Consider the following 57,671-nt stretch of genomic DNA (forward strand, 5'->3'; position numbering starts at 1 on the left):
GATGATGTCTGAAGGTGAACCTGAAGAATTAACGGATGAACAACTTGCGGCTTATTTCAAGCAAGCTGAATCAGAAGGTGAAGAACTTGCTTATGAAGATGGTGAAAGTGTAGAAATTTCAGAAAATGCAGACAGCTCTGCGGAAGATGCAGCAATTGCAGCTGCAGAAGCTTCTGTAGAATAAACACGTATTGTTTAAGGTATCAATTCAACGATATGCATTGAATGCTAAGCTTTAAATGAAATGTTATGCAAGAAAACCTGTGTGCGCGCAGGTTTTTTTATACCTATTATTTATGCTTTAAGTTGTTCACTTGAATTCAAAATAAATTAGGCGTAAAGTTGCCAATAATTTAGTTACCCTAGTTAACTATTATGAATCCCACATTAGGTTTCCGCTCTTCACTTCTGCGCTGTGCGCGTCTGATGAGTGATGAAATCAACACAATTTTATTGCCCTATCAATTGAACTATTCGCTTTGGCAAGTCATGTTTGTCATCCGTGAAAAAACCGCTTGCACATCTATTGAAATGGCGGAATATTTAAATGTATCCAAGCCATCCATCACTAAGCGTGTCAAAATTCTTGTACAGATGGATATTTTGACTCATGTGCAAACTGACGATAAACGTCAAAAGAAAATGATGCTCAGCGAGACTGGTCTTAATTTATTTCAACAATGTGCAAAAGACATAGATGCCTTTGAGCAGCGCCTGATCGCGCCATTAGCCAGTCCAGATATCCAACACTCCATTCAAATTTTACACCGTGTCATGCAAGAACTTGAACAAAGAACTCTAGGTGATGATCATGCAAGATAAAGCACCACTTTGGACTCGAAATTTTATTTTAGTCAGCGCCATTAACTTCCAATTGGTTTTAACCTTTTATCTCTTGGTTGTGGTGATCGTGGGCTATGCGGTGGCTGAATTAGGTGCAACAACTGCTCAAGCCGGTCTAGTTTCAGGCTTGTTCATTGTCGGCACATTGGTCGGGCGTTTATTGGTGGGTAAGTTCCTAGAGCGTTTTGGTCGTAAAACAACACTGATCGTTGGTTTAATTGGCTTTTTAGTCTTTTCTGGTTTTTACTTCATTCAGTTTGGCGTCGGCATGTTGCTCTTCATACGCTTTATGCATGGCTTTATGATGGGTATGGCATCAACAGTGCTGGGTACCTTAATTGCCCAAATCTTACCAGCGACACGTCGCGGTGAAGGCATTGGCTACTACAGCATGAGTAGTACTTTAGGTACGGCTATTGGGCCATTTCTTGCCATTTGGATGATGTTACATATTGGTTATCATGCGATTTTTATCGTTTCTACGATTATCGCATTGAGCTGCCTATTGGTTGCCTTGCTGATTCAAGTGCCCGATTTACCCAAAATCAATAAACCCCTCGATACTGTTGAAGCTGTCAAAAAACCGAGTTGGATTGCTCAATTTGTAGAACCTAAAGCATTACCGATATCATTCATCATGCTTTTCGCTTCAATCTGCTATTCAGGCGTTTTGTCTTTCATTAACTTTTATGCCAAAGAAATCGATTTGGTTGAAACAGCCTCGTTTTTCTTTTTGATGTATGCCATTGCGATTTTAATTTCTCGCCCATTTACAGGCCCGTTGATGGACCGTAAAGGTGAAAATATTGTGATCTACCCTGCTTTTGTGATTATGGGCGTGGCATTGGTATTGCTCAGCATCACACAGAGTTCATGGATGCTTTTACTTTGTGCAGGCCTACTTGGACTCGGTTATGGCAATATTCAGTCGGTCTGCCAAACAGTTGCGGTAAAAAGTGCGCCGCTTGAACGTATGGGCTTTGCCACTTCAACTTTCTTTATCTTTTTGGATGCCGGCTTAGGCTTTGGACCGTACTTTATCGGTAAATTGCTCGACCATATTGGCTACTCACAATTGTATTTGTATAGCGCCTTTGCAGCCTTTGCATGTATTGGTGCCTACTACTTTTTACATGGCCGTTATACCGTTCGAACCGCTTAAACTGTAGCTAAACATCAAATCGTCGGCTGAAACGTCGACGATATTCTAAGGGGCTCAGCCCCGTTTTTTTTTGAAATAACCGTCGAAATGAGCTTGGGTCATTATAGCCGACATCTCGCATAATCAGATCTAAAGCATGTCCCGTTTCTTCTAAACGCTTTCGTGCAGCTTCAATCCGTATTGATTGTAAGTATTGATTGGGAGGCATATCCAAAGCCGCTTTAAAATGACGAATCAATGTCCTTGTTGTCACATTAAACTGCGCCGCAAGTTCATCTAAGACTATATTTTCATGATAATGCTGTTCTAACCAATCTTGAACTTTTTGCACCAAACCATCCTGATGCGGTTTAGATATTTTCAATAATGAATAGGACAACTGACTATCACGACGATAATCCAATACAAATGATTTTGCCGTGTGGATTGCCGTTTCAAAACCATAAAAACGTTCTATCAGGTGCAGTCCCAAATCAAACCATGCTAAGCCACCTCCAGCACAGTAAATATTTTGATCATGGCTAATGAGCTGATCTGCATTCAGTCTTACCAAAGGATAGCGTTCACGAAACATTTGCTGAAAGCCCCAATGCGTCGTTGCCTGCTTACCATCTAAAAGCCCTGCTTCTGCCAGAAAAAAGTTACCCGTACAATTTCCTGCGATCAGTCCGCTTTGCAATTGCCGAGTTTTTAATAATTCGATCAGTGCTGCGTTTTGCGCTAAAACATCTAAGATCGGCGCACCTATCGTTGGGACAATGATGATATCTGCATCTGTTATTTCAGAAAATGCTAAATCTGCATAAAGCTTGATGCCATTGATATATTGCACAGCTTGACCATGTTGTGAGGCAATTTTGACCTGAAATAGCCGCTGCACATTTTGTTTTTGGATCCGATTCCAACTGACACCCGCCATTGCAAAGAGATCAACAACCCCAGTAATCGCAGAAGCCAAAGCACCATCAAATGCTAAAATTATGATTTTCTTCATTTAAATTTCAAATTATCAAAATGTCATTTTTGACTTATTAAGTGTCATTATTGACAATTCTATATCTAAAAATCAACTGCTAGGCTTAAGCCATAAAATTCGACCCGATTAGAGATTGATCAATGGCGCAGTTAATCAATGACAAAGATTTAAATTTTTTGCTATTTGACGTGTTTAAAGCGCAAGACTTAACGCATTACCCACGTTTTGCCGAACATGATGCTGAAACCTTCAAAAGCATTCTAGAAACTGCACAAGGTATTGCTCAAGACTTTTTTGCACCCCATAACGCAACAGCCGATCAAAACGAACCAACCTTTGATGGTCAACAGGTTAAAACCATTGCAGAAGTCAAAACGGCGTGGAAACAATTTGCAGATGCCGGCTTGCTTTGTGCGCAGCATGATTATGATGTAGGCGGTATGCAACTTCCGACTTTGATCAACATGGCTGCTAATGCCTATTTCATGTCGGCAAATCCATCGTCAGTGGCTTATTCATTTCTAACCGCTGCGGCTGCAAATGTGATTCAGGCTTTCGGTACGACTGAACAAAAAGATAGGTTTGTACCGCATATGTTCAGTGGTCGCTTTGCTGGAACGATGGCCATGACTGAACCTGATGTGGGTTCATCTTTAGGTGATTTGACCACAAAAGCCATACCGCAAGCTGATGGTACCTACCTCATCAAAGGCCAAAAGATGTTTATTTCAGGGGGTGACCAAGACATCACTGAAAATATCGTCCATTTGGTCCTTGCTCGCATCCAAGATGCACCTCAGGGCGTAAAAGGTATATCTCTGTTTATTGTTCCGAAGTTTAAAACCCTGAGCGATGGTTCACTTGCAGGCGCCAATGACGTTCAACTGGCTGGCTTATTGCATAAAATGGGCTACAGAGGTACAACATCGACAGTACTGAGCTTTGGTGAAAAAGACCAATGTACAGGCTATCTGATTGGTGAAGCAGGTGCTGGTCTTAAATATATGTTTAAGATGATGAATGAAGCACGAGTCGGTGTCGGCTTAGGTGCAGCCATGATTGGATACCGTGGCTATTTAGAGTCACTCGAATATGCCAAAAACCGTCCACAAGGTCGCTTAGTATCAGATAAAAATCCTGCCTCAAAACCTGTCAATATTATTCAACATACAGATGTTAAACGGATGCTTTTGGCACAAAAATCCTATGTGGAAGGCGCACTTGCATTATGCCTATTTGCTGCACGTTTAATTGATGAACATCAAGCCGCTAACAATGAAGACAGCGCGTTGTTATTAGATTTGATTATCCCTGTCGTCAAATCATTCCCTTCTGCCTATGGTCCAAAAGCCAATGATTTAGCCATCCAAGTTTTAGGTGGTGCGGGCTATACCCGTGAGTATCCGCTTGAACAATGTTATCGCGACAACCGCTTAAATCCGATCCATGAAGGCACATTTGGCATTCAATCTTTGGATTTGTTGGGTCGTAAGCTTTGGCAGCACAACAGTAAAGGTTTGATGCTGTTATTACAACGTATGCAAAATACGATTGATCAAGCTCAACATCCAAAAACTCAGGCGCTTGCAGCGATTTTTTCAGGGCATTTAAACACGGTGAAGAAAACCACACAAAGTTTGGGACAAGTCCTCGCCCAAGGTCGTGTCGATCAGGCACTGGGAAATTCTGCGTTGTATCTAGACATGATGGGCAAAGTCATCATTTCATGGCTATGGCTTGAAATGGCCAATCAAGCCCTTGTGAAATTTGAACATTCAGATTTAGCTGAAGATCAACAATACTTAGCTGGTAAATTACAAGCCGCGCAATATTTTATCCGCTGGGAGTTACCTGAAATAGAACATCAAGCCAAGTTATTGCTAGAACTTGATGATACTTGCCTCAACATGCAAGAAAGCTGGTTCTAGCCACCCGTTTAGCTCAGTCCTCAATGGGCTAATTTGGACAAGGTTTTCACGGATGAAGATCTTGTCCAACCCTATCTATTTCAATAAAAACTACAATAAAAAAGGAACTTAGTTTTCGTTCCTTTTTTATCGAAATTGTGTGTTATACGCTGCAATTATTGAAAGACTTTAAAACGAGCAGCATCTTCCATATAGCCTTTTTCTTTCGCTTCACCTTCCACTGAACCAAAAACCAATTGAGCACGAAGTTTCCAATGCGCGGGAATGTCCCATTCAGCATGCACTTGTTCATCCACAATTGGGTTGTAATGCTGTAGTGATGCGCCTAAACCTTCGGTGTGTAACGCAGTCCAAGTCGCAAATTGGGCAATGGCAGTTGAGTGTTCTGCCCAAATTGGAAAGTTTTCTGCATAAGAAGGAAACTGTGCTTGTAGAGCACTGACCACATCCAAATCTTCAAAGAACAGAACCGTACCCAAACCTGCTGCAAAACTTGCCATTTTCGCCGTGGTCTTCGCAGCACTTTCTTCATCTTTTGCATAAGATTTTAATTTGTCAGCGACTAAGCCCCAAAATTTTTCGCTTTCACCAGTAGAGTCTGTTGATATTTAATTATGCTCATCTAGAGATATTTATGCAGCTGATTTTAAATTAATTTCTGTATGAATAATCGTGCAGCCTTGCTGAGAATGAATTTTGAAATTTCCACCTATCCGTTCTACACGCATTTTCATACTTCGCATGCCGATACTCATGCCATGATTTGAAACACTCTCAACATCAAAACCTACTCCATCATCTTCAATGGTTAATAACAATGCGCCATTCTCGAACTGTGACAGCGTTACATTGACATGATTAGCTTGGCTATGTTTCACAATATTGGTCAGGCTTTCTTCAATTACTCGTATTAAAGTCAGGCACTGAATTGCTGTTGGTTTGATCGCCCACTGCGAAGGAATACACCATTTGGCATTCATTTCCACTTCATCCATCAACTGACTAAAGCGATGTCGAACAGGTGCGATCCAGAGCAAAGGTGAATCTGGCACTTTACTGTCTAAAGATGATCCACTATCAATAATTTGCCTTAAATCATCGCGCAATAATTTCAACATCGACAAGAACTGTCTGTTTGGAATATTACTTTCACACTGATCAACCAAGATCATCGAGCGCACAATGGATGCACCCAGACCATCATGCAGATCATGCGATAATTTAATGCGTTCCTGCAGGCGTACATTACTCAGTTCAAGCTGATGTTTATCATTCAAGCTACTGCATAATTCATCACTGACTTTCTGAACTTCAAATGCCAGATCATCATTATATTTTTCAATCTTCTGTATATTACGATTGAGTCTCGCCCCCAAGATCACCACTATAAATAAGGTTATAATCGGTGAAGTAAAGGGTGATAAAGGTGTAAAATTTTCTTTTGGAAAGAGCACCAAGACTGTGATATCAGCTATGACTATCACAATTATCGCAGTCAAACAGATTGCTAATAAAATATAGTCCCTTCTTCGTTCTTTGAAACTAATTCTACACAGATAGAGGTAAGTGATAAAAAAGAATGCACAATATAAAAAGAAAATAAGGCTCGAAATATCTGCATTTTGTTCAAATGGCCAGATACACACTACACCAATCAGTGCAGCAGTCAACATAGTAAATGACAGTTCTATTCGTGGAAACTTACGCCCAAGAAAGCGCAAGATATAGATACTAAAGCACTGAAAGTACAGCATTACAAATATCAGATTAGCTTTGGCAGAAAAAACCGAATCTGGGTATGGAAAGGTTTCAGTAGTCAGAGCATTACTGAGAAATAAAATCCACAACACTGTTGAAAGCGCAAACCAGCCAAAACTGGTATCACGAGGACGCATCAACCAAATAATAAAGCAAATTAGACCCAAGACCCCAGAAAGAAAAATATTTAACTGTAATATGGTCCGACGTGTAAACGTTGTTTTTTCAGCTTGCTCAACCGTTGCCATTACATTGTTAAATACTACTGGGCCCAAGCCAGCATTTAAACTCGAATAACCATACACATAGATCAAGGTTTCATTATGATCATGCTTGATTCCACTTATCGGTAAAATCCAATAGCGTGCAACATTCCAACTTTTAGAGACCGGTTCTTGAAGATTTTTATTGGTCCACAGCAAGTCGCCATTCAGAAAGACTGAACCCGTATTAATAATGTAATCAACATATAGTGCGATGGGTTCTGCCAAACGCGCATTATTTTTACAGTACCAAGACCAGTCTAATTTATACCAAGCACCACCTTGATAACCCTCCCAGTCTTTATCTTCTTTCCAACGGTCAGGTAATTGCGTGGTTTTCCATCCCGTTCTGGGTAATTCTTGATTGGATGGTGTCTTCACCCGTGAAATGCTATTCACAGTTACATTACATTGATCATTTACAGGGAAAACTTGCTCTGCATGACTCAAGCTCCCCCATACTAAACAGAGGATAAATAAGAAAAAATATCCTCCTTTACGCATTATAGAATACCCATAGATCTTGCTGTACTCACGGCTTTGGTACGTTTCGTTACGGCTAATTTGCGATAAATATGTTTAATATGGCTTTCTACCGTATAGCGTGAAACAAAAAGCTGTTCAGCAATCTCACGGTTACTCAAACCTTGAGCAACCAAACATAAAATTTCTTTTTCACGACTGGTCAAGAGGTTCAAGTCTGCTTCATCGGCGACTGTTTGTTCTGGACTTGGCGCTTCGGCTTCGGATATTTGTTTAAGGATTTCTCGTGCAATAAATGGGTCAATCGGCGCCCCACCACGTAAAATACTCCGAATAGATAAAAGTACTTCAGCATCATCACGTTCTTTTAATACATAGCCCGTTGCACCTGCTTTAATTGCGGCAAATAAGCTTTCTTGTGTACTCCATGCAGAGACAACCAAGATCATGGTATTACTTTCGAGGGAACGTATTTTTTCAATAATTTCGATACCACTACCATCAGGCAAACCTAAGTCAACTAAGGCTAAGGATATCGGTTGGGTCTCTACGGCTTGAATAGATTCTTTAACATTTTTGGTGAAGATAAGCTCTTCACGCTTATAACCCAGCTCTGTCAAAATTTGACGTAAACGTAATTGAATAATTTCCTCATCTTCAACGACGAGCACCGGTACGGGTAGTATGACTTCTTGTGGTGACATGATTTACTTCCCCCGAAAAAATGAAATGTCTTTTACATTAATGAGTTTAATCCTTTTAGGATATCCCTATAATTAAGTAAATTTCTTATTTTTTAACAATTTATTCTAATTCAATTGATGCAGCTATGATGCATTTTTCTTCTAATTTTAGACCCATTTATCATTACAACATGTGTATAGTCATTTGTCTGACTATACACAGCACTAAGCTTAAACTTGAGTGAGATTAGCTCAAATATTGCTTCTTCAGATATTTTACAATTTTTTCAGATTCAAAAAGTTCTACACCAGTATTAGGATCTTTCAAATATGGCACTTGAATATTGTTCCCCATGATTTTTAACACTTGTTCACGCTTGCCACCTTTCAGGGGTACATATTTACCAGGTCTTAAGCGCATTACCGCTAATCCCTGATCTTGCCAACGCTCCTTAGCCACATTATGAAAGGTATATGCCAACTCCATTTCAGACAATGCACTACGTACGATGCGTGTATATGGACTCGCTTCAAAGCCCCACAGTTCTAACAGTTGAGTTGGTGCATCACGATGAATGACTTTTCGCTGCACCCACACCCCTTGAGCCCCATTAATTAAGGTACCAACATAGGCAACATACGGAATTTTAGGATAACTGGCATATTTCTTAGGGGTTTGGCCTGTTTTGCCATAATGTTTAAATAGATGATGAATAATTTGCTGTGATTCGTACAAACGATCCCCAGTATTGTCATCTACCAAGAAAGGAAATTGTTGTTTTCCACCTAATTTTTGCACATCCAAACGGTACTTTTTAGCCCCTTTTGGACATGGGTAGACCTCATAATCCAAATTGAGCGTGGTCAGAACTTCACGTACACGACGACAATACGGAGAACCTTCAAATTCGTACAGTTTAAGGGCTTTTTCAGGTTGTTTCGGATAAGGCGTTCCATTTGTACCACGTCCGCCCTCTGCTACGCCTGAGAGCAACGCTTGCGCCACTTTTAATTGATGCAACAACATATATTCTTCCTTTCTTCTTTTATTTCGTATTTTTATACAACAGCCGAGAGTCCTCAGCTGAAGTTTGTATTTTTTCCAGATTTATATCGTCGTATATAAGTAAGCAATGCCAACTGATTCCATGACTAAAAACTCAAACCCACTTAAAGAACAACCAATTGCTCTTTTGAAACAACAATGCCGTTATTGTCAGCATAAATAAAATCACCAGACTGAATGTTTACACCACCAAAACTTAATGGAATATCTGTTTCACCCACGCCTTTGCGGTTACTTTTTTGTGGAATCGCAGCCAAAGCATGCACACCTAAATCAAGTTCGGCAATCGCATCAACATCACGCACGCAGCCGTAAATAATGACGCCATTCCAATGATTCTTGACTGCAGATTCAGCAATCATATCACCCATCAAGGCACAGCGCATCGACGCACCACCATCCACAACCAATACTTTACCCGTACCATCGGTTGCCAATAATTCTTTAACACGAGAGTTATCTTCAAAACATTTGACCGTCATCACCTGACCGCCAAAACTTTTTCGTGCACCATAACTTTGAAAGAATTTACCATCCAACGACGGGATCACCACTTGTAATTCTTTATCTGGATGATCATCAAGTAAATCACAGGTGACGAATGGAACTGTAGACACGGTATTTCCCTCATTTAATTGTTAGTATGCGTAAATTATCATAAATCTCGAACTTTTCAGTCTGAGTTTGTGCTGCATCGACCATAGTATGAGCCACTTGCTGTGCTGTCACTGGCTTAAATTTGAAACGGTCTGGTACAAAATGCGAAAAGCGCATATAAAGTTTCTGTGTCGCATCTTCTAAACGCCGAGATTCATGACGCTCGCCAAGTAACAGCGAAGGCTTTAATATCGAAAGTTGATTTAACTTTAAGGTTTTTAAATAATATTCCAATTCCCCTTTGACTCGATTATAAAAAAATGCGGAATTGGCGTCAGCGCCCATAGCACTGACAATGATCAATTGTGTATCTGTATATTCTAATAATTCAGCAAAATGCGTATTGATGCTAAAATCGATATGATAAAAATGATCTTTAGACCCTGCTTTTTTAATGGTCGAACCTAAACAACTAAAGGCATGACTATAATCTCTCACATCATCCTGAGTCAGAGAAAGAAAGTCACTGATCACCATTTGTTGAACTTTTGCCAGTCCATTCAGTTCATGGTCACGCTGACGTACCACAGCAGTAATATTCTTACATCTTGCATTTTGACTGAGCTGACGAACCAGTTCCCGCCCGACCAATCCTGTTGCCCCAATGACAATTGCATTCTCTATACTTTTAGTCATTTTTCATACAATCTCAATCACTTTAGACTAATCTAACGTTTTCTTTAAAATTTTTCTGCATCTAAAATGTTGTCAAAGCATGTCAAGACTTGACTTAAGCGCTTAGTTTAATCACAATATGGCACTTGTTTACGGGCTGGTGATAGTTCTTCTGATGTTGGTTTTCAGATGTAATTTCAGCCCGCCCAGACCAATCTATTTCAAGGAGTGCACGAGTGGCAAACTCTGCTCAAGCAAAAAAACGTGCTCGTCAAAACGTTAAAGCACGTCAACACAACGCAAGCTTACGTTCTATGGTTCGTACTTATCTTAAACGCACAGTAGCTGCTATTGCTGCTGGTGATTATGCTGTCGCTACAGAAGCTTACAAAAAAGCTGTTCCTGTAATTGACCGTATGGCTGATAAAGGCATCATCCATAAAAACAAAGCTGCTCGTCATAAGAGCCGTTTAAATGCACAAGTTAAAGCTTTAGCTAACTAATTTGTTGCGATAAAAAAAGCCCTTTTTAGGGCTTTTTTTGTACCTATCGATTTTTAAAGGCAAAAAAATAAGGTCCAATAAGGACCTTATTTTCTATTTACAGATTATTTATTAATCAGTTTCATATTCGTCGCTGATAAATATGTCCATAATAAGTTTTGGCTTGCTGTCAAATTTGTCCAACGTTGATTGCCACCATTGGTACAGCTATATCGAATTAAATCCGCACGGTTATTTTGCAAACGTCCCGTATTTAAATCCATACATTGACCACTTTGACGAATCGTTGTAGTCGCAGGGTCCATGGTCCAAATTTGGTTGGTTTGGTTTAACACGCAACGTTCTAGCGTCACTTTAGCTGAACCACCGTTGCCTGTAATACATTGATCTGGATTTGACTTACTGTGTATACGACCAATGGCATCATATACCCACTGTTCAGTATCATCCGCCGTACAACCGCTTGGGCCACTGATGTATAAATTTAATGTTCCATCAGTTAAGGTTTCAGATTTCAAACAGTTGTTACCATTTTTGATCAATGTCGCCTGCTCAAACATACCTTCTTGAGTGACTGAAAGCTTTTTCATAAATGCTTCGAGCGCGCTTTGCGCCTCAGGTACTTGATTGGTTAGGTCTTGTGCATACACATTCATCCAACGATTTAGTCGGTATGCTGTGTTTTGTTGCGACTCATAACGGGTTAATTGCTGACGCGCCACACTATTCATCAATGACTTGTCATTTTTATATGACTCATACAGCATTTTTTCAGTTGGATTAAGAGCAACAACAGCATTTGCAGCTTGCGCTTCCAAAGCACTTTCTAATTGAGGAAGTTCGATAGCACGCAAAGCACTATAACCATGCTGACGTCCAATTTTGACGGCCGGCTTGATCGCTGTGCTGTAAACTGGAATATCAATATTTGCTAATAATTTGGCTTCTTCACCTGCTTTTTTACAATATAAATTGACCTTCTGTGGTTGATCTGCCAAAGCTAAATTGACATGCAGTTTATTGGCATTACTACCTAGTCGTACAGCTGCTAAAGCAATATTGTTGACTTTATTCGTGTATTGCACATTCAACCAACATGCCGCTTGATCCAAAGCGGTATTGGCAGCATTTAAGTCATACACATTACCCCAGTTTGAACGTGCCGCAGGATACAACAAACCAACTTGATTGACTGGATCATAGCCCCCTAAAATGGTAATTACGGGCTGACCAAAGACCCGTGGTCGTGGATAATTTTGATCTGCGTTATACCAAACCGGAGCCGTAGAATTTGGCATCTTCGGTTGAGCGACTTCCATTTCACGAGTGGTTTTATTCCACTTTTTGTAGCCGGTAGGTGATGTTTCATCCCAGACATAACGGTCAAAGTGCGGTTGAATTTTCAGGAATGTGCTGTAACCCGTATAGTGTGTGTAGCGTGATACATTACTATCAGGATACCCGCCGGACATGGCATCTTTTCCGTACGGGAACAAATTTTTAAAATTTGGGATCCCATTGCTACCATCCCACTTCCATGTCGCCGTCCATGATAGATTTCCGCGCATTATATTGCGATTGGCAATATAACCCCATCCACTGTCCGCATGATGTGCAGCCCAAAATAGATTGTCACCTACCTGACCAGGGTAATGTCCTAAACCATAGTGATGGCCAATTTCATGGCTAAATTCATTCCCTACAGAATCATAAAGCGTGAGCATGCCATTACCACCACTCAGTCCATGAGTATGCACACCATTGGCATAGTTCCCCTTCGTATGATGGACAACTACTGTTTGGGTTAATTGTGGCTGACTTTGATTGGCCATAGATGCACTGGTAATACCCCAGTTAGCAAGGTTTATACCAACACTAAAGGTTGATTTACCGACATCCTCACGCATGTCTCCTGCATAAACACCACCATCTCCGGCACTTTTACTGTCATAAATAACACCTGAGGAAACCATTGCACGTGTTAACTGCATATCATCATATTGTGCAACGGTCATTTCTGCTGCAGGAATGGTTTGGAAATAATCGGTACCCGCTTTTTCAGGCTCAAGCAGCATATAGTGACCGGTAGAATTTGGCTTATCTGCCAACATACCAACACGGATATTATTTAAAACCAATTCACCTGGTGCAGCAAAATCGATTTTATCTTCAGCCAATTCACCGCTGACTTTATTTGCATCGATAAATTTTAATCTTAGACCGGGTTTAACTTCATCCCAATTGAGTTTCGTGGTCCACGCGCGTTTACTGTACCAAACATCTGGACGACCTCTTTGCCCACTCTGGTCTGAAGCAGGCATTTGCGTTGGATCATCCAATGTCGCGGTACGAATTAAGCGGTTGTTTTGATAGATTTCTACTTTGAGTTGCTTGATGTTTTGCATATCAAGTGTTGGCGTCACGATAAGCAGCGCTTCTTTTTCACTGGTTAACTGTGGCATTTTCTTGGCTTCGTTCGCATTCGGATCGACGACATGACTTTGACCAAATTGAACTTGCGCTGAAAAGTTGCCGACTAAATCATTTCGTATTTCACGAACAGCATCATTTGCATCGTAGTCATAAAAGCCAATACTGGTATCATCGACTATGTCTTGGGTCGGTTCTGGATAATTTGCAGTTGATGCAGAACCACTTGAACTATCACCACCGCCTCCACCACCACAAGCAACTAACATGAATGACACAATACAAATTGATAATTTGTTATATGAAAAATCTATCACACTTTTCACTACTATTCCCCAATTAGCCACAAAAAAACCCAATAAAGAGACTTACATAAAATATATAAATCAATAAGTTACAACAAATATAATGCTATTTTCTTTTTATTAATCATTCAATTGCCGCGTTTTGTCACTTATTAACAATTCAAATTAAATCTAAATATTTAGTATTGGCTGAATCACGATTGCTGTGACAGGTACTTCACTTATCAACTAAAATTAAGGTGTAGTCCTTTAAATACAATCGTATATTCCCGACAAAAATTGTCAGGATATTTTTAGAAACTTTGTAAATAAAAACTTTTAGAAATGGTTTAATCCCATATATTTTTTATGGTATTTTAATTTTCATCCTAAGCAGCCATTGCTGTACAAATGAAAAGAGGGATAAAAATGTCGATTAACCAATTTTTGCCATCATTAGAAAAATTTGCAGAAGCAGAAAATCAATATATTGAATATTTTACATCGAAAGGTGAAAAAGACATTTTAGGTAAAGTCATTTCAAATATGAAATCAACCGCTGAGATTCAAGCCTCTCAAGGCGTAGACTCATGGTTAGCATATGGCGTGTATTTACCGGCTGTAGAACGCATCTTTGCGCTGCATCAAGGGGAAACGGAAGCTGCATTTTTTGAACGCACACAATATCCAGTTGAACTCGTGCAAGCGTATAGCATTAAAGATCATGACATTGCCACATTGATTGCCGCAGACAAATACAGTCGAATCCACCAACAACATCTCCCTGTCAATACTAGCCGCTGGCCTTATAGTGACGACGGTTCAAGTATTGATTTAAATCAGTATCCTGCACGAATTAAAGCCAATATTTAATCTTTTATTTAATGAAATATTGAAGCAGATAAAAAGGCATCCCGTACATGGATGCCTTTTTTAAATATTTTGTATGCGCAAAAATACTTAGAGTTGCTGCTCAGCCTGCTGAAATTCACGAATATTTAATTCATTTAGTTCTCCACGCCAAATCCATTTCAGTTTTGACTCAAGGAATACATCTCCTTCAAACCAAACAAATAAACCTTCCATCATTTTCGGCCAGTCTTCGCGTGTCACGATATTTTTACCTGAAATAATGGCAAGAATTGCAGCCAAAATCGTATCATGACTCACCGCTAGACTCAGACCATAATCATTGGTTGGATGAGTGTTGTAAATCAACTCCAAAACATCTACCACCCCATGAATGGGCTGTTTCATACCCGGCAAAGCATTATTCACAAAACTATTGATAAAGCCTAAAGCACCTTGCTTTTGAAAGTATGGTCCTGCTTTTTTAATATCGAGCACAAAACTTCCCGGCTCGACCAATAATCCTTGTTCAATGATCTCGATATGGTGGGTATTCGGTTCAATCGTGACATTATCTGCACCTTGAATCATCAATGCCGCCGTATCCACACAGCGCTGAATTGGACTCGAAATACAGTGCTGAATAACACGATCGGTATTTTCAACCAAATAGCTGCCCCACGCTTCGGCTAAATCACGTCCTTGATGGGTCAGTTGCAAGTCATAACCGGCCAAGCCTTGTCCTTGTACAACTTCACGAATGGAATGACGTGTAAACAATGTTACAGGCGTCTTTTCATCCGGCAATAAGTCTATTGCTTTCAGCATACTAGGAGGGAGCAAATCTAGGGCCATAATTGACAGTTCTTAAATGCAGGAGATTTAACGGAGTGTGCTGACACTATAGCATGAACCCGATTTAGCTCAAGTTTTGTCAGGCATGTTTGCCAAAGCATTTAAGGCCAATTCTTTCATTTCGGCATTTTTAAATGCAATAAATCCACCATTTAATAAAGTCGTGCGTTGGTTATATAGAAATGCGCGACCTTTAAAATCAACCAAACCACCACCAATACGCTCGATTAAACATTGTCCAGCGCTCGTATCCCATTCACAAGTCGGATGAAAACGCGGATAAATATCCACTCGATCTTCTAACATCATACAAAACTTATATGCACTACCAGCATGGTAGGCCTGAAAAGGAGTGAGTTTTTCTAAAGCGTCTAGATAGTCTGTATAAATCGGCTTATTTTTGGCACTTTGACTCAAGCCAACGTGTACGACACTCTCTGCAGAGGTTTGAACATATTCATACCATGCAGTGGACTGGCTATCATATTTCAGCGGCAGTCCCGCAAAGGGGCAAATATATACGCTATATTCCCCCGGGATCGCCAATATGGCAAAAGTGGTATTGGCCCCATCTACCAAACTCAGATTAATGGTAAATTCAGGTCTTTTATGTAAAAACTCTTTGGTACCATCCAAAGGATCAAGCAGCCAAAATTTTTGCCATTGCATACGTTCAGACTTGTCACCTTCTTCTGACAATACAGGCAAGTTAGAAACTTTGGATAATGCTTGAGTAATATAGCTATTTGCACGATAGTCAGCTTGCGTTACAGGTGAATCATCACTTTTACGTTCCACATCAAAATCCGCACCTGAGCAATAACGCTGATATTCTTCTCGCAAAATTTCGCAAGCTTGTGTCACAATGGGAACCAACTGCAAAATCAGTGGGTCTTGCGGTGCTGTTGTTGTTTTAAACATAGAATACCTTTATATGCCAAATTACTCAGAAAAGCCGACGATCATTTTCGATATGGACGGTACTTTACTCGATCTTGCCTATGATGATTTCATTTGGAATGAGCTGCTGCCAATTCGCTATGCTGAACAGCATCAGTGCTCACTCGAACAAAGCAAGCAAACGCTATTTAGTTTTTATCAACAGCATAATCATACCCTAAAATGGTACTCCTCTCGCTTTTGGACGTCACAAGTTGGCGTTGATGTTCTGGAAATGCAAATAGAACAAAAAGCCAAAGTGGCTAAACGTGAAGGTTGCATTGAGCTGCTTACCTATCTAAAAGAAAATGGCTATCCTATTTGGCTTGCGACCAATGCCGACTATGCTGGCTTACAATTCAAACTTGAAGAAACCGGTCTTCGTGATTTTTTCGATGTTATCGTCAGTTCAGAAACGCTCGGTCATGCCAAAGAGTTTATTGAGTTTTGGCAAATATTAGCAAGCAAACATTCCTTCGATGCAAAAAACTGTTATTTCATTGATGACACAGAAAAAGTACTTAATGGCGCAAAACTTTTTGGGATCGAACAGCTCTATTCGATTCAGCAGCCTTCATCTGCCAAAGCGCCTCGCGAGACTTGCAATTACCCAATGCTGTCCGCATTAACAGATTTAATCCCTATTTTAGAAGCTCAAATGATTGAGCAAGCCGAGGAACAGAAAAAATATGCGTAAATCAAATCTAGCCGAAGATGCGGTTGGTATGCGTATAGACAAATGGTTGTGGGCTGCACGTTTTTTTAAAACCCGCTCTATTGCCAAAAATGCGATTGAAGGCGGTAAAGTTCATCATAATGGTGAACGCGTTAAAGTCTCTCGTGAAGTTCGTGTAGGCATGGAATTAACCATTGCACAAGGCCTTGAGAAAAAAACCGTGGTGGTGAAAGCACTGTCGGATGTTCGTGGGCCTGCCCCAACCGCTCAGCTACTTTATGATGAAACTGAAGTCAGTATTGCAAAACGGGAATTGCTCGCATCACAAAGAAAGTTGCATAATCTAGCTCGGCCAGATCATCGACCAAGTAAAAAAGATCGTCGAGATATTGGTAAATTTAAAAGAGAAAATGATCAACAGTTTGACCAGCAATGGTCTTATAATGATGATTAAGTTAAAGCGTCACAACATGTCGCACCTGTTGTGATTTTCATAGAACAAAAGGATGATTTCTGTCACTATACCCTCGTGGAACAGATTTAAACTGAATACATCCACTTGAGTATATTGTTTCGTGACATCGTATTGAGGTTGTAAGATGGATGATAATAAAAGCAAGGCGTTAAATGCGGCCTTAAGCCAGATTGAAAAGCAGTTTGGTAAAAACACCGTTATGCGTCTTGGTGATAATACTGTACAGGCGGTTGAAGCTGTCTCTACAGGTTCTTTAACACTAGATATCGCACTAGGTATTGGTGGTTTGCCTAAAGGCCGTATCGTAGAAATCTACGGTCCTGAATCTTCTGGTAAAACAACCATGACATTACAAGCCATTGCCCAATGTCAAAAAACAGGCGGTACTTGTGCATTCATCGATGCTGAACATGCATTAGACCCTCAATACGCACGTAAACTTGGCGTAGATATTGATAACTTACTTGTTTCACAGCCAGACAATGGTGAACAAGCGCTTGAAATTGCAGACATGCTGGTACGTTCAGGTGCCATTGACCTGATCGTTGTCGACTCCGTAGCTGCACTTACCCCTCGCGCCGAAATTGAAGGCGAAATGGGTGACTCACATATGGGCTTACAAGCTCGTCTGATGAGCCAAGCACTCCGTAAAATTACCGGTAATGCAAAACGTTCTAACTGTATGGTGATCTTCATTAACCAAATCCGTATGAAGATTGGTGTAATGTTTGGTAGCCCAGAAACCACAACGGGCGGTAATGCACTTAAATTCTATGCATCTGTACGTTTAGATATCCGCCGTATTGGTCAAGTGAAAGAAGGCGACGAGATCATTGGTTCAGAAACCAAAGTGAAAGTTGTGAAAAACAAAATGGCTCCTCCATTCCGTGAAGCGATTTTCCAAATTCTTTATGGTAAAGGCGTGAACCATTTAGGTGAACTTGTTGACCTCGCTGTACAACAAGAAATTGTTCAAAAAGCAGGTGCTTGGTATTCATACCAAGGTGACAAGATTGGTCAAGGTAAAAACAATACCATTCGCCACTTAGAAGAACACCCTGAACTTGCACAAACCATTGAAAAACTGATTCGTGAACAACTTCTGACTACAGGTACAGCACCTGCAGAAGACAAAGACGAAGAAGAACCAGACTTTTTAGATGCTTAATTACAGCATGCTTTAATAGCAGACGAAACGCCCTACGGGGCGTTTTGTTTTGCACTCAAATTTTGTATTAAAATATCCCCATGACTAAAGACCATTTTCCACTCTTGCTCGACTATGAAGCACTGAAACAACAGTTTGCAGAAGCTGAAGAAACTACCTGCGCAATTCATGCTGCACAAACTGACATTTCACATGACAATACTTCGGTGACCGATCACTCTGCGTTGCATTTTGATGCCAATGGTAAAGATGTTCATGCTGAAAAAAAACCAGGACTGCGCGGCTCTCGTCTACGCTCCTACGCCTTTGCAGTACTCACACGTAAAGAATACTCAAAAGCGGATTTAATCGAAAAATTAGCACTGTATGCGGATAGCCGCGAAGAAGTCATAGACTTAGTGGAAGAACTTGCGCGTGAGAACTATCAAAGCGATCAGCGTGTAGCAGAGATGCTGCTGTCGAGTCAAAAACGTAAAGGTAAAGGTCCCAACCGTATAAAGCTCGCGTTAAAAAATAAAAAAGTAGACAGTGAATTAATTCAGGATGAATTAAAAGAAACAGATTGGGTCGCTGAAGCCTACCAGCTCAAGATCAAAAAATTTGGCAAAGCTGTTGAACGTGATCCAAAACAAAAAGCCAAACAAATACGTTTTTTACAATATCGGGGATTCGATCTCGATACGATTTTTAAAGTGATTGCACGTAAAGAATTTGATGCCGAATAACAAAGATATAGATCTAAATGAAGAATTAATAAAAATAAAATAAAGAAGAATCTAGGATTAAAAAAATGAGAGGAAGTTTAATTTATTATGATTGAAACTGGTGGCAACCCTACCAGCAAGACTTCGGCACATCATATTTCTACTACCGTTGCTACCTTCCGGTCCTGGCGGGGTTTGTAGAGTACAATTGCGAAGTAACCGGCAGGGCTACCATTGCAAGAACAGAGTATAGAGATTTTTGATAAACATGCAAGCCTAAAACCAAGAATTCCTGAGTAGAAAACACTGTTTGATTATTTATAAATCAATATGATGGTCGATGATGTAGAAAACGTGAAACATCATCACTATATTTTTACTTTAATACACAACAAGATTGTAAAAGCTTATTGCAATTCAGAACTTTGGCGTTTTTAATGTGCTTATCGTTTTATCTAAAGCAGTCTGTAATAAAACTATTCAATACGGACATGCTTGCAACTACATGGAATTTTTATGATGTTTAAACAGCATGTATTGTGTGCCCTTACATTGACTTGCTCAGGTACGCTATTTGCCAATATTCCAATTGAATCTCGCGGTTTGAGTGGCGCAGATAATGGCACTGTGTATACAGCAAATAATACAGCCATTCAAACAGGTGCTGGCTCTACCCCTACGCCAACCAATTTGAATTGGCAGCTCATGCAGAAGAACCAACAGCTCGAAAATGAATTGCGTAGCTTACGCGGTAAAATGGAAGAGCAAGACAATATTATCGAACAATTAAAAAGTGAACTTACAAACCGCTATGCAGATTTAGATCAACGTTTAGAGCTACTCCAACAAAAAGTAGATCCGAGTGAAGACACAGAGGCTGCGGAGGATAACCAACAAGGTACTGCACCCAGTAGCAGCTAATATAGCCCCTACACCAGCTAAACAACCTACGACCCAAGCAACATTAAGCTCATCTGCAAAACAACCTGTAAATGCAGGTGGTGACTCACTTGAGCTTGAGAAAGCAGCTTATACCGTTGCTTTAGATGCATATAAACAAGGTGGTGCGAAAAAAGCCATCGCACCGATGAAAAATTTTATTAAAAATAATCCTAACAGTGTTTATATTAGCAATGCATATTTTTGGCTAGCTGAATTCAACCTTGCTGTTGAACCGACTAACTACGCAGAAGCGAAAAAGAACTATGGTATTGTAGTAGATCAATACCCTGAGTCGACTCGTGCACCTAGAGCGTTATATCAACTGTATAGCATTGCAAAAGACGTAGATCGAAACAGCAGTTTAGCAACGCAGCTCAAAACCAAGCTTACCCAAAAGTACCCAAAATCTGAAGAAGCAGGCTTTGTTAAAAAATAGGACTTTTTTTAACGCAAAAAAAAAAGACACCTTATAAGGTGTCTTTTTTTATTCGCAGCATTTAGCGTACGATACCGCGCTTAGACTGCTCAAGTGAGTCGATCAACAATTGCGCTTCTGCCACTTCAGGCAAAATTTCAGTACGAATACGTTCAATCGCTTCATTCGTCGTTAATCCATCTTTATAGATCAATTTAAAGGATTCACGTAAACCTTGAATCACATTTTTAGACCAACCTTTACGACGCATTCCTTCAATGTTCATGGCAAAAGCATGGGCTGGATTACCAGATACCATGACATAAGCAGGTACATCTTTCAAAATAAGAGATGCACCACCAATCATACTGTAAGAATCGATTTTACAGAATTGATGAATACCAGAGTTACCACCTACGATGACATAATCACCAATGTGGACATGACCTGCAACGCCGACGTTATTAGCAAAGATATTATGATCACCTACCACACAGTCATGTGCAATATGTGTATTCACCATCAATAAATTATGACTACCAACTTTAGTTAGACCCTGATCTTGAACAGTACCACGGTGTAAACTACAGTGTTCACGAATCGAGTTATGATCCCCGATTTCTAACCAAGTTTCTTCACCAGCATATTTCAAGTCTTGGCAGACTTCACCAACACTGGCAAATTGAAAAATTTCGTTATGTTGACCAATACGGGTATAACCACCCACCACAACATGTGAATGCAGTTTAGTACCCGCTCCAATTGTGACTTGAGGACCAATAATACAATATGGTCCAATTTGCACATCCGGAGCAATTACTGCTGATGAGTCAATAATGGCGGTAGGATGAATTAATTCGTTATTGCTCATGCTGTCTCTGTTTTCTGATGCGAAACCATAATTTCCGCGGTTGCTGCGACTACGCCATCTACAGTGGCAACACAATTATATTTGTAAATGCCACGCTTTTGCATCACTAATTCTGATTTTAATACAAGTTGATCGCCTGCAACGACTTGTTTTTTAAATCGGACCTTTTCTGCACCAGCAAATAAGAACAACGAACCAGCTGAAGGTTTCTCATTATTCATAATGAAACCTAAGATACCCGATACTTGCGCCAATGCCTCAACAATCAGCACGCCCGGCATAATTGGGTATTCAGGGAAATGGCCTTGTAAAAATTCTTCGTTAATCGTTACATTTTTATAGCCTACAATCCCGTTGTCAGTCACTTCAACAACACGATCAACCAATAAAAACGGATAACGATGTGGCAAATATTCACGAATAGTCTGAATAGTCATTGGTAATTCAGGTTTTGTGAAAGCTGGGGTATTCGACTCTGTCATCATAATTATTTACGCAATTTAAATGTTGATTCAAGGGACTCAATTTGAGACTGCATATGATCAAGTCGTTTGACCAATTGGGTCAATGGCACATCTGCTAATTGTTTAAAGCGGATTGCTGCCTTTTTCCAAGAACCACTTTCAAGCATTGGCGTGCCTGAAGAATAACTTCCAGCAACGGAAATACTTTTTGTGACCATTGACATACCGGTAATTGTCACATTATCTGCAATATTAATGTGACCTACGATACCAACAGCCCCTGCTAGCACACAATTTTTGCCAATAGTTGTACTACCAGCAATGCCACATTTCGCAGCCATTGCTGTATTTGCACCAACTTTGACGTTATGTGCGATTTGCACAAGGTTATCAATAATGACACCATCTTCCAAAATTGTGTCATCTAAAGCACCACGGTCGATACTACAATTTGAGCCAATACGCACATCATTCCCGATGCGTACAGAACCTAATTGAGCAATACGATGCCATTTCCCTTGATAAGGCGCAAAACCAAACCCTTCACCACCGATCACCGTATTTGCATGGATACGTACACGATCACCTAACTTAGCTTCACCAGTAATCGTCACATGCGAATCGATAAAACAATCTTTACCAATTTCAACACCATGATCAATCTTCACTTGTGATTCAATTCGAGTTCCTTCACCCACCACGCTATTCGCACCAATCACCACATAATGCCCAATATAAGCAGTATCAGAAATGATTGCTGAAGGATGAATTTGGGCAGTACTTTCAATTCCTGTTTCTACAGATTTTTTTTCAAAAACATGCGTCAGAATAGCGAAAGCCAGATACGGATTGGGTACGACAATGAAGTTTTGCTGTGAAGGGATTTGTGACTGCATCTCTGCAGTCACAATCAGCGCACCAGCCTGAGACTGTTGAGCTTCATTCAGATATTTATCTGCGTTTAAAAATGCAAGCTGATGCGGTTGAGCACTCTCTAAACTTGCCATTCCACTGAATAGCAAATCTAGCTGGCCAATACATTGACCTTGAACAAGTTGAGCAAGCTTTTCTAAACTGAATTTTTGAGAATTCATTGATTATTTAATTGCATTAACCTTTTGAATCATTTTATCAGTTAAATCAAACTTAGGGTCATACGCAAGTGCTGAATTTTTATTCAAAACAACATCTAACTTATTTTCTGTGCGCAATTGTTCTGCAACTTGCTTGATTCGTGTATCCATCGTGCGATTTAAAGACTGAATATTCCCTTGAACCGAAGCTTGAACTTTTTGCTGTAAATCAGTCAGCTCTTTAAGTTTAGTTTGATACTGTTGACCCATTTGCTGCTTTTGCGCAGCAGTCAACTTATCACCACCCTGCTGAGCTTTTTGCTGCATTGCTTCCAGCTCTTTAGCCAGTGATTCAATTTTAGTGGTTTGTGGTTTCAACTGCTGTTGAATTTGAGCATTTTGTTGTTTTAGATAAGTACTTTGATCCACCACCTTTTCTAAATCAACCACACCGTAACCTGCTGCATTTACCACAGCAGAACACGACATACCCAATACCGCCAAACTAGCAAATAATTTATTCATCTTATCAACCTGTAATTTTGTTATTCCCAGAAGGGTCGTACTTAGAAGGTACGACCAATCTCGAATTGAATTTCTTTTGTTTCATCGCCAGCTTTGTCATTAAGCGGGAATGCATAACTCAGTGAAATTGGACCAATCATCGTGATCCAAGTAAAGCCTGCACCAACGCTATAACGCATATTGTTCATATCAAAGCCGTAGTTATCTTTACAGTATTGACGGTCTTCACTAGATTTAGGAACGTCACATTGGGTATCAAATACTTGTGCGCCTTCAGCAAATAATACTGGACGAACTTGACGCGCCCAATCGCCTTTAAATGGCACAGGTAAAGCTAATTCAGTACCAAATTGAATTAAAGCATTACCACCGACTTCTTCTGGGTCATAATCTTTTTCACCACGAGCATCATAATAGACACCGTCATATTTTGGACCTAAGGTGCTGTTGTCATAACCACGTACCGAACCAAAACCACCTGCATAGAAGTTTTTATAGAACGGTAAATCATTACCATAACCCAACTTACCATAGCCACGGAGCACAAAGTCTTTACCTAGTGGGAAATAAGCTTGTGCATCGTAAGTGACTTTTTGATACTCAACATCACTACCTGGTAAAGCAATTTCAGTATTTACGCGATGCGACATACCTGATGTTGGGAATACAGGACGGTTAAGCGTGTTATACGACCAACCTAGGTTTAAGTTATAGGTTAAAAACTTTCCTTCAAACGCACTTTCGTAATCATTATTAACTATGTTCGCTTCAGGACATGTCCATTCAAGATTGCTAGGATCAGGATTTACAATTGAACATGTATTAAATGAATTAGAATCAATGGTTTTACCACCATTTGCCTTCAAATAATCACGCACATATGTAGATACATACTCACCTGTTGTTACCTTGGTTTGATCTACATTTAAACCCATACTGATACTTTGGTTTTCATCGATCGGATAACCGAAGTTAATACCACCACCAAAACTATCAGTAACGTAGTTGTTAACGTTATAGTCATCATCTAACTTGGTTTTACGGTAGTACATGTTATAACCACGACGTACACCATCAATAGTAAAGTACGGGTCAGTTACACTGAGGTTATAGTAATCTTGAGTCTCTGAACGAGACAAATCGATAGAAACCGCATTACCTGTACCCAAGAAGTTGGTTTGACTCAAACCTGCTTGGAAAGTCACACCGCCACTTTGTGAGAAACCAACAGCTAAAGTACTTGTACCCGAATGCTGCTCTTCAACATTCACATTTAAATCAATTTGATCTGGCGTGCCCGGAATACGTGCAGGCTTAACATCAACGGTTTTAAAGAAACCAGTACGTTCTAAACGCACTTTAGACAAATCAATTTTTTCGTTACTTGCTAATGCACCTTCCATTTGACGCATTTCACGACGAAGAACTTCATCAGCTGTTTTCGAGTTACCTGTGAAATTAATACGGCGAACTGTGACTTGCTGCCCCGGATTCACATAGTAATTTAAATCAACCAATTTGGTGTCTTTATTGATTTCAGGAACAATGTTCACTTCTGCAAAGTAGTAACCTGCGTTACCGTATTTACGAAGTAAAAGCTGTTTCACACCATTCACTTTTTCTTGTGAATATAAATCGCCATCTTTATAAAGTTTTAAAGCGTTTAAATCAGTTTGCGTATAAAGCGTATCACCTAAGAAATGGGTTTCACCAAACTTAAATTGTTCGCCTTCATCCACCGAAACTTCGATAAAGACATGTTTTTTATCTTCACTCAAATTCAGACTTGAATTGGTAATGTTGAAGTTGATGTAACCTTTGTTGAGATACATCGCACGTAAAGCTTCTAAACTCGCAGCCATCTTTTCACGTGCGTAGCGGTCATTACGAGAAATGATCGAGTTCCAACCACTTTCTTTTAATGCAAAAATTTGTTTAATTTCGCTTTCTTTAAAGACCGTATTACCAATGATATTGATATCAAATACTTTGGCAGATTGACCTTCTTCAAACTCGATTAAGACATTGACACGGTTATTCGGTTGAGCGGTTGTAATAACTTTGACATCAGCATCATAGCGACCTTGCTGCATGTACTGTTGTTCTAATTCAGTTTCAACCGTTTGCAAAGATGATTTCTTTAAAACCTCACCTTCGGACAGACCCATTTTCTTTAAGCCTTCTTCCAAGGCTTCTTTAGGAATAAGTTTATTGCCTTTTAGCTCAACTTTAGAAATAACTGGACGTTCAACCACTGTATATACAAGGGTATTACCGACTTGTGAAGACTTCACATCATCAAACAAACCCGATGCAAACATGCTACGAATTGAGTTTGAAATGATTTGATCATTGACACGATCACCAGCGGAGAATGGGATCATTCCGGCTACATTGTCAGGAGTTAAACGCACTAAGCCATCAACACGAATATCTTGTACTACAAAATCATCTGCTGCATATACTTGTTGTGCTACGGCCATAGCACTAACCAGTGCCAATGGCATAAATAAATGTTTGTGCTGCATGCCAGTCTTTTCCGCTGTTAATTTATTTCGTATAACGTTCTTATAAACGCATAATGTCATTGAATAGAGCCAGTAGCATCATGCTACCCAGCAATACCATACCAATTTTTAATCCAACCAATTGTATTTGTTCAGAAACAGGTTTACCACGAATTAATTCAATAAAATAGTAAATTAAATGACCGCCATCGAGCATAGGAATCGGTAGTAAATTTAAAATACCTAAACTCACACTCATCAGTGCCATAAATGAAATGAAGGTTTGCCACCCCATTTCGGCACTTTGTCCAGCCACTTTCGCAATGGTAATCGGACCAGATAAATTATCCAAACCCACCAAACCACGCACCATTTTTACAATAGAATTCAGGATCATACTAGAGATTTGACCTGTTTTTTCTACCGCTTTTCCCATCGCCTCTACAGGCGTGTATTGAATGGTTTGTTTGTATTCGGCGGGAATATTGACTTTACCCGGATCGCTTTGTACACCTAACAGCCCTGTGACTTTACCCATTTGGTCACGCTTACCTTGCGGCATCACGCTTAAATGCACAATTTTATTTTGTCGTAAAACATCAATTTTAAGTAACTTTTCTGGAGAAGCTTGTACAACTTGTACAACATCAAACCAGTCTTTCATTTTTACGCCATCAATCGAAACAATTCGATCACCCACTTGCATCCCTTGGCGTATTGCTGCGCCATCTTCACTGAGTTTTGAAACTACTGCAGGAATTTCAGGACGATACGGTGTAAAACCTAGAACATCGAGTGGTGACTGAGTTTGATCACGTAAGAAACTCTGAATCGGTAAACTAAAGTTTTGAATTTGCCCTGCACGTTCAGCTTGAATTTGAATATTGCCAGTTTCACCCACACGATCAACCAAGGCATAATTCAAGCGCTCCCAAGTGGATACTTGAGTGCCATCTACGGCAGTAATTTTATCACCAGACTGCATTTGCGCAGCTGCTGCAGGCGTATTCGGTAAAATTTTACCTACGCGCGTATTCAGCTGTTCCTGTGCAGGTAAAAATAAAATCCAAAACAACACCACAGCAAAAGCCAAGTTGATGAGTGGCCCTGCAGCAACAATTGCAATACGTTTCCAAGGGTGTTGTCTGTTAAATGCTTTCGGTAAGTCTTCTGCTGCGACATCACCTTCACGTTCATCCAACATTTTGACATAACCACCCAGTGGCAATGCAGACAGTTGATATTGAATACCTGATTTCTTCGACGTCCACTTGAGCAGTGTTGGGCCAAAACCAATCGAATACACCAAAACCTTTACGCCCAGTTTACGTGCAACAAAATAATGCCCAAATTCATGAATCGCTATTAGCGGTCCAAGTAGCAATATTGCTGCAATAATCATAAACAAGGCATTCATGTCTTAACTTCCTGAATTCAATACTGCTTTTTCAGCAACCATACGTGCCGATTTATCTGCATGCAAAATAACATCAATATTATTTGCAGCTGAGTTTTCAACTTGCCCCAACACATGTTCCACAATTTGAGGGATTTGAGTAAAGCCAATTTTCTCATGCAAAAATGCTGCCACGGCGATTTCATTGGCTGCATTTAAAATCGTAGGAGCTAAGCCTCCAGCCTTCATGGCTTGACGTGCTAATTTTAGCGCTGGGAATCGCTGTATATCAGGCTGTTCAAAATTTAACTGAGAATGAATAAATAAATCTAATGGAGGCACATGTGTTTGAATACGCTTCGGCCATGCTAATGCATGAGCAATAGGCGTACACATATCAGGATTACCCATTTGCGCCAAAGTCGAACCATCTACATATTGAACCATTGAATGAATGATACTCTGTGGATGGACAACAACTGTTACAAATTGTTCTTCAACTGCAAAAAGATGACAGGCTTCGATCAATTCCAAGCCTTTATTCATCAGCGTTGCAGAATCAACAGAAATTTTTTGCCCCATCGACCAGTTTGGATGCTTACAGGCTTGAGCAGGCGTTACACTTTGTAATTGTTCTAAACTATGATGTAAAAATGGACCACCAGATGCGGTGAGTAAAATCTGTTTGACACCCAATTTTGGCTGACCATGACGCTCACCTTGTAGATAAGTTTCAGGCAAGCACTGGAAGATTGCATTATGTTCAGAATCGACCGGCAGTAACAAAGCATTATTTTCACGTGCGGTCTGAATCATGATGTCACCCGACATCACCAGCGCTTCTTTATTTGCAAGTAAGACACGTTTACCCGCTTTCGCAGCAGCCAATGTCGGTAGCAACCCTGCTGCACCCACAATAGCGGCCATGACCACATTAACTTGTGGATGTTCTGCTACTGCGATTAATCCGGCTTCATCATGCAAGATTTCAATATCAGTTAATTTTTCAGCTACGAGTAATTGGCGCAGTTCATCCACTTTATTGAATGGAACAACTGCGATTTTCGGTCGATATTGTTTGCATATTTCGACAAGTTCTACAATTCGGCTATGTGCAGTGACTGCAAAAACTGAATACTCTTCGGGGTGCTGTTGCAGAATCTTTAAAGTACTTTGACCAATGGATCCTGTTACACCCAATATACAAACAGATTGTGACATCTATAAATCTACGCCAATTAATTTTAAAACATACATACCTGCTGCAAAGATAGGTGCTGCAGCAAGCAACGAGTCGATACGGTCCAGCACACCACCATGTCCCGGAAGAATACGACCAGAATCTTTGATCCCTGCACGACGCTTGATCATCGATTCAAATAAATCACCAAGTACTGAACTAAATACCGTTATTACTGAAAGTATTAAAAATAAGATATGTTCAGCGATGCTTAAATCTAGATAAATAATTTCAACAACAATGACAATTAGCATTGCAGTGAATAGACCGCCGTATAAACCTTCGATCGATTTATTCGGGCTCACATCTGGTGCAAGTTTTTTCTTACCGAATTTACGTCCCACGAAATATGCACCACTGTCTGCACCCCATACCAAAAGGAACAGATACATGAGCCACCACGGTGAGTTCATCCACACAGAAAAAATAGCAGTTACCGCAGCAGGAACTAAGACTAAACCAATACCACTCAGACTCGGGTTATACCAGTTATCGTAATCAGGATAAGACTTCACCCAATAGACACTTAAGATCCAAGTAAAGATCGAAGCCGCCCAAAGCAGTAATGCAACATCTGTAAAATGCAATGCTAGTGCTGAAAGAATAGCAGTGACTAGACCATAGCCCCAAGCGAAAGGTTTAATCACATTTTGTGTATTCCGCGGCATGAGTTTGAACCACTCATAACCCGCGACAGCTGATGCAATAATCATCAGCACAAGCATTGGGTATTTAGACTCGGTTGCAAACATGCAACTCAGTACAACTGAAACCAGTACCAATGCGGTTATTATCCGCTCTAACATTTATTTATTCTCAAACTGCTCTTGTTGAATCTGCTCTGAGGTCTTACCAAAACGACGTTCACGACCACCAAATACTGCTAGTGCGTCGTCAAATTCTTCAATGGTAAATTCAGGCCATAATGTCTGGGTAAAATAAAGTTCTGCATAAGCAGCTTGCCAAAGCAAGAAGTTCGAAAGACGGAAATCACCACCTGTACGAATTAACAAATCTACCGGAGGTAGATCACTTAAACTGACATATTGACCAAAGACTTCAGCATCCACTGCTTCAAGATCTATTTTGTTAGTTAAAACATCTGCTGCGATTTGTTTTGCAGCCTGTGCCATATCCCACATACCACCGTAACTAATTGCAATAGTTAAAGTCATGCTGTCGAAATTAGCAGTCCTTTGTTCGGCTTGCAACATTAAGTCACGTAAGTTAGGAGATAAACGAGAACGATCACCAATAAAACGTAGGGAAATGTTAAATTTTTCCATGCGTGGCAACTGCTCATGAATGGTTTCTTCGAGAAGAGCCATTAACAAATCAACCTCAAACTGAGGACGATTCCAATTTTCACTCGAAAAAGCAAAAACGGTCAGTGCTTGGATATTTCTTTTACGACAATGTTCAACGATGGGATCTAGGATGTCCTTTCCAGAACGATGCCCTTCACCTTTTTGCATTTGATTCTTTTTGGCAAAACGATTGTTGCCATCCATAATGATGGCAACATGTTTTGGAAGACGGGAAGTTTCTTCAGATGAGGTCATTAAAACTTAGACCTTCATCAATTCAGCTTCTTTTGCAGCCAGACGTTTTTCAACTTCAGCAACGAATTTGTCTGTGATTTTTTGAATGTCATCACCCGCGCGACGCTCATCATCTTCAGAAATTTCTTTTTCTTTTAACAATGCTTTGATATCACCCAAAACATCACGACGGATGTTACGGATCGCAACTTTTGCATTTTCAGCTTCGTTACGTGCAACTTTCTGCATGTCTTTACGTGTTTCTTCTGTTAATGCAGCCATAGGAACACGGATGGCATCAGCAGTAATCGGGTTTAAGCCCAAGTCAGATTCACGAATTGCTTTATCAATTGCAGCAACCATTGAACGTTCAAAAGGCTGAACAAGTAGAGTACGAGAGTCTTCTACACCCACGTTCGCTACTTGGTTTAATGGCACATCAGAGCCATAGTAAGGAACCATAACACCGTTTAAAATTGATGGGTGCGCGCGGCCTGTACGAACTTTGGCAAAACCATGCTCTAGAGAATCTAGAGATTTGTTCATACGGTCTTCTGCGTCTTTTTTAAGATCGTTAATCATGTGATCTTCCTTACTTAATTCGAAAAGATGTAAATTCTAAAATAGCTTGTAGTATAAAGAGCTTTAGGGCCCACGTACATTAGTTCGTAACGTGAGTACCCTCTTTTTCACCCATTACCACTGAAAGTAATGAACCTGATTTGTTCATATCAAATACTTGAAGTGGAACGTTGTGGTCACGGCACAAGCAAATCGCTGTCAAATCCATCACACCCAGTTTTTCATCTAAAACTTGGTCAAATGTTAATGCATCGTATTTCACTGCATCTTCATACTTGCTTGGATCTTTGTTGTATACGCCATCAACCTTCGTCGCTTTAAGGATAAGATTGGCTTCAATCTCGATACCGCGTAAGCAAGCTGCTGTATCTGTTGTAAAGAATGGGTTACCCGTACCTGCAACAAATACACAAACTTCGCCACGAGTTAAATGACGAATAGCATCACGGCTAGAATATGATTCAACTACAGCACCAATAGGTAAAGCTGACATTAGACGAGTTTTGATATTACGACGCACCAAAGCATCACGAAGTGCCAAACCGTTCATTACAGTGGCCAACATACCCATTTGATCACCTGTTACACGGCCAACCAAACCATCTTTTTGTAATTGGCTACCACGGTAAAGGTTACCACCGCCGACAACGATCCCCACTTGAACACCTAAACCAACAAGGTGCGCAATTGCGAGTGACATTTGATCGAGCACTTGTGCATCGATACCCATCTCTTTATTGCCCGCTAAAGCTTCACCTGAAAGCTTAAGCAGGATGCGACCAAAACGTGGTTTTTTAGAATCAAGCATCATCAACTCCGAATTATTTAATTTCAATTATTTTTAATGAATCGTTTAAGCAGACTTAACCGAGATTAGTTTTGCAAATAAGTCATATTCATCTGCATCTGTGATTTCTACTTCAAGTAAATCACCTGCTTTAATCACTGACTTATCGATATCTTCAACAAAAACATTACCGTCAATTTCAGGTGCATCTGCATAAGAACGCGCAACAGCAACTGGGAACTCTTCCTCAAGATCATCCACAAGTACTGTCATTTTTTGACCGATACGACTTTGCAATTTCGCAGCAGAGATTTCTTGCTGAACTTGCATGAAACGTTCATAACGCTCTTGTTTGATTTCTTCAGGCACATGATCTGGCAAATCATTTGCAGTCGCACCTTCAACTGGTGAGTAAGTAAAACAACCCACACGATCAAGCTGCGCTTCTTTTAACCAATCAAGCAACATTTGGAAGTCTTCTTCAGTTTCACCCGGGAAGCCCACAACAAATGTAGAACGAATCACAAGATCAGGACATTTCTCACGCCAAACTTTTAAACGCTCCAGTGTATTTTCACTGTGCGCAGGACGCTTCATGAGTTTTAGAATCTTAGGACTTGCGTGTTGGAATGGAATATCCAAATACGGCAAAATTTTGCCTTGTGCCATTAAGTCAATCACAGCGTCTACATGTGGATATGGATATACATAGTGCAGACGCACCCAGATACCCAATTGACCCAATGCTTCACACATGTCATAGAATTTGGTTTTAACGGGCTGACCGTTCCAGAAGTCCAATTTGTATTTGGTGTCTACGCCATAAGCCGATGTATCTTGAGAAATCACAAGGACTTCTTTTACGCCTGCTTTTTTCAGCGCTTGAGCTTCAGTCAATACTGAACCTACTGGACGAGAAACCAAATCACCACGCATGCTCGGAATAATGCAGAATGTGCAACGATGGTTACAACCTTCTGAAATCTTCAAATAAGCATAATGTTTTGGTGTTAATCGAATACCTTGTTCAGGTACTAGATCAATAAACGGATTGTGTTTCGGTGGCTCAGGCACGTATTCGTGCACAGCTTCCATCACTTCTTGATATGCCGCAGCACCTGTCACTTTTAAGACATTTGGGTGCATTTGGCGAATTTTGTCTTCGTCTTTACCTAAACAACCAGTCACAATTACGCGACCGTTTGAACTCATCGCTTCACCAATGGCATCTAGCGACTCTTGTACTGCAGATTCAATAAAACCACAGGTATTTACAACTACTAAATCGGCACCATCATAATCTGATGCTACATCATAACCTTCAGTCTTTAACTGAGTTAAAATTCGTTCGGAATCTACCAATGCCTTAGGACAACCTAAAGAAACAAAACCGACTTTGGGGGATTTCATGAATCTGCGCTCCACTATAATCCGCGTATTGTATGTCTTTTCAAAACATAAAAACAGGTGAAAAGGTCACTCTTTATATCACGCACCAAAATAATGCTATAAATTCATCCATATAATTTCATTTGCACCATTTTAATGCATTTTAGATTTACAGCCTGTTTTTAATCAGCTATACACTTTATTTAAAGTCTTAAATAAGCGCATTTATTCAAATAAGCATCAAAACTTAGCGTATTTCTGAAATAGTTGGCTTATATCTTGCATAACTTGCATCAATTCGAACCTTATTAGATTGAACGATTTGCTTTATGAAGATGCCATTGCGCCATTTTAAGACAGGAACCTCTCGCTAATGGATCAGACTATGACGATTGATTACCGGCTTTTAGTGGATAATTTAACCACTGCCATTTTATTGGTCGATAGCAACCTGAATATTTTTTATTTAAATTCATCTTGTGAAGCGCTTTTTGACATCAGCTTACTTCGTGCATCAGGTCAGCCTGTATTAAATTTACTTCATATGCCCGATGATGAATTCAATACGCATGATGCATTAATGAATACATTAACTTCTGGTCAACACTATACGCGCCGAGAAGCAACGATTAATGTCAACTTTAAAGACATTCATGTCGATTACACCGTGTCACAGCTCAACTCAGGTAAACCCTACCACCCTTTGCTATTGATTGAGCTCAATCAAATCGACCGGATGTTAAAAATCTCTAAAGAAGAAAACCTGATTCAACAGCATCAAGTCGCACGACAACTGATTCGTGGTGTTGCCCATGAAATTAAAAATCCACTCGGTGGTATCCGTGGGGCGACACAACTTTTAGCGCGTAGCTTAAATGATCCGAAGTACAGCGAATTCACCGACATTATTATTAGTGAAGTAGACCGATTACGTAATCTTGCTGACACTATGCTTGGTTCAAGACAATTACCAAGTTACGAACCAGTCAATGTCCATGAACCCCTTGAACGTGTTCGTTCACTGATCGTCAACCAAACCAAAAAGAAAATTAAGATCACTCGTGATTACGACCTTTCTTTACCGGATGTTCTGGCAGATCGTGATCAATTAATTCAGGTCATGCTGAATATCAGTGTTAATGCTGTTCAGGCGATGACTGAAAATAAAGAGTTCTTTGTTGAGCATCAACCAGAACTCACCTTGCGCACACGTATTCAACGGCTAGTCACCATCAACGGTGTATTAAAACGTTCTGCGGTACGCATTGACATCGAGGACAATGGACCAGGTGTCCCACAAGAAATATTAGAATCCGTATTTTACCCTTTAGTGACAGGACGAGCGAAAGGCACAGGTCTCGGCCTGAGCATTGCACAAAATATTATGCATCAACATAACGGAATGATTGAATGCCAATCAGTTCCTGGAAAAACAGTATTTAGCCTATATTTACCTTGGGAGTCAGATCATGTCGCGTAATAAGATTTGGGTCATCGATGATGATCGCGCCATGCGTTGGGTGCTGGAAAAAACATTCAAAGAAGAAGGTTTTGATGTTACCAGTTTTGAAGAAGCACAATCCGCTTTAGATCAGTTAAGTGTCGATGCGCCAGATGTTATTTTGACAGACATCCGTATGCCGGGTATTGATGGACTGACCTTTTTAGGTAAAGTCAAAGGCAACTACCCTGACTTACCTGTGATCATCATGACCGCTCATTCAGATTTAGAATCTGCTGTGTCGAGCTATCAAACGGGTGCATTTGAATATCTACCAAAACCTTTTGATATTGATGAAGCCTTAGCGCTTGTAAACCGTGCAATTTTGCATATTGCCAAATTACAACAACAAGAATCTGCTAAAACTGTTCAACCGATTCAATCTACTGAGATTATTGGTGAATCACCTGCTATGCAGGAAGTCTTCCGTGCCATTGGTCGTCTTTCTCAATCACACATTACCGTATTAATTAATGGTGAATCAGGCACGGGTAAAGAATTAGTTGCGCATGCATTGCATAAGCATTCACCACGTGGCAACAAGCCTTTTATTGCCCTCAACATGGCGGCAATTCCAAAAGATTTGATCGAAACTGAATTATTTGGTCATGAAAAAGGCGCGTTCACCGGTGCCAACACACAGCGTCAAGGGCGTTTCGAACAAGCCAATGGCGGGACTCTTTTCCTTGATGAAATTGGCGACATGCCATTTGAAACTCAAACACGTTTACTGCGTGTTTTAGCGGATGGCGAATTCTACCGCGTTGGTGGTCACATCCCAGTCAAGGTGGATGTCCGTATCGTTGCGGCAACACACCAAGACTTAGAAAAGTTAGTACATGAAGGTCGCTTCCGTGAAGACTTGTACCACCGTCTAAACGTCATTCGTATTCATATTCCAAAACTTGCACATCGTAGTGAAGATATTCCGATGCTTGCACAGCACTTCCTAGCAAGTGCAGGCAAAGAACTTGGGGTAAGCCCGAAAATTCTGCGTCCTGAAACGCAAGAATACATGCAAAAACTGCCGTGGCAAGGTAATGTGCGTCAGCTCGAAAATACCTGTCGCTGGCTAACAGTCATGATCACAGGCCGTGAAGTTTATCCAGAAGATTTACCTTCTGAATTAAAACAGATTCCAATTCAAGGCACAGATGGCAATCCTGCTACTCAAGGGATTGATCGTATCGGGGTGCATCATTGGGATGAATTACTTGGTCAATGGGCTGTGCAAAAACTTAAAAATGGTGAGATGAAAATTCTCGACATTGCCACACCAATGTTTGAACGCACCCTCATCAATGCAGCACTACAGCAAACACGTGGGCGTAAGCGCCATGCAGCAGAACTTTTAGGTTGGGGTCGTAATACCTTAACCCGTAAACTTAAAGAACTCGGTATGGACAGTGCCGAAGATGATGTCGAAGAAGAATTAGAAAGTTAATTTTCTGGTTTACATTAAAAAAAGCCAGCCACTTGACTGGCTTTTTTTATTTTAAGATTTTTTAGCAATATTTTATGCCGTAAAGCCGACATAACGTGAATAACCTTCCACCCCTAAATCAGACTTATAAATCAGAAACTCAGGGAAGCTCGAGGCGGTAATTTCAGTAAACATATGATACTGATCATCATTGGCATGCAAGTCATCGACTGTATGCTGCATGGTTTGCTCAAATTCATCGGTAATAAACTCAAAACCAATATCCATTGCAATAAACAGCACATGCTCACATGGCTGCACATACTGTTCTTCTGACCAATCAATCACTTGCTGCTGGCAATGTGGACACTGAATGTTATCTGAGGGAGAAATATCAAGTTCGATCAATTGATAAGACATAGAAGTAAATTTATTCATAAATATTAGATTTATTCTAACAAAACTTAGTTTCAGCTAAAGATATTTATTCAATAAAAAAGGAGCCGTAGCTCCTTTAAATATGACTGGTTTTGACTATTTCTTAAGGGATGACTTATAGGCTGACAATGCAGCCACCGCGATAGCCGACAAAGCAATACCCGGCGCACTTGCAATTAAAATACCTGTCGTTCCTAGACCTAGCGCCAAAATCTTACCTGTGAGTAATGGACCTGTCATTGCTCCCAAACGCCCCCATGAAATCGCACTCCCCACACCTGTTACTTTCCCAGCTGGTGTATAGAAAATTGGAGAGATCCCATACAAAATAGATTGACCACCTGTAGAGAAAATCCCGCCCATGATGCCTGCTGCAATGAGTACAGGAATGGAATTTGTTGTAAACAGCACAAATAATGCTACAAACAAACCTGAATAGATAATCACTGCCATTTGCCATAATTTTAGGCGATCAAGCAAGTAGCCTAAACCGAGCGTACCAATTACTGCGCCCACTTGGAACATCAACATGATCATAAAAGCTTGTTGCTTTTCCAACCCTTGTTCCATAAGCAAGTTAGGCAACCAACTGATCAGAATATAGTTCACCATTAAGGTAAAGAAGAAACTCAACCAAAGCGGCAAGGTATATTTATAACGCTGTTCAGCAAAAAGGATTTGCCCCATCGGTGGAACCGCTTCTTTGCTTTCTGCCTGAACTTTTTCAGTACGCTTATCTTTTAAGATAATCGCCATGAATGGAATTAGAATTAAAGGCGTTAAACCACCAATTAAAAACAGTGTATGCCAAGAGATATCTTTAAAAATAATACCCAAGCCAGCAACAAAGATTGCACCTACAGGTAAGCCGCAGTACATCAAACTATTTAAGCGTCCACGGTTAGCATCCGTCGCTTCATCACCCACCACCGAGATCATCGTTGGCATCGCAGCGCCCAAACCTAAACCTGTAAAGAATCGTGCGATATATAAAATTTCAATACTTGGTGCAACTGCCGTGATAGACATAAATACACCGAAGATAAAAATCGACAACATTAGGACTTTCTTCTGCCCCAAATAGTCAGCGACACGCCCCCCAAAGAACGCGCCAAATAACATACCAAATACACCCAAGCTAAACACATAGCCCATTTGCACCTGATCTAAGGAAAATGTCGCTGCGATTCCTTTTGCTGCGATACCGGGTGCTTGTAGGTCAAAACCTTCAAAAAATGCCACCCAGAAACACAAAAATACTGTTAGAATTTTTTGCATTTTTCCCGATTGTTGATTTGCCATAATCGAACTCCATTCATGTAGCGTAAACCCACTTGTACGCCATGCCCTGAAGTTTCGGCTTTATTGGGTAGAATAAATACCACTACAAAGGTCGGAATTCACACGACCAAAAGCCCACCATTAAGACCTAAAACTTTGTATATCAATAGTTTTTAGATCTTATTTTTTGTATTTATAATTAATTATCAATCACTTAGGTTTATGAAAGATTTTAATAATCAAACCATAGCTAAAACTAATGATGATCAAAATATTCATTTAATCCGATCAAATAGCAACAGCCAATAATTTATTGGCAATAAAAAACCCGCAACTGAGCGGGTTTTTTATTTAACTCAAAATCTTATGCAGATTTTTTCGCTTGGTTATTCTTACGAATCGTAATCATCACCAATTGAACAGCCGCAGGTGTTACACCTGGAATACGACTTGCTTGTGCCAATGTTTCAGGCAATACATTTTTCAGCTTCATGGTGATTTCACGTGAAAGACCAGAAACTACATCGTAATCAAAATCAGCAGGAATACGTGTATCTTCCAAACGTTTCATTTGCGCAACGTCTTCTTGCTGACGGTTAATATAACCCGCATATTTCACTGCAATTTCAATTTGCTCACCCACAAATGCTGAAACTTCTGAACCTGTCAATTCAGCAATTTGTGAGAAGTTGATATTTGGACGTTTGAGCAAATCAATTGCATTGGTTTCTTTTGACAGGTCATCGCCAGTCATTTCAACGAATTTTTTGCCTAGTGGATTGTTTGGCGCTGCCCAAAGGTGTTGTAAACGACCTTTCTCTGTTTCTACAGCTTCCATTTTTTGGCAGAACGAATCCCAACGCGCATCATCTACCAGCCCCATTTCACGACCAATGGCAGTTAAACGCTGATCCGCATTGTCTTCACGAAGCATCAAACGGTATTCCGCACGTGACGTGAACATACGGTACGGTTCTTTAGTACCGAGAGTAATCAAGTCATCAACCAACACGCCCATGTACGCTTCATCACGTTTTGGTGTCCATTGCTCTTGATCCCATGCACGACGTGCTGCGTTTAAGCCTGCAAGCAAACCTTGCGCTCCCGCTTCTTCATAACCTGTTGTACCGTTAATTTGACCTGCAAAATACAGGTTATTAATCGATTTGGTTTCTAAAGAGAATTTCAATGATTGTGGGTTGAAATAGTCGTACTCAATTGCATAACCCGGACGCAAAATGTGCGCATTTTCCATACCACGAATCGAGCGAACCAATTCAAACTGAACATCGAATGGTAATGAAGTTGAAATACCATTTGGATAAAGCTCATGTGTATCTAGACCTTCAGGTTCCAAGAACACTTGATGCGAATCTTTATCGGCAAATTTATGAATTTTATCTTCAATCGATGGGCAATAACGTGGACCTACACCTTCAATTACACCGGTATACATTGGTGAACGGTCTAAGCCGCCACGAATGATATCGTGAGTTTTCTCGTTGGTATGTGTGATATAGCAATTGATTTGCTCAGGATGCATCGACGCATCACCCATGAATGACATAGTCGGAGATGGGAAATCACCCGGCTGTGGCGTCATTACAGAGAAATCAACTGATCGTGCATCGATACGTGGTGGTGTACCAGTTTTTAAACGACCTACAGGTAAGTTCAATTCACGAAGGCGCGCAGCCAATGAAATTGAAGGAGGATCGCCCGCACGACCGCCTGAAGCATTATTTAGACCTACGTGGATCACACCACCCAAGAATGTACCTGTAGTCAATACAACAGTTTTCGCATCAAAGCGAATACCCATTTGGGTGACTACACCTTTAACGGTATCGCCTTCAACAATAAGGTCATCAGCGGCTTGTTGGAAAATATCCAAATTCGCTTGATTTTCTAGGGTCTCACGAATCGCAGCTTTAAAACGTACACGGTCAGCTTGGGCACGAGTCGCTCGTACTGCTGCACCTTTACGTGAGTTTAAAATACGGAATTGAATACCGCCTTTGTCGGCAGCCAATGCCATTGCACCGCCAAGCGCATCAATTTCACGGACTAAATGTGATTTACCAATACCACCAATGGCTGGGTTACAGCTCATCTGCCCTAAAGTCTCAATATTATGAGTTAAGAGTAAAGTCTGTCGACCCATACGTGCCGCAGCAAGAGCTGCCTCAGTACCCGCGTGACCGCCGCCGATAACAATGACATCGTAAACTTTAGGATAATGCATAGTGGTAAAGGAGATTAAAAAAGGATGACGGAAGATTATAGCAAAACTTCACCGATAAGTTGACTGATTAACTCGATTTTATTGTTATTGGCTACTGTTTTATGCCTATATATTTCTTTATGAACATACATACTTTGCATATTCCACATAAAAATATACATTTCTCAAGCAAATGTTACTCGAAGATTGTTGTTTTATTCTGATGATTTTTTATTCTGTTATAGATCCCATGAGAATCATAAGGACTATAAGCATGAATAAGAATATTTTGCTATCCACGGTTTTATGCGGTTTATGTTTATCACCACTTGCTGCCTCAGCCAATGATAAAGTTGAGAAAGTGTATGATGCACAGCGATATCAACAAGTCTGTAAAGGTAAAAGCCAAGGCGCTCAAGTATCATTTGCCTATCGCGGTATTATCTGGAATGGTACCTGCGAACCACAATTTTTTAGCTCTTCCAAAAATGCAAATCTGCATGGCGAAGAAGCAGAATTATTAAGCACATGCAGTGCAGATGCAAAAGCCACTACTGCAACGATTAATGGACAAGAAATTAAAGGAAAATGTGCTTTAGGGTTCACTCCTCCTCGTCCTAAATAAACAGTTGTCGATCAAAATATCGACCATTTAACAGATCAAAAATAAAGCGGGTAAAACATCAGTTTTTACTCGCTTTTATTTATTGCTTATTTATTAAACTGAGATAAACTCAAAAACACTATAAGGATAAAAATATCAGGAAATTCCATGGATTCGGGATTATTTGCATTTTTTCTACCCATTGCTTTAGCCATTATGATGATGGGTTTGGGACTTGAACTTTCAGTCAAAGACTTTTTACGCGTTGGACGTTATCCAAAAGTTATTTTCATCGCTTTATTTACTCAGCTTATTCTACTGACCAGCATTGCGTTTTTCCTGTGTAAGTTGCTTGAGTTACCCCCTTTACTCGCGGTCGGGCTCATGTTGCTTGCGGCTTCACCCGGCGGCCCCACTGCTAACCTTTTTAGCTACCTATATAAAGGTGACGTTGCATTAAACATTAGCTTAACAGCCATCAACTCAGTTGTTTCGTGCTTTACATTGCCTTTTATCGTCAATCTATCCATTTTGCATTTTGTTGGTGAAAGTACCAGCATTGGTATGCCTATTGATAAGATCACCCATGTATTTCTGATTATTTTAATACCAGTATGTTTCGGTATGTTTATTCGCAACTCCTTTCCGACCATTGCATATCACATCAACAAGCCGATGCGAATGTTGTCTATTTTCTTATTAATTCTTATCTTTACACTCGCAGTTTTGCGTGAACAATCCAACATTATTACGTATTTTGCCAGCGTCGGCATTGCGACCTGTTTACTCTGTTTCAGTGGCTTATTTTTGGGTTACTTAATTCCATTTCTCGCGGGTGTCCCGGAAAAGCAGGCACGTGCGTGTACCTTTGAAATTGGCATCCATAACACCAGTATCGCCCTAACCATCGCACTAAGTGTGCTTGAAAACACCACAGTGGCGATACCTGCCGGTGTTTATTCTATTTTTATGTATTTATTGGCGACCTTATTTGGTTTTATTTTGACGCGCCGTGGCAGTCACTTGATTCAACAAGTGAAAACCTAAACTATTTTTTCTAACGCAATCACCATAAGGACTTTGGTGAAAAACCATTAAATATGCTCAAGGAGAATAAATAAGATGGATTCTGGAATTATTACGGTTCTTTTGCCATTAGCACTGGCCTTTATTATGATCGGGCTTGGGCTAGAACTTACCCCCAAAGATTTCGCACGTGTAACCAAGCACCCTAAAGCCGTGTTGATCGCATTATTTTGCCAGCTCGTGTTGCTTGTCGGTATCGCCTTTATAATATGTAAACTGCTAGCATTACCACCACTGCTTGCTGTCGGCTTGATGCTACTTGCAGCCTCACCTGGTGGTAGTACAGCGAACTTATTTAGCTATCTATTTAAAGGTGACTTGGCTTTAAATATTACCCTGACCGCCATCAACTCTGTCATTGCAGCATTAACCCTTCCATTGATCGTGAATTTTTCGATCATGCACTTCATGCAAGAAGGGCAACAAATCAGTCTGCAATTTGGAAAAATCCTCCAAGTTTTCGGCATTATTATCATCCCTGTATGTATAGGCATGCTGCTTCGTCACTATGCACCTAAACTGACTGAGAAACTGCATAAACCACTCCGTATCTTTGCCGTGGTCTTTCTCATCTTAATTATTATCGGTGCCATTTATTCTGAACGACATAATATTGCAGCTTATCTAACCCAAGTTGGCTTAGCTACGGTTCTATTCTGTATTTTCAGCTTATGCATTGGTTATTTTGTTCCGAGACTATTCGGCATCAATAGTGCTCAGGCACGTGCATGTGCATTTGAAATCGGGATTCATAACAGCACATTGGCCATGACCATCGCCTTAACAGTGATGGCCAGCTCGGCCGTTGCAATGCCTGCAGCGGTTTATTCAATCTTTATGTATATCTTTGCCGCTGTATTTGGCTTCCTAATTACACGTTTCGCACCGATCTCGACAACGACAACAGAAACAATTAAAAGTTAAGTCGCTGAAAAGTTAAAAGGATGCCACGTGCATCCTTTTATTTTTTGTCAATTTTGATAATCGCTAGCTGCAAGTTGCCGAGTTCCGTTACAATAGCTTTTTATAAAACTCATTTAGGTTATGTCCGTGAAGTGGTTACAAATTCATATTACTGTTGAAAAAGCTCAAGTTGATTACACTGAAACGCTGCTCAGTTCTTTAGGTGCAGTCAGTGTCACGCTAGATGATGCAGAAAATCAGGATTTACTTGAACCACTTCCAGGTGAAACACCACTTTGGAATAAAGTGATCGTAACTGGTATCTATGCACAAGAAGATGATGAAGAAATTGATGTTGCCGCATTAGAAACATTTATTAAAGCTCAACTTCCTGAAGCACCAATGCGTAGCGAATTCATTGAAGACCAAGAATGGGAACGCACATGGATGGATGCTTACGAGCCTATTCAAATTGGTGAAAAGTACTGGATCGTCCCAGAATGGATGGAAGCACCTGAAGCAGACGCCATTAACATCAAACTAGACCCAGGTCTTGCATTTGGTACTGGTAACCATGCATCTACATTCTTATGCCTACAATGGTTAGGTAAAGTTGATCTAAAGGATAAAATCGTCATCGACTACGGTTGTGGTTCTGGTATTTTAGGTGTTGCCGCTTTACTTTTGGGTGCAAAAAAAGTTTATGCCACTGATATTGACCCACAAGCCGTTTTAGCAACACAACAAAATGCCGAATTGAATGGTGTACTGGAAAATTTGTATGTAGGCCTACCTGAAGAGTTCAACCAAGAACTCGCTGGACAAAAAGCCGATGTGTTTGTTGCTAATATTCTTGCAGGCCCTCTAATGGCCTTGGCTGCAGAATTCTCAACTTTAATTAAATCTGAGGGCGAGTTCGCACTTGCAGGTGTAATTGAAGAGCAAGTTTCTGATGTTTCTAGTGTTTATTCTGAATTTTTTGATATATTAGACGTAGAAAAACGTGACGAAACATGGTGCCGAATTTCGGGTAAACGCCAACAGTATTAAAATTTAAAATGTGTACTTATGAGCGACAAATTAACTAACTGCCCAACTTGTTTTACAACATATAAAGTAACTGTTCCGCAGCTTACTGTCGCTCAGGGCATGGTTTGTTGCCCAAAGTGCTCTACATCTTTTAATGCACTGTCTCATTTGGTGGTAGATAAAGCGTTGTCTTTTTCTACCCCTGAGCAAGAAAATGCACCGCAGAAAAACTCCAATACTATTATTAATGTCAGCGAATTTAATAATACGCTTACGCCAGTGACTGTTGAAGAAACACCAACCCACCATTTATTAAAACTATTTGATCAAAAAGTCGAAAACTCTAATATCGATCTAAAAACTTATTTAAATAACTTAAATTATTTCAGCACCGAACCGATCGGCAACCTGCCTGCTGTAAATTGGGCAGAACAGGCTGAAAAAGATAAAAAACGCACACCACTGAATTATTTTATGTGGTTCTGTATTAATGCTTTCTTATTTGGTGCACTTATATTCCAGTTTTTCTGGTTCAATCCACAATATTTAAAAAACAGCCCAGTAATGGGTGCTGCATTTACTGCGGTCTGTGATGTATTCAATTGTTCACGTCTAGAGGAACATTACAGTTTAATTAGTACCAAAAAAGTCAAAATTCGTAGCATTGGAAATAATGAAACACGTTTTACTGGTGAAATGATCAATTTTCATGACCGTAGCCTTGCCTTACCCAATATGAAAATTTCACTAAAAGAAAATGGTGCTGAAATAGCAAACTATACGCTTTTACCTGAAGAGTATTTGGACAAAAGTCTGCATGGCATCCAACGGATCCCAAAAAGTAGTCCTTTTAAATTCCAATTTAGCCTACCAATTGCACGCAAAAGCTTCGATAATTATTCAATTGAGTTGATTCGCCCCTAATATTGGAAAAAACTATTAAAAAAGTAAAAAAAACATAAAAAAAATGCAGTTTTCTTGCTCACTTTTTCCTAGACAATGGTATGATACGCGCCACGAAAGCTTTGTGCTGCAAACTCCTCGCTAATTTTTCACAACAAATACAATCCCAACCGTGCGCTTTAATATTTATTGCGTATTGAGTAGATTTTTTGTTTGTTTTTTAGGCTGTAACAATTATTAATCTATTGTTACGCTTATTTTTCGAACAATTTTGCGAGTTGTGTCAAGCTACAAGTAATGTACAAGTTTTAGAACTCCGCATTAGGAACTAAAACGGAGTTCATTCAAGTTTATAGACCACTTTTAACAAATCACTTTACCCAAGTGATATTTGATTTTTCGGATTAATTCGCATGAATAGCAAATCTCCTATTTTTACTGCACAATCTGATGTCGCTCTTCGTATTCACGTAGATCGCGCAGTTCGCCATTACTTTGCACAATTGCAAGGCGAGCAACCATCTCAGGTATACGATATGGTGCTGGCGGAAATGGAGAAGCCTCTTCTATCTGTAGTTCTTGAATATACACGTGGTAATCAAACCCGCGCTGCTGAGATTCTCGGCTTAAACCGTGGTACTTTACGTAAAAAGTTGAAAGCTCACGGTTTAATGAGTGAATAAATGATAAAATGCTTGCGGCTTCCGCAGGCATTTTTTTTAACCTGCATTTTGCTAATTTTGTTTTAATCTGTTCCTTGAAAACTGTGACGAAGATCATGACTATTAAACGCGCTTTAATCTCTGTGTCTGACAAGACTGGAATTGTTGAATTTGCACAAGAACTTGCTGCTCTAGGGGTAGAAATTTTATCTACTGGCGGAACATACAAATTGTTGAAAGACAATAATGTTGCCGTAGTTGAAGTTTCAGAGCACACAGGTTTCCCAGAGATGATGGACGGCCGTGTAAAAACGCTACATCCGAAAATTCATGGTGGTATCTTAGCTCGTCGCGGTCTAGACGAAGCTGTGATGGCTGAACACAACATCGATGCAATCGATTTAGTTGTTGTTAACCTTTATCCTTTCGCTGCGACTGTGGCTAAACCAAACTGTTCACTTGCAGATGCGATTGAAAATATCGACATTGGCGGTCCAACAATGGTTCGTGCTGCTGCTAAAAACCATGCTTCTGTAGGTATCGTGGTAAATGCTGCTGACTATTCAACTGTGATTGCTGAGCTTAAAGCTGAGGGTGCTTTATCTCATGCAACACGTTTTGACTTAGCAGTTAAAGCATTCGAACATACTGCTCAATACGACGGTATGATCGCATCTTACTTAGGCGCTCGCGTAGGTAAAGAAGAAAGTACTGCTGACAAATTTGCACGTACATTCAACACGCAATTAAACAAAGCTCAAGATCTACGTTACGGTGAAAACCCGCATCAATCTGCTGCGTTCTATGTAGAAGACACAGCAACTGAAGCATCTGTTTCAACTGCAAAACAGTTACAAGGTAAAGAATTATCTTATAACAACATTGCAGACACTGACGCTGCACTTGAATGTGTTAAATCATTCGCTAAACCTGCTTGTGTAATCGTTAAGCACGCAAACCCATGTGGCGTTGCAGTATCACTTGACGGCATTCAAGCTGCTTATGACCTTGCATACGCAACTGACCCTGAATCTGCATTCGGCGGTATCATTGCATTCAACCGTGAATTAGACGTTGCAACTGCTCAAGCAATTGTGGATCGTCAATTCGTTGAAGTGATCATTGCTCCTAGCGTTGCTGAAGGCGTGCTTGAAGTAACTGGCGCGAAGAAAAACGTACGCGTACTTGTATGTGGCGAACTTCCTGCAATCACTGAACGTAAAGCTCAGTTAGATTACAAACGTGTAAATGGCGGCCTATTGGTTCAAGACCAAGACTTAGGCATGATCACTAAAGATGACTTAAAAGTTGTGACTAAACGCGCACCAACTGAACAAGAAATCGATGACATGATCTTTGCTTGGAAAGTTGCGAAATACGTTAAATCAAACGCAATTGTTTATGCTAAAAACCGTCAAACGATTGGTGTGGGCGCAGGTCAAATGAGCCGCGTGAACTCTGCTCGTATTGCTGCGATCAAAGCTGAACATGCTGGTTTAGTGGTTGAAGGCGCTGTAATGGCATCTGACGCATTCTTCCCATTCCGTGACGGTATTGATAACGCTGCCAAAGCTGGTATCAAATGCATTATCCAACCGGGTGGTTCTATGCGTGATGAAGAAACGATTGCTGCTGCTGATGAAGCTGGTATTGCAATGGTCTTCACTGGCATGCGTCACTTCCGCCACTAATACATGATTTTGTGGAACAAGATCTAAGTTGATACGCGTACCCGTCATCCGCAATTGTTTGAGGCAGGATTTATTTCAATACATCCTGTTTCTGCGAAAAAATGAGGTCATAGATCAAATATGACGAGTTTTGCGGATGACAATAGTTTTGCCTACTTTTGCCTTAACAAAAGTAGGTCCAACCGAAGGTCTGTTCCCTTATCTGAATGTATACTGGAAAGATTCCGACGTGCCGATCAAGCAAAGACGTTTCAAAAAAGCCTTAATCAATTTAGGGCTAAAAGATTTCTAATCTTGCATAAAGTCCTCTCCTATTTTTAGGTTGAGGACTTTATGTCATTTTCGATTCATGGAGTATGAACCGATGAATATTTTAGTTTTGGGTAATGGCGGTCGTGAACATGCGCTTGCATGGAAAATCGCACAAGATGACAAAGTCGCAAAAGTATTTGTAGCACCGGGTAATGCGGGTTCTGCAACTGAAAATAAATGCGAAAATGTTGCGCTTAACATTTTAGACAACGCAGCGATTATCGACTTTGCAAAAAACAATGCAGTTGATTTAATCGTGGTTGGCCCTGAAGCACCACTTGTAAATGGTGTGGTGGATGCTTGCCGTGAAGCTGGCGTAAAAATTTGGGGCCCAACTCAATTTGCTGCACAGCTTGAAGGCTCTAAAGCATTTGCGAAGCACTTCTTAAAACGCCACAACATTCCAACTGCTTTCTATGACGTGTTCACAGAAGTTGATGCAGCTAAAGCATTTATTGAAAAAAATGGTGCGCCAATCGTGATCAAGGCTGACGGTCTTGCTGCAGGTAAAGGCGTAATTGTTGCCATGACGAATCAAGAAGCATTCGATGCAATTGATGACATGCTTGCAGGCAACAAATTTGGTGATGCTGGCTCACGCGTTGTAATCGAAGAATTCCTTGCTGGTGAAGAAGCATCTTTCATTTGTATGATTGATGGCGACAACATCTTACCGATGGCAACTTCACAAGATCACAAACGTATCTTTGAAGGCGACCAAGGTCCAAATACTGGCGGTATGGGTGCTTACTCTCCTGCTCCTGTGGTGACGGCTGACGTATTTGAAAAAACCATGAATGAAGTGATGCGTCCTACCGTTGAAGGTATGAAAAAAGACGGTCACGTGTACACAGGTTTCTTATATGCAGGCTTAATGATTGATGAACAAGGTCAACCTAAAGTGATCGAGTTCAACTGCCGTTTTGGTGACCCTGAAACTCAGCCAATTATGATGCGTTTAAAATCATCTTTAGTTGACCTTGTTGAAGCTGGTATTGCAGGTAACTTACCAAAAGAAGCAGATTGGGATGAGCGTAAGACTGTAGGTATCGTACTTGCATCTAAGGGCTACCCTGAAACATCTAGCAATGGTGATGTAATTTCAGGTTTAGACACTGAAATGGCTGATGCTAAAGTTTTCCATGCAGGCACTAAAGCACTTGAGAATGGTGATATTGTGACTGCCGGTGGTCGTGTTCTTTGTGTGACTGCGCTAGGCAACACCATTGGCGAAGCGCAAGCGAAAGCTTTAGAGCTGTGCAAAAAAGTAACGTTTGACGGCGTTCAATACCGTAAAGATATTGGTTACCGTGCAATTGCGCGTGAAAATGCTTAATCTATATTTAGATTAAATAAAAACCCCGCTAAGTGCGGGGTTTTTTATAAATAAATAGCTCAAATAACGGCTTTTATCATCTATATCCATGATTAAAAATACACGTTTATAGAGGTTCTTTAAGATAGTTTTTAAGTCTATTTTGTACTAATTTTTCAGTTAAATTATCTTTGTAGCTAAAATAGATAATATCCACTCCATTTGCTTTACTGAGTTGAAGCTTTTCCTTATCCCTTTGCTTTGTTCTTTTTAAACCTTCTTCTCCACCAAATAAGTTGACAGCAAGATAGTGTTGTTGCCCTTGGTACTCAATCGCTAAATTTAGCTCAGGGATATAGACATCAAACCTTTGTCTATTCAACCAACTTGGTGATGCTTCTCTTTGAACCGTGTATTGAGGAAATAGCAGATTGATATAGTTAAATAATAAGGTTTCATTAACCCACCTTTCACCTATACGTGCAACACCTTTTAACTCTCTAATATGGTTTTCCGCATCCCTTTCACTGATACCTTCCTGAAATGCGTATTTAGCAATGTAAGCGCCATATTTAGCTTTAAAAGCCGAGCCATACATTTTGTGGCAATAGATTAAATCTGAATTGGTATTGGTGCAGATATGGCAAATCGAAACTTTAACAGATTTATGTTCTAACGCATTTTTAAGGTGAGTGTGGCGTACAGCCAACCCAATCTGATTTTGGGCAAGAGCATCCTTAAAACATGAGCAAAAGAAACTTTCTCCTGTCATTTTGTTATAGAAAGTCTGCCGCCACTCATAAAAGCCTAATTTTGATGGTAATAAACTTTTTGGTGGTGTCATTCGTGAATAAAGCTTAGTTAATAATGCTTGTGGAAATTCAACGGAAAGAAGCTGTATTGATGTTTTGTTTTTGGTTTTCATTTTTGTATTTTTAATATTGTACTTCCTAGTTATTCCTCCTCCATAAAGGAAATCACACAATATAATAAATGAAGGTAGTTTAACTTCCGTAACATCCAGATCTATGTCCTTATCACTGATTAGCTCAAATTGAAGATAAGGGATTATCATTTTCCCTTTGTCTATATACTCTTTCAGTGATAAGTGATCATCATAGTATCCAAATGTGTAATTCTGCTTTATTTCAGTTATTGAGATTGAATCCGGAGTACTAAAAAAGTGAATAAGAGCTTCATATAAATCTTCAAAAACTGTTGTTTTTTCCCGCCCAAGATTTTCTTGGCATAATACGAGAAATTCATCCTCTGAAAATTTGTATTGCAACTCCATATTTACTCCTTATCAACTAAATATATGTAAAAGCCTATTAAGATTAGTTCATCAAATCAAATTACATCTCCCCCAAATACTATTCACTTATATCAATTCCATCATCATGTACACTATAAATTATTTACATTAGTCTCAGTAAGAAAACACCCATACAAATTAATATTTAATATGCATATTTTTATCCAAACCCCTCGCCTTATCCTCCGCCAATGGCAAGACTCCGATACTGCTCCATTCATCCAAATGTGTGCAGACGACGACGTCATGCGCTATTTCCCTAACAAACTTGATGCGTCCGAAGCCACTGCATTTATGCAACGCCTACGCGATGCAATAGAAACACGTGGTTGGGGTTTATATACCGTCGAGCTTAAAGCCACAGGCGAATTTATTGGCTTTATCGGCTTACACGTACATCCACCCGAGTTCGAAATAGCTGATGCCCCTGAAATTGGTTGACAACTACTGCCACAATATTGGCATCAAGGCTATGCTACCGAAGGTGCAAAAGCTGTACTTAAGCATGCTTTTAGAAACTTAAGATTAGATAAAGTTATTTCCTTTACAGCAAGCTTAAACACACCATCAGAACATGTCATGCAACGCATTGGTATGCAAAAAGTCCGTGAATTTAATCATCCACTTGTACCACTAGAGCATCCTTTAAATAAACATATCCTGTATGAAATACAGCGTAGTGATTACTTGCACATCCCCTTTTGCTAATTGAATAATTATTCACGGCAAAATAAAGTACATTAACTCTGCCAAACAGTGGCTATAGAAGATGTTAAAAAGCTTAATTTTAGTTACTACAGGATTTCCTATAAGACAGCAAAATCATTCATGTAATCATATAAGAAACCCCGCTAAGTGCGGGGTTTAAGCAATAAAAATATCAATTGCTATAACTTAGAAATAAAAAAATCATAAGGTGTAAAGCTGAAGCAACTGCAAACCTGTCTAAGCATACTTAATCAAAATGGCATACATAATCAACAACATCGGTACATTGCACTTTGAAAATAGAATCTTGTGGAACAATAAAGCTTTCGCCAGACGTATATTGAACAAACTCGCCCTGCTCCCCAATTTGCACGACACACTGCCCAGATGTGATTTCAACACGCTCTTTCACATGTGCCTCAAACGTCATGGGTTGCTCTGATGGCAAAAATACACCGATGGTTTTTTGACTACCATCTTCCATTTTTAAAACATGGCTCACCGATCTACCGCCATAATGAACCGTAGGCTTTTTTACAACTGAGACGAAATCAAACTGATTTGACATAGCGTGCCTCACATAGTAATTTATTATGATCAATTATTAAGCAGTTTATATTAAACAATGTAGCGGATTCAATATTCCTCAGATTTAGATCTAAGATTTTGAAAAACCATGAATCAGAGTTGAACTTCAAATATATCAATAAAGATTTCAATGCAGATTAGATTGAAGCTCTCCGTTATTTTCACATATGAATGTTACAAATTTTGTGAATGACAGGACTTATTTCATTTTTATCATATTTTCAGCAATACATTTTAAAATTTGTTATATAGACCTAAACATATACAAATGACGTACTTAAATAGTTTAATTATAAATAATATATTGTTTTTACTTATTAAATTATTTAATTAAACATATTCCATTTACATTTTTGCTGCTAAGCATAACTTTTTAAATCACTATATTGAATAATAAAAAATTGATATGATGCCTAGCGAAATATAGAGATTTACTTTATTAAATCTTTTGTTTACAGCAGCTTGCAATGGCTATCTTTTCCCATTTGGAAATAGACTCAGATCTAATTGTATAAGTCTGTGTAGCATTTTAAATTATTAAGCATCTATCAGCCTGTCTGATAAAAGACTTAAGTAAATCTCTCCATAATATGATTTGTGAATTTATTAATTTTATAAATTTACTCGGGTGAATATATGAAAAAGCTCCTAGGATTAGTTCTCGGTTTATCTGTTGGCCTTTCAGGCTGTGGTAAACAAGAAGCTCCTGCAACTGACGCAGCACAACAAAAAGACACTGCAGAAGTGCAAACCGTCACTATGGCTTCGACTGGTTCGGATGCTGATATTTGGCGCTACATTGCTTCGCTTCCTGAAACCAAAGAAGCTGGCATTAAACTTGAAGTGAAAAACTTCACTGACTATGTGTCTATGAACACTGCTGTAGCGAATAAAGAAATTGATGTTAACGCATTCCAATCATATGCCTATATGGTTGCGTTTAACGACAACAATAAAGATAAAATTGCACCGCTTTCGACAACTTATTTAGAACCCATGGGTATCTATTCAAGCAAAGTTAAAAAACTTGAAGAGTTTAAAACAGGTGCAACCATTGCGATTCCAAATGATGGTGCAAACGAATCACGTGCATTATTACTGCTTCAATCTGCTGGCTTAATCAAACTTAAAGCTGATTTTGACGATGTAAAAGGCACACCTGCTGACGTCACTGAAAATGCGAAGAAAATCGTAATCAAGCCAATTCAAATGGCGACGGCAGTTCGTGTGAAAGACGAAGTTGATGCGATTGTTTTGGGTAATACCCTTGCAATGGAAGGTGGTTTAAACGTACTAAAAGATGCGGTTTACTATGAGCCAATCGATCAAAGTACAAAAATGAACGTGAACATTCTTGCTGTTGCTGCTGACCGTCAAAATGACCCAGTACTACAAAAAGTAGGCGCGCTTTATCACACTCCAGCAGTTAAAGCTTACATCGATGAACATTTTGGTGGTACTAAAATTGATGTAAACAAACCAACTAGCTACCTCACTGAAGCAAAATAGTAATATAATTTCTTCAAATAAACAGGCAAAGTTTACTTTGCCTGTTTTTTCATTTTTGAACCCTTTTTTGACGCTATGATCCAATTTAAAAATATCTCCAAGCATTTTGAGCTAAAAGGCCAAACCGTTACAGCACTGGATCAGATTAATCTGGACATTCCAGATGGCTGTATTTTCGGTCTAATTGGCTACAGTGGTGCAGGCAAAAGTACCTTAATCCGTTTAATTAATTTGCTAGAACGTCCGAGTGAAGGGCAAATTATTATTCATGATAAAGACTTTACTGCTTTAAATTCGGCAGAGCTACGTCAAGAAAGAACCAATATTGGCATGATCTTCCAGCACTTCAATTTACTGCAAACCAAAACTGTTACAGAAAATATTGAAATGCCGCTTAAACTTTTAGGTGTGTCTAAAGCTGAACGCCAAAAACGTTTAGAAGAGTTGCTCGAATTTATTGACTTAAAACATAAGAAAAATGCCTATCCAGATGAGCTCTCTGGTGGTCAAAAACAACGTGTCGGGATTGCCCGTGCGCTTGCCAATCATCCTAAAATTTTACTGTGTGATGAAGCAACATCAGCTCTCGATCCGCAAACTACCAAATCGGTATTGGCGTTATTAAAGAAAATCAATCAAGAACAAGGCATTACTATTGTGATGGTCACCCATGAAATGGATGTGATTGAATCTGTTTGTGATTATGTTGCGGTGATGGAACAAGGGAAAATCATCGAACACGGCTCAACCTTAGAGATTTTTAGTCAGCCAAAACACAATACAACCAAAAACTTTATTCAAACTGTATTGCAGCAACAGCTTCCTGTTAATATTTTAAATAATCTAGAAAATCAAAACCATAACAGTATTTATTGTTTAAAATTTCTGGGCAGTTCGGCACAGGAAACCGTCATTCAAGCGGTAATTAAACAGTTTGATATTAGCCTGAATATTTTGTTTGCCAATATGACTGAAATTAATGGTGCGGTGATTGGACAAATGTTCGTTCAGCTATTAGGTGATGCAGCATTGATTCAACAAGCGGTGGCGTTCTTAGAACAACATGGCGTTGAAGTCACTCAAGCAGGAGTTCAGCAATGAGAGATTTAATTATTCAATGGCTGACTCAAATTACAGCACCCTTTTGGAAAAGTTCTTTGTCTATGGATCAGTTCGTCACTGCCCTACAAGAAACTTTTCACATGGTGTTCTTTGCCATGCTCTTCGGCTGTATTTGGGGTTTTATCCAGGCCGTGATTTTATATGTCTCACGTCCACAAGGCATTTTGCCTAATCGTGTCATCTACCATGGTTTGAACCCGATAGTGAATGCGCTGCGTTCATTGCCATTTATTATCCTCTTGATTGCGGTCATTCCTTTGACCAAAGTCATTGTAGGGACATCAATTGGGACTTGGGCTGCGATTGTTCCGCTCACAATCTATGTTGGTCCTTACATTGGTCGTCTGATTGAAACATCGTTGCTCGAAGTAAATGACGGCATTATTGAGTCTGCTCAAGCAATGGGTGCATCTCCGCTGCAAATCATAACTAAATTTGTACTACCAGAGTCTCGTAGCTCTTTGATTTTAAACTTAACGACTGCAACCATTAGCTTAATTGGCGCAACAGCCATGGCGGGTGCAGTAGGTGCAGGCGGTATCGGTGACCTTGCTATTTCTTATGGTTATCAACGTTTTGATAGTAGCGTGGTGATCATGACCGTGATTGTCTTATTGATTTTGGTGCAAATTGTACAAAGTCTTGGCGATTGGTTATCGAAGTTACGTTGAGCCATCACGATTTATATAAGCTCTCTTCGGAGGGCTTTTTAGTGTTTAAAATTTAGTTTTTAATGCAGAACTAAAACCAAGATTTCTTTGACCCTAAATTACTTTGACGGCAAATTAGCAACACCATAAAATTTAAAATATAACCTTCAATATTACGTTTACAAAAACTTGAATGAGTACAAAATATCAAAAGAACAGGATTTTATATTCCCCATGCAAACTACACTGCCAGCACAAATTTTCCGCTTAAATTTTTTTCACAACGGGGATATTGATCACTTCTGCAGCATCTGCATCCATTGCTGATTATGACTATGTCACTAGTATTAAGGTAAATGATGTTGACTTAGCCTTACCCTTGCCTGCATCAAAAGCAAATGCATTAATCAGCAAAAATCCAGTAAAGCTTAAATATGAATATTCAGAATGTACCGGCAATACTGAATTTCATGTCACATCAAAAGGTAAATTTCTAAAATTTGAAATTTATGCTGAGGACAATCCTCAAGTTAAAAATGATTCATTCTATAAAAATAAAAGCAGCTTCGCCCAACTTGGACAAACCAAAGGGGATGTTTGGATGGAATGGGATAACTCCATGCAAATACGCGATAAAATTCAAATTGGGTCAAAACATCTGATAAGCCAATATGACTATCAACAATTTGTAAAAGACTTTCCCGAAAGTGCAAAATTAGCCAATCCAAATGAAGTTGCATATGTGATTTTACTCTCACCGACTCATGCAAAATCCGTGCTGAAAGAGCCGCATAACTATGATTTACCCTATATTGGCAATCTAGCCTTCAACTTTAAAAATGGCAAATTAACTGCCTTTTCAGTGAATCAAGGTATTGCTTGCTAAATCGTGATTGTCATGCAGCGTTTATTGCTTAAACAGTGAATTTATAAATCTGCATAAAGCCATGCAATAAACGCAAGTTTGAACTCAGAGCATGCTAAAATCAGCAGCTGTTTTCGCAGGGACTCATCTATGCACTTTGTACATCTTGGTATTTTTACAGAATTTTCCATTACTGAATCTATTGTACGTATACCTGATCTTGTAAAAGCTGCAGCTGCAGATGAAATGCCCGCTCTGGCCATTACTGACCTTTCAAATCTACATGCTGCTGTAAAATTCTATAAAAAGTGCTTAGATAAAGGCATTAAACCCATATTTGGTTCAACCATTCGTCTGAATGATGCTGAACACAAAGCTACTCTTCTAGCGATGACCAATAAAGGTTGGCGTAGTCTGACCGAGTTGGTTTCTGAAGGCTATATTTCAGGTCAACAGCTTGATATTCCTTGCGTACAAAAGGATTGGATTTTAAATCAACACCAAGACTTGATTGTTTTACTGGGTATGCAAAGTGATGTCGGCAAAATGCTTTCCTCGTCCAACCCGCAAAAAGCTGAACCATTGTTAGCCGACTGGGTCGAAAAATTTGGAAATCGTGTTTATTTGGCAATTACCCGAACTGAACGCCCGGGTGAAGAAGACTTCATTCACGAAGCTGTAAAACTTGCGAAGAAATTTAACATAGGTGTTGTTGCACATAATGATGTGCACTTTGTGCGTAAAGAAGACTTCGAAGCGCATGAAGCACGTGTTTGTATTGCCGATGGTTATGTCCTTGGTGACAATCGTCGCCCTAAAAATTATAGCCCTGAACAATATTTCAAAACTGCAGCGGAAATGACTGAGCTCTTTTCAGACATTCCAACGGCTATTGAAAACACCTATCACATTGCACGACGCTGTAATGTGTCATTACGTTTAGGCTTCCATGACCTTCCCGATTATCCAATCCCTGAAGGTCATACAATTGACACCTATTTTGAACATTTATCAAAAGAAGGTTTAGAAGAACGTTTAGCGCATTTGTACCCTGTCGAACAACGTGGTGACGACTGGCCAGAAATTCGTAAGCCTTATGATGAACGTTTGGCTTATGAAGTTGGGATCATCCTGACCATGCAATTCCCAGGTTACTTCCTGATTGTCATGGACTTTATTCAATGGTCTAAAGGTAATGGCGTCCCTGTTGGTCCAGGCCGTGGTTCGGGTGCAGGTTCCTTGGTTGCCTATAGTTTAAAAATTACCGACCTAGACCCACTACGTTATGACCTACTGTTCGAACGTTTCTTAAACCCTGAACGTGTATCAATGCCCGACTTTGACGTCGATTTCTGTATTGCAGGTCGTGACCGTGTTATTGACTATGTTGCACGCACTTATGGTCGAGATGCGGTCTCTCAGATTGCAACTTTCGGTACCATGGCGGCAAAAGGTGCAATTCGTGACGTAGCCCGTGTCTTGGGTAAATCTTATGGTTTGGCTGACCGTATTTCTAAAATGATTCCGACCAAGCCTTTAGGTTTAAGTTTGGAAGAATCCATTGAGGCCGAACCACAACTCAAAGACATTGTCACCAATCCATCTAACCCAGATAACGACGATGCAGCCGAAATTTGGGAAATGGCACTCAAACTTGAAGGCATTACCCGTAATACAGGTAAACATGCCGGTGGTGTGGTTATTGCACCAACTAAGTTAACCGACTATTCAGCAGTACTGTGTGATGCAGATGGGACTAACCGTGTAGCCCAATTCGATAAAGACGATGTGGAAGCTGCAGGTCTAGTTAAATTCGACTTCTTGGGCTTACGTAACTTAACGGTAATTGAAGATGCCATTAAGCACATTAATGCCCGTCCAGATATCACTACACCTGTCGACATTTCCTTGATTCCTTTGGATGACAAACCTGCCTATGCTGTGTTCGCAGATGCAAACACCACAGCAGTCTTCCAGTTTGAATCCGTCGGCATGAAAAAAATGCTGAAAGAGGCACGTCCAAGTAAGTTCGAAGAAATTATTGCTTTCGTGTCTTTATACCGTCCAGGCCCCATGGATCTGATTCCTGACTTTATTTTCCGTATGCATGGTGGCGAGTTTGAATACTTACATCCATTACTAGAAAGTGTCCTTGAACCGACATACGGCATTATGGTTTATCAGGAACAGGTCATGCAGGCAGCGCAGTTCTGTGCTGGCTATAGCTTGGGTGGCGCGGATTTACTTCGTCGTGCCATGGGTAAAAAGAAAGTCGAAGAAATGATTAAGCACCGTCAGATCTTTACTGAAGGTGCTGCAACCAAAGGTATTGATGCAGATACGGCCAACCATATCTTCGATTATATGGAAAAATTCGCAGGCTATGGTTTTAACAAATCCCATGCCGCAGCCTACGCCCTTGTTGCATATCAAACCGCTTGGTTAAAAGCACATTTCCCTGCTGAATTTATGTCAGCAGTGATGACCTCGGAA

Annotated in this window: 51 protein-coding genes, 1 other RNA gene and 3 pseudogenes (2 of these 55 cut by a window edge); 27 read left to right on the forward strand and 28 right to left on the reverse strand. The window is 39.9% G+C overall.

All coding sequences use genetic code 11. The features are described from left to right. The 3 genes from FTT77_RS08050 to FTT77_RS08060 form a co-directional block, all read left to right on the forward strand. Positions 1-184, forward strand: the 3' end of a protein-coding gene (locus FTT77_RS08050) for a DUF805 domain-containing protein (protein ID WP_180109123.1). It extends 593 nt beyond the left edge of the window; 184 of the gene's 777 nt are visible here — the last part of the coding sequence; the start codon falls outside the window, past its left edge; the stop codon is at positions 182-184. A 188-nt stretch (positions 185-372) separates the two neighbouring features. After that, a complete protein-coding gene (locus FTT77_RS08055; RefSeq protein WP_373686551.1) occupies positions 373-822 on the forward strand; it encodes a MarR family winged helix-turn-helix transcriptional regulator in 450 nt (149 codons plus the stop codon). After that, complete coding sequence (locus FTT77_RS08060) at positions 806-2,005, forward strand: MFS transporter (protein ID WP_180054838.1); 1,200 nt, start codon at positions 806-808, stop codon at positions 2,003-2,005. Before FTT77_RS08055 ends, FTT77_RS08060 begins: the two co-directional genes overlap by 17 nt. A gap of 7 nt (positions 2,006-2,012) precedes the next feature. On the opposite strand, the gene FTT77_RS08065 is transcribed toward FTT77_RS08060, so the two are convergent. Continuing rightward, positions 2,013-2,999, reverse strand: coding sequence for a GlxA family transcriptional regulator (locus FTT77_RS08065; RefSeq protein ID WP_180109124.1), 987 nt, complete (start codon positions 2,997-2,999; stop codon positions 2,013-2,015). A 122-nt stretch (positions 3,000-3,121) separates the two neighbouring features. Between FTT77_RS08065 and FTT77_RS08070 the strand changes: the two genes are divergently transcribed. Next, complete coding sequence (locus FTT77_RS08070; RefSeq protein ID WP_180109125.1) at positions 3,122-4,909, forward strand: acyl-CoA dehydrogenase; 1,788 nt, start codon at positions 3,122-3,124, stop codon at positions 4,907-4,909. 155 nt (positions 4,910-5,064) lie between these two features. Here FTT77_RS08070 and FTT77_RS08075 read toward each other — a convergent pair. The 6 genes and pseudogenes from FTT77_RS08075 to FTT77_RS08100 all read right to left on the reverse strand — a co-directional run. Beyond that, a pseudogene (locus FTT77_RS08075) lies at positions 5,065-5,499 on the reverse strand (nitroreductase family protein); the annotation flags it as partial. Between the two features lie 42 nt (positions 5,500-5,541). Next, positions 5,542-7,380 carry an ATP-binding protein gene (locus FTT77_RS08080; protein ID WP_306670012.1) on the reverse strand — a complete coding sequence of 613 codons (1,839 nt, stop codon included), beginning with the start codon at positions 7,378-7,380 and terminating at the stop codon, positions 5,542-5,544. Between the two features lie 53 nt (positions 7,381-7,433). Continuing rightward, positions 7,434-8,117 carry a response regulator transcription factor gene (locus FTT77_RS08085; protein WP_078188703.1) on the reverse strand — a complete coding sequence of 228 codons (684 nt, stop codon included), beginning with the start codon at positions 8,115-8,117 and terminating at the stop codon, positions 7,434-7,436. Between the two features lie 226 nt (positions 8,118-8,343). Further along, positions 8,344-9,123 carry a glutathione S-transferase N-terminal domain-containing protein gene (locus tag FTT77_RS08090; protein ID WP_180109127.1) on the reverse strand — a complete coding sequence of 260 codons (780 nt, stop codon included), beginning with the start codon at positions 9,121-9,123 and terminating at the stop codon, positions 8,344-8,346. 143 nt (positions 9,124-9,266) lie between these two features. Then, positions 9,267-9,779 (reverse strand): ribonuclease E activity regulator RraA, encoded by a 513-nt coding sequence (gene rraA, locus FTT77_RS08095; RefSeq protein ID WP_180066641.1) that lies wholly within the window; start codon positions 9,777-9,779, stop codon positions 9,267-9,269. A 10-nt stretch (positions 9,780-9,789) separates the two neighbouring features. Next, the gene (locus FTT77_RS08100) at positions 9,790-10,455 is read right to left on the reverse strand and encodes an NAD(P)H-binding protein (RefSeq protein WP_180027021.1); all 666 of its coding nucleotides are present in this window, start codon (positions 10,453-10,455) and stop codon (positions 9,790-9,792) included. 215 nt (positions 10,456-10,670) lie between these two features. On the opposite strand from FTT77_RS08100, the gene rpsT reads away from it, so the two are divergent. Next, positions 10,671-10,937, forward strand: a complete 267-nt coding sequence (gene rpsT, locus FTT77_RS08105; RefSeq protein ID WP_078188707.1) for a 30S ribosomal protein S20 — start codon at positions 10,671-10,673, stop codon at positions 10,935-10,937. Between the two features lie 104 nt (positions 10,938-11,041). Here the strand turns inward: rpsT and FTT77_RS08110 are convergent, their stop codons facing one another. Then, entirely contained in the window at positions 11,042-13,636 is a 2,595-nt protein-coding gene (locus FTT77_RS08110; RefSeq protein WP_180109128.1) for a M66 family metalloprotease, read from the reverse strand. Positions 13,637-14,080: 444 nt separating this feature from the next. Between FTT77_RS08110 and FTT77_RS08115 the strand changes: the two genes are divergently transcribed. Continuing rightward, positions 14,081-14,524: a hypothetical protein gene (locus tag FTT77_RS08115; protein WP_180004630.1), complete on the forward strand. Its 444-nt coding sequence runs from the start codon at positions 14,081-14,083 to the stop codon at positions 14,522-14,524. 87 nt (positions 14,525-14,611) lie between these two features. On the opposite strand, the gene FTT77_RS08120 is transcribed toward FTT77_RS08115, so the two are convergent. Beyond that, positions 14,612-15,355 (reverse strand): histidine phosphatase family protein, encoded by a 744-nt coding sequence (locus FTT77_RS08120; protein ID WP_078188709.1) that lies wholly within the window; start codon positions 15,353-15,355, stop codon positions 14,612-14,614. A gap of 69 nt (positions 15,356-15,424) precedes the next feature. Then, positions 15,425-16,276: a 3'(2'),5'-bisphosphate nucleotidase CysQ gene (locus FTT77_RS08125; RefSeq protein WP_180021720.1), complete on the reverse strand. Its 852-nt coding sequence runs from the start codon at positions 16,274-16,276 to the stop codon at positions 15,425-15,427. A 13-nt stretch (positions 16,277-16,289) separates the two neighbouring features. Here FTT77_RS08125 and FTT77_RS08130 point away from each other — a divergent pair, with 13 nt between their 5' ends. The 4 genes from FTT77_RS08130 to FTT77_RS08145 all read left to right on the forward strand — a co-directional run bounded on the left by FTT77_RS08130 (position 16,290) and on the right by FTT77_RS08145 (position 19,338). Then, entirely contained in the window at positions 16,290-16,991 is a 702-nt protein-coding gene (locus tag FTT77_RS08130) for an HAD-IA family hydrolase (RefSeq protein WP_180004628.1), read from the forward strand. Then, entirely contained in the window at positions 16,984-17,424 is a 441-nt protein-coding gene (locus FTT77_RS08135; RefSeq protein ID WP_168377604.1) for an RNA-binding S4 domain-containing protein, read from the forward strand. Before FTT77_RS08130 ends, FTT77_RS08135 begins: the two co-directional genes overlap by 8 nt. Positions 17,425-17,569: 145 nt before the next feature. Further along, positions 17,570-18,613, forward strand: coding sequence for a recombinase RecA (gene recA / locus FTT77_RS08140; RefSeq protein WP_180109129.1), 1,044 nt, complete (start codon positions 17,570-17,572; stop codon positions 18,611-18,613). 80 nt (positions 18,614-18,693) lie between these two features. After that, the gene (locus tag FTT77_RS08145; protein ID WP_180109130.1) at positions 18,694-19,338 is read left to right on the forward strand and encodes a regulatory protein RecX; all 645 of its coding nucleotides are present in this window, start codon (positions 18,694-18,696) and stop codon (positions 19,336-19,338) included. A gap of 107 nt (positions 19,339-19,445) precedes the next feature. Here the strand turns inward: FTT77_RS08145 and ffs are convergent. Beyond that, positions 19,446-19,542, reverse strand: an RNA gene (gene ffs, locus FTT77_RS08150) — signal recognition particle sRNA small type. Positions 19,543-19,833: 291 nt separating this feature from the next. Between ffs and FTT77_RS08155 the strand changes: the two are divergent. Further along, positions 19,834-20,695: pseudogene (locus tag FTT77_RS08155) on the forward strand (YbgF trimerization domain-containing protein). Positions 20,696-20,756: 61 nt separating this feature from the next. On the opposite strand, the gene lpxA reads toward FTT77_RS08155, so the two are convergent. The 12 genes from lpxA to rimO form a co-directional block, all read right to left on the reverse strand. After that, positions 20,757-21,545, reverse strand: coding sequence for an acyl-ACP--UDP-N-acetylglucosamine O-acyltransferase (gene lpxA / locus FTT77_RS08160; protein WP_168377606.1), 789 nt, complete (start codon positions 21,543-21,545; stop codon positions 20,757-20,759). Next, complete coding sequence (fabZ, locus tag FTT77_RS08165; RefSeq protein ID WP_171263789.1) at positions 21,542-22,027, reverse strand: 3-hydroxyacyl-ACP dehydratase FabZ; 486 nt, start codon at positions 22,025-22,027, stop codon at positions 21,542-21,544. Before fabZ ends, lpxA begins: the two co-directional genes overlap by 4 nt. A 5-nt stretch (positions 22,028-22,032) precedes the next feature. Then, positions 22,033-23,103 carry a UDP-3-O-(3-hydroxymyristoyl)glucosamine N-acyltransferase gene (gene lpxD, locus FTT77_RS08170; protein WP_180007772.1) on the reverse strand — a complete coding sequence of 357 codons (1,071 nt, stop codon included), beginning with the start codon at positions 23,101-23,103 and terminating at the stop codon, positions 22,033-22,035. 3 nt (positions 23,104-23,106) lie between these two features. Further along, positions 23,107-23,607, reverse strand: coding sequence for an OmpH family outer membrane protein (locus FTT77_RS08175; RefSeq protein WP_180007771.1), 501 nt, complete (start codon positions 23,605-23,607; stop codon positions 23,107-23,109). A gap of 41 nt (positions 23,608-23,648) precedes the next feature. Further along, positions 23,649-26,195, reverse strand: a complete 2,547-nt coding sequence (bamA, locus tag FTT77_RS08180) for an outer membrane protein assembly factor BamA (RefSeq protein ID WP_373685138.1) — start codon at positions 26,193-26,195, stop codon at positions 23,649-23,651. Further along, complete coding sequence (gene rseP, locus FTT77_RS08185; RefSeq protein WP_078193531.1) at positions 26,176-27,531, reverse strand: RIP metalloprotease RseP; 1,356 nt, start codon at positions 27,529-27,531, stop codon at positions 26,176-26,178. The genes bamA and rseP overlap by 20 nt, the downstream gene beginning before the upstream one ends. Positions 27,532-27,534: 3 nt before the next feature. Next, positions 27,535-28,731 carry a 1-deoxy-D-xylulose-5-phosphate reductoisomerase gene (ispC, locus tag FTT77_RS08190; RefSeq protein ID WP_180027017.1) on the reverse strand — a complete coding sequence of 399 codons (1,197 nt, stop codon included), beginning with the start codon at positions 28,729-28,731 and terminating at the stop codon, positions 27,535-27,537. Beyond that, positions 28,732-29,556, reverse strand: a complete 825-nt coding sequence (locus FTT77_RS08195) for a CDP-archaeol synthase (RefSeq protein ID WP_078193533.1) — start codon at positions 29,554-29,556, stop codon at positions 28,732-28,734. Next, positions 29,557-30,312: a polyprenyl diphosphate synthase gene (gene uppS, locus FTT77_RS08200; protein ID WP_078188723.1), complete on the reverse strand. Its 756-nt coding sequence runs from the start codon at positions 30,310-30,312 to the stop codon at positions 29,557-29,559. 6 nt (positions 30,313-30,318) lie between these two features. Beyond that, positions 30,319-30,873, reverse strand: coding sequence for a ribosome recycling factor (gene frr / locus FTT77_RS08205; RefSeq protein ID WP_078188724.1), 555 nt, complete (start codon positions 30,871-30,873; stop codon positions 30,319-30,321). Between the two features lie 79 nt (positions 30,874-30,952). Continuing rightward, positions 30,953-31,681 carry a UMP kinase gene (gene pyrH, locus FTT77_RS08210; protein ID WP_078193535.1) on the reverse strand — a complete coding sequence of 243 codons (729 nt, stop codon included), beginning with the start codon at positions 31,679-31,681 and terminating at the stop codon, positions 30,953-30,955. 45 nt (positions 31,682-31,726) lie between these two features. Beyond that, positions 31,727-33,070, reverse strand: coding sequence for a 30S ribosomal protein S12 methylthiotransferase RimO (gene rimO / locus FTT77_RS08215; protein ID WP_111883759.1), 1,344 nt, complete (start codon positions 33,068-33,070; stop codon positions 31,727-31,729). A 352-nt stretch (positions 33,071-33,422) separates the two neighbouring features. Here rimO and glnL point away from each other — a divergent pair, with 352 nt between their 5' ends. Together glnL and glnG are read left to right on the forward strand one after the other, a co-directional pair. Further along, positions 33,423-34,529, forward strand: a complete 1,107-nt coding sequence (glnL, locus tag FTT77_RS08220; protein ID WP_078188727.1) for a nitrogen regulation protein NR(II) — start codon at positions 33,423-33,425, stop codon at positions 34,527-34,529. Beyond that, positions 34,519-35,994, forward strand: a complete 1,476-nt coding sequence (glnG, locus tag FTT77_RS08225) for a nitrogen regulation protein NR(I) (RefSeq protein ID WP_078188728.1) — start codon at positions 34,519-34,521, stop codon at positions 35,992-35,994. Before glnL ends, glnG begins: the two co-directional genes overlap by 11 nt. Before the next feature lie 72 nt (positions 35,995-36,066). Here glnG and FTT77_RS08230 read toward each other — a convergent pair whose 3' ends face one another. The 3 genes from FTT77_RS08230 to mnmG form a co-directional block, all read right to left on the reverse strand. Then, positions 36,067-36,393, reverse strand: a complete 327-nt coding sequence (locus FTT77_RS08230; protein ID WP_078193710.1) for a hypothetical protein — start codon at positions 36,391-36,393, stop codon at positions 36,067-36,069. Between the two features lie 114 nt (positions 36,394-36,507). Next, positions 36,508-37,713 carry a 3-(3-hydroxy-phenyl)propionate transporter MhpT gene (gene mhpT, locus FTT77_RS08235; protein WP_180109131.1) on the reverse strand — a complete coding sequence of 402 codons (1,206 nt, stop codon included), beginning with the start codon at positions 37,711-37,713 and terminating at the stop codon, positions 36,508-36,510. 343 nt (positions 37,714-38,056) lie between these two features. Continuing rightward, positions 38,057-39,937 (reverse strand): tRNA uridine-5-carboxymethylaminomethyl(34) synthesis enzyme MnmG, encoded by a 1,881-nt coding sequence (gene mnmG / locus FTT77_RS08240; protein ID WP_180109132.1) that lies wholly within the window; start codon positions 39,935-39,937, stop codon positions 38,057-38,059. Between the two features lie 253 nt (positions 39,938-40,190). On the opposite strand from mnmG, the gene FTT77_RS08245 reads away from it, so the two are divergent. The 8 genes from FTT77_RS08245 to purD all read left to right on the forward strand — a co-directional run bounded on the left by FTT77_RS08245 (position 40,191) and on the right by purD (position 48,442). Beyond that, the gene (locus tag FTT77_RS08245) at positions 40,191-40,541 is read left to right on the forward strand and encodes a hypothetical protein (protein WP_078188731.1); all 351 of its coding nucleotides are present in this window, start codon (positions 40,191-40,193) and stop codon (positions 40,539-40,541) included. Positions 40,542-40,688: 147 nt separating this feature from the next. After that, positions 40,689-41,567, forward strand: coding sequence for a bile acid:sodium symporter family protein (locus FTT77_RS08250; RefSeq protein WP_078188732.1), 879 nt, complete (start codon positions 40,689-40,691; stop codon positions 41,565-41,567). A 75-nt stretch (positions 41,568-41,642) separates the two neighbouring features. Beyond that, on the forward strand, positions 41,643-42,530 hold the full coding sequence (locus FTT77_RS08255; RefSeq protein ID WP_180109133.1) for a bile acid:sodium symporter family protein: 888 nt from the start codon (positions 41,643-41,645) through the stop codon (positions 42,528-42,530). A gap of 126 nt (positions 42,531-42,656) precedes the next feature. Beyond that, entirely contained in the window at positions 42,657-43,559 is a 903-nt protein-coding gene (gene prmA / locus FTT77_RS08260; RefSeq protein WP_180109134.1) for a 50S ribosomal protein L11 methyltransferase, read from the forward strand. An 18-nt stretch (positions 43,560-43,577) separates the two neighbouring features. Next, positions 43,578-44,462 (forward strand): DUF3426 domain-containing protein, encoded by an 885-nt coding sequence (locus FTT77_RS08265; RefSeq protein ID WP_180054446.1) that lies wholly within the window; start codon positions 43,578-43,580, stop codon positions 44,460-44,462. A 392-nt stretch (positions 44,463-44,854) separates the two neighbouring features. Further along, positions 44,855-45,124, forward strand: a complete 270-nt coding sequence (gene fis, locus FTT77_RS08270) for a DNA-binding transcriptional regulator Fis (protein ID WP_001086304.1) — start codon at positions 44,855-44,857, stop codon at positions 45,122-45,124. Between the two features lie 95 nt (positions 45,125-45,219). Next, on the forward strand, positions 45,220-46,794 hold the full coding sequence (gene purH / locus FTT77_RS08275; RefSeq protein ID WP_180109135.1) for a bifunctional phosphoribosylaminoimidazolecarboxamide formyltransferase/IMP cyclohydrolase: 1,575 nt from the start codon (positions 45,220-45,222) through the stop codon (positions 46,792-46,794). Positions 46,795-47,158: 364 nt separating this feature from the next. Next, complete coding sequence (purD, locus tag FTT77_RS08280) at positions 47,159-48,442, forward strand: phosphoribosylamine--glycine ligase (RefSeq protein WP_180109136.1); 1,284 nt, start codon at positions 47,159-47,161, stop codon at positions 48,440-48,442. A 106-nt stretch (positions 48,443-48,548) separates the two neighbouring features. Here the strand turns inward: purD and FTT77_RS08285 are convergent, their stop codons facing one another. Then, a complete protein-coding gene (locus FTT77_RS08285) occupies positions 48,549-49,715 on the reverse strand; it encodes a hypothetical protein (RefSeq protein ID WP_180010138.1) in 1,167 nt (388 codons plus the stop codon). A 171-nt stretch (positions 49,716-49,886) separates the two neighbouring features. On the opposite strand from FTT77_RS08285, the pseudogene FTT77_RS08290 reads away from it, so the two are divergent. After that, positions 49,887-50,444, forward strand: a pseudogene (locus FTT77_RS08290) (GNAT family N-acetyltransferase). Between the two features lie 247 nt (positions 50,445-50,691). On the opposite strand, the gene FTT77_RS08295 reads toward FTT77_RS08290, so the two are convergent. Further along, complete coding sequence (locus FTT77_RS08295; protein WP_078188739.1) at positions 50,692-51,012, reverse strand: pyrimidine/purine nucleoside phosphorylase; 321 nt, start codon at positions 51,010-51,012, stop codon at positions 50,692-50,694. Between the two features lie 656 nt (positions 51,013-51,668). Between FTT77_RS08295 and FTT77_RS08300 the strand changes: the two genes are divergently transcribed. The 5 genes from FTT77_RS08300 to dnaE form a co-directional block, all read left to right on the forward strand. Beyond that, positions 51,669-52,541, forward strand: coding sequence for a MetQ/NlpA family ABC transporter substrate-binding protein (locus FTT77_RS08300; protein WP_168377622.1), 873 nt, complete (start codon positions 51,669-51,671; stop codon positions 52,539-52,541). A gap of 75 nt (positions 52,542-52,616) precedes the next feature. Continuing rightward, a complete protein-coding gene (locus tag FTT77_RS08305; protein ID WP_180109137.1) occupies positions 52,617-53,642 on the forward strand; it encodes a methionine ABC transporter ATP-binding protein in 1,026 nt (341 codons plus the stop codon). After that, on the forward strand, positions 53,639-54,334 hold the full coding sequence (locus FTT77_RS08310) for a methionine ABC transporter permease (RefSeq protein WP_180048904.1): 696 nt from the start codon (positions 53,639-53,641) through the stop codon (positions 54,332-54,334). The genes FTT77_RS08305 and FTT77_RS08310 overlap by 4 nt, the downstream gene beginning before the upstream one ends. A 271-nt stretch (positions 54,335-54,605) precedes the next feature. Beyond that, on the forward strand, positions 54,606-55,199 hold the full coding sequence (locus FTT77_RS08315; RefSeq protein WP_218954068.1) for a hypothetical protein: 594 nt from the start codon (positions 54,606-54,608) through the stop codon (positions 55,197-55,199). Between the two features lie 129 nt (positions 55,200-55,328). Next, positions 55,329-57,671 carry the 5' portion of a DNA polymerase III subunit alpha gene (gene dnaE, locus FTT77_RS08320; protein ID WP_180109138.1) on the forward strand. The gene runs 1,230 nt beyond the window's last position, so only the first 2,343 of its 3,573 coding nucleotides appear in the window; it begins with the start codon at positions 55,329-55,331; the stop codon falls past the right edge of the window.

The organism is Acinetobacter sp. YH01010, assembly GCF_013420775.1.
In the GTDB taxonomy this organism is placed as follows: domain Bacteria; phylum Pseudomonadota; class Gammaproteobacteria; order Pseudomonadales; family Moraxellaceae; genus Acinetobacter; species Acinetobacter amyesii.

Excerpts from the sequence above, each read along its gene's own strand:
- FTT77_RS08060 (WP_180054838.1), top strand. The coding sequence starts at position 806 with ATGATCATGCAAGATAAAGCACCACTTTGGACTCGAAATTTTATTTTA.
- FTT77_RS08065 (WP_180109124.1), bottom strand. The coding sequence starts at position 2,999 with ATGAAGAAAATCATAATTTTAGCATTTGATGGTGCTTTGGCTTCTGCG.
- FTT77_RS08070 (WP_180109125.1), top strand. The coding sequence starts at position 3,122 with ATGGCGCAGTTAATCAATGACAAAGATTTAAATTTTTTGCTATTTGAC.
- FTT77_RS08085 (WP_078188703.1), bottom strand. The coding sequence starts at position 8,117 with ATGTCACCACAAGAAGTCATACTACCCGTACCGGTGCTCGTCGTTGAA.
- FTT77_RS08090 (WP_180109127.1), bottom strand. The coding sequence starts at position 9,123 with ATGTTGTTGCATCAATTAAAAGTGGCGCAAGCGTTGCTCTCAGGCGTA.
- FTT77_RS08100 (WP_180027021.1), bottom strand. The coding sequence starts at position 10,455 with ATGACTAAAAGTATAGAGAATGCAATTGTCATTGGGGCAACAGGATTG.
- FTT77_RS08110 (WP_180109128.1), bottom strand. The coding sequence starts at position 13,636 with ATGTTAGTTGCTTGTGGTGGTGGAGGCGGTGGTGATAGTTCAAGTGGT.
- FTT77_RS08115 (WP_180004630.1), top strand. The coding sequence starts at position 14,081 with ATGTCGATTAACCAATTTTTGCCATCATTAGAAAAATTTGCAGAAGCA.
- FTT77_RS08120 (WP_078188709.1), bottom strand. The coding sequence starts at position 15,355 with ATGGCCCTAGATTTGCTCCCTCCTAGTATGCTGAAAGCAATAGACTTA.
- FTT77_RS08125 (WP_180021720.1), bottom strand. The coding sequence starts at position 16,276 with ATGTTTAAAACAACAACAGCACCGCAAGACCCACTGATTTTGCAGTTG.
- FTT77_RS08130 (WP_180004628.1), top strand. The coding sequence starts at position 16,290 with ATGCCAAATTACTCAGAAAAGCCGACGATCATTTTCGATATGGACGGT.
- FTT77_RS08135 (WP_168377604.1), top strand. The coding sequence starts at position 16,984 with ATGCGTAAATCAAATCTAGCCGAAGATGCGGTTGGTATGCGTATAGAC.
- recA (WP_180109129.1), top strand. The coding sequence starts at position 17,570 with ATGGATGATAATAAAAGCAAGGCGTTAAATGCGGCCTTAAGCCAGATT.
- FTT77_RS08145 (WP_180109130.1), top strand. The coding sequence starts at position 18,694 with ATGACTAAAGACCATTTTCCACTCTTGCTCGACTATGAAGCACTGAAA.
- lpxA (WP_168377606.1), bottom strand. The coding sequence starts at position 21,545 with ATGAGCAATAACGAATTAATTCATCCTACCGCCATTATTGACTCATCA.
- fabZ (WP_171263789.1), bottom strand. The coding sequence starts at position 22,027 with ATGACAGAGTCGAATACCCCAGCTTTCACAAAACCTGAATTACCAATG.
- lpxD (WP_180007772.1), bottom strand. The coding sequence starts at position 23,103 with ATGAATTCTCAAAAATTCAGTTTAGAAAAGCTTGCTCAACTTGTTCAA.
- FTT77_RS08175 (WP_180007771.1), bottom strand. The coding sequence starts at position 23,607 with ATGAATAAATTATTTGCTAGTTTGGCGGTATTGGGTATGTCGTGTTCT.
- bamA (WP_373685138.1), bottom strand. The coding sequence starts at position 26,195 with ATGACATTATGCGTTTATAAGAACGTTATACGAAATAAATTAACAGCG.
- rseP (WP_078193531.1), bottom strand. The coding sequence starts at position 27,531 with ATGAATGCCTTGTTTATGATTATTGCAGCAATATTGCTACTTGGACCG.
- ispC (WP_180027017.1), bottom strand. The coding sequence starts at position 28,731 with ATGTCACAATCTGTTTGTATATTGGGTGTAACAGGATCCATTGGTCAA.
- FTT77_RS08195 (WP_078193533.1), bottom strand. The coding sequence starts at position 29,556 with ATGTTAGAGCGGATAATAACCGCATTGGTACTGGTTTCAGTTGTACTG.
- uppS (WP_078188723.1), bottom strand. The coding sequence starts at position 30,312 with ATGACCTCATCTGAAGAAACTTCCCGTCTTCCAAAACATGTTGCCATC.
- frr (WP_078188724.1), bottom strand. The coding sequence starts at position 30,873 with ATGATTAACGATCTTAAAAAAGACGCAGAAGACCGTATGAACAAATCT.
- pyrH (WP_078193535.1), bottom strand. The coding sequence starts at position 31,681 with ATGCTTGATTCTAAAAAACCACGTTTTGGTCGCATCCTGCTTAAGCTT.
- rimO (WP_111883759.1), bottom strand. The coding sequence starts at position 33,070 with ATGAAATCCCCCAAAGTCGGTTTTGTTTCTTTAGGTTGTCCTAAGGCA.
- glnL (WP_078188727.1), top strand. The coding sequence starts at position 33,423 with ATGGATCAGACTATGACGATTGATTACCGGCTTTTAGTGGATAATTTA.
- glnG (WP_078188728.1), top strand. The coding sequence starts at position 34,519 with ATGTCGCGTAATAAGATTTGGGTCATCGATGATGATCGCGCCATGCGT.
- FTT77_RS08230 (WP_078193710.1), bottom strand. The coding sequence starts at position 36,393 with ATGTCTTATCAATTGATCGAACTTGATATTTCTCCCTCAGATAACATT.
- mhpT (WP_180109131.1), bottom strand. The coding sequence starts at position 37,713 with ATGGCAAATCAACAATCGGGAAAAATGCAAAAAATTCTAACAGTATTT.
- mnmG (WP_180109132.1), bottom strand. The coding sequence starts at position 39,937 with ATGCATTATCCTAAAGTTTACGATGTCATTGTTATCGGCGGCGGTCAC.
- FTT77_RS08245 (WP_078188731.1), top strand. The coding sequence starts at position 40,191 with ATGAATAAGAATATTTTGCTATCCACGGTTTTATGCGGTTTATGTTTA.
- FTT77_RS08250 (WP_078188732.1), top strand. The coding sequence starts at position 40,689 with ATGGATTCGGGATTATTTGCATTTTTTCTACCCATTGCTTTAGCCATT.
- FTT77_RS08255 (WP_180109133.1), top strand. The coding sequence starts at position 41,643 with ATGGATTCTGGAATTATTACGGTTCTTTTGCCATTAGCACTGGCCTTT.
- FTT77_RS08265 (WP_180054446.1), top strand. The coding sequence starts at position 43,578 with ATGAGCGACAAATTAACTAACTGCCCAACTTGTTTTACAACATATAAA.
- fis (WP_001086304.1), top strand. The coding sequence starts at position 44,855 with ATGAATAGCAAATCTCCTATTTTTACTGCACAATCTGATGTCGCTCTT.
- purH (WP_180109135.1), top strand. The coding sequence starts at position 45,220 with ATGACTATTAAACGCGCTTTAATCTCTGTGTCTGACAAGACTGGAATT.
- purD (WP_180109136.1), top strand. The coding sequence starts at position 47,159 with ATGAATATTTTAGTTTTGGGTAATGGCGGTCGTGAACATGCGCTTGCA.
- FTT77_RS08285 (WP_180010138.1), bottom strand. The coding sequence starts at position 49,715 with ATGGAGTTGCAATACAAATTTTCAGAGGATGAATTTCTCGTATTATGC.
- FTT77_RS08295 (WP_078188739.1), bottom strand. The coding sequence starts at position 51,012 with ATGTCAAATCAGTTTGATTTCGTCTCAGTTGTAAAAAAGCCTACGGTT.
- FTT77_RS08300 (WP_168377622.1), top strand. The coding sequence starts at position 51,669 with ATGAAAAAGCTCCTAGGATTAGTTCTCGGTTTATCTGTTGGCCTTTCA.
- FTT77_RS08305 (WP_180109137.1), top strand. The coding sequence starts at position 52,617 with ATGATCCAATTTAAAAATATCTCCAAGCATTTTGAGCTAAAAGGCCAA.
- FTT77_RS08310 (WP_180048904.1), top strand. The coding sequence starts at position 53,639 with ATGAGAGATTTAATTATTCAATGGCTGACTCAAATTACAGCACCCTTT.